This window comes from Pseudomonas vranovensis (genome assembly GCF_040438935.1).
Classification (GTDB): domain Bacteria; phylum Pseudomonadota; class Gammaproteobacteria; order Pseudomonadales; family Pseudomonadaceae; genus Aquipseudomonas; species Aquipseudomonas vranovensis.
This window is the reverse complement of sequence record NZ_CP159259.1, coordinates 5,326,006-5,383,676: the sequence shown is the minus strand read 5'-3', so window position 1 is coordinate 5,383,676 and position 57,671 is coordinate 5,326,006. Positions and strand designations below refer to the sequence as shown.

Genomic DNA, 57,671 nt, shown 5'->3' with positions numbered 1-57,671 from the left:
TGGCGTCAAGGTCGATCAGCGACCATTGGCCATCCTGCCAGAACAGGTTATGCCCCTTCATGTCGCCATGGCTGATGCGCTCATGGATCAGTTGCGACAACAGCGCCTGCAGGGCCTGCAGCTGCGCCTCAGGCACCTCGCCACTCTCGACGTAAGGCGTAAAGCATTCGATCAGGTCCGGCCCGTCGGCGTACTCGGTCACCAGGTAGGCACGGCTGCGCAAGCCCATGAAGCGCAGCTCCTGCACCGCCAGCGGCTTGGGTGTGGCAATGCCGAGAAACTCCAGGCGATGTCCTTCGATCCACGAGTGCCAGGCCCGGCTCGGGCGCCAGAAGCGCTTGAACCAGTGGGCGGTATTCTTGATGTTGTAGCGCTTGAGCACCAACGACCGCCCATCCACCTCAACCCGCGCCACACTGGCCGCGCCGCCGGTCTTGTACAGGTGGCCCTGGTCGATCAGCGTGTCGGCCTGCTCCAGCACCGGCAGCAAGGCCCGCGCTTCGTTGCGACGGATCGAACGCAGGCCCGAGGGGCTGCGTTCCACACTGAACAGCGTGCACTCGCGCCCGGCCTTTTCCAGATAATCCTTCAGGCGCCAGCTGCGCACCTTGTCGATCTGCTTCTGCAGCGCTTCGAGCGGCAAGGCATGTTCGGCATTGGCCAGCAGGTAGTGCACCAGCAGCTCTTCAATGAACGGCTCCAGGCGTTTGGGCAACTGGGCAAACAGCACGCCCAGGTTCTGCAGCACCTGCGGGCGCGACAGCGGCGCGCCCAGGGTTTCGGCCTTGATACCGGCACCGTCGATCAGGTACAGCTGGCCGTTATGGCTCAGCAGGTTGTCCAGGTGCAGGTCTTCCTGCCACAGGCCCTTGGCGTGCATCTGCGCCACGGCCGCCAGGGCTTCGCCCAGCACCGCTTGCTGCTCATCGGCCAGGGGCGGCAAGGCTTCGACTTCAGCCCAGGCATCGGCAAGGCTTTGCGAGCCTTCGAGGAATTCGAATAGCAGCCAGCCACCCTCGCCTTCGCGCAAGCCATCGGCCAGCAATAGCGGTGTGGTCAGGCCTTGGTCGGCAAGCAGGCGCGCACCTTCTAGCTCACGTTGAAAATGCCGTGCTGCACTGCTGCCTACCAACAACTTGGCAAGCACCGGTTTGCCACGCCACACCCCGGCGCCCACATAGCGCTGCCCGGGCAGCACCCGCAGCAGGCTGAGCAGCTGCAGATCGGCACTACCGGCCGCATCGGCCAGGGTAATGGTCAGGGGCAGGTCCGGGCTGCGCCCGGCATCCTTGAGTTCGGACAAACGCATCAGCGAGCCTCTTTCTCACGGCGGCGGCGCGTAAGGCGCTGCAGCCAGGTATCGACCAGCGGGCTGTCGGCGGGCTGGTCCAGGTAGGACGACAGCATCACGCGTACTTCAGCTTCGCTCCAGACCGGCGCCCGACGCAACAGCGGCTCAAGGTCCTTGAGCCGGTCGCGCATGCCCAGCAGCAATGGCCGGGTTTTTTCCAGGTCGATCAATTGCGCCTGCCAGCCATCGCTGCGGGCACGCAGGAAGATATGTTTGGGGTAGAAACAGCCATGCACCTGGCTAGCTGCGTGCAGGGTGCGTGCAAGCAATCCGCAGGCGCGCAGGATGCCCTGGCGCTGGCCGATGTCCAGCTGCGGCCATTGGCCGAGCAGACCGTCGAGGTCGCTCCAGTCATCCAGGGCGCGGGTCATCAGGATGGCCCGGCGTTCGCCGTCGATCTTGCGCTCGCCGTAGTACACCGCCTGCAACGCCGGAATCCCCAGCTTCTGGTAGCGGCTGATATTGCGGAACTCACGGGCAAAGGTCGGCTCGCCGAACGGGCTGTGCAGCGTACGGGTCAAGTAGTCGCTCTGACGCTTGAGGTAGTAGCCCTTGCCCTCCAGCTCCAGACGGAACACGCTGCTCCAGCCGCCACGACCGGTGTTGGGTTCATCCACCGCATCCAGTTGCAGCGCCCAGAGTTGGTCGAAGCCGTTCAGGCCATGGCGCTCGAGCAGCGCCACGTCGGCACTGGCCAGGAAATCAGTCATTCGCGTCCCTCGAAAAACGTCACGACGTGCCGGATGCGGCGCTTGTCCGATTCATTCAGGCGCTCACGCCCGCGGTACTGCAGGTAGAAACGCAGGCGCTGGGTAGCCGACAGGTGATACTTGGCCACCTTGTCCAGGCAGGCCAGGTCTTTGGTGATCCGGTAGCGCAACATGAAACCCCACCAGAAATCGCCGGTAGGGCAGTCGATGAAGAATAGCGTGGCCTGGTCATCCACCAGCAGGTTGCGCCACTTCAAGTCGTTATGAGTGAAGTGGTGATCGTGCATCACCCGAGTGTGCCGGGCCAACTGGCGGCTGATGTGATCGACCCAGCCTCGCTGGGCCAGGCGCGGGTCCTTGCGCTCGGCCAGTGCCGAGAGGTCTTCGGTACGCGGCAACTCACGGGTGATCATCGCCCCGCGACCAAAGGCCAGGCCCTTGCGCTCCAGGCCCCAGGCCACCACCTCGGCGGTAGGAATGTCCCACTTGGCGAACTGCTTGAGGTTCTGCCACTCGGCCTTGATGCGCGGGCGCCCCAGGTAACGGCGCAGGCCCTTGCCGGCACCGATGTAACGCTTGACGTAGTAGTTGACCCCGCCGCGCTCGACGCGAATCACTTCGCTCAGCGGGTCGTGGGTCAGGCGCTCGCCCTTGAGGGCGAAGACCGCCTCGATACTGCCAAAATCCGCCGCCAGCGCCTGGTAATCAGGCTCCAGTGTCCAACCCGCCATCAGAGCGCGTCCCCGTATCGTTGTTTACGCTCGTAGAGCTTCTGCGCCTTGCCTTCGAGCCAGCTCAGCAAGGCCGCTTCCTCAGCCAGGATCTGGCGCAGCGGCTGCTGGAAATAACCGCGCAGGAAGCGCAGCTTGTCACGCCGGGTCAGGCCGATGTCCAGCGCCGAGAAATACAGCGCCGCCAGATCCTTGTTGCGCCAGCGCCGCGAAATGGTGGCACGGGTCTGGGCGCGGTGCAGGTCGATGACCGACAGCTTGAAGTCATCGGCCGTCACTTCACGGTCGGTGTGCAGCAGGAAATGGCAGATGTAGCAGTCGCGGTGATTGACCCCGGCGCGGTGCATCATGCCGGTCATGCGCGCCACTTCGGCAATCAGCGCACGCTTGAGGCGCGGTGCCGGCGGCTGCTTGACCCAGTCGATGCTGAAGTCTTCCAGGCTGATGGTCGGCGCCAGCTCTTCGGTGACGATGAACGAATGCTGCGCCGCCGGGTTGCTGCCCCGCTCGCCGTAGGCCACGGCGGTCATGGTCGGTACACCCACCTGGTGCAAACGCTCGATGGCCTGCCACTCCTGGCCGGCACCGAGCACCGGCAGCTTGGCGGTGAACAGGTTCTTGAAGATTTCGCCCCAGCCGATGCCACGGTGGATCTTGACGAAATAGCCCTGTCCCTCGACTTCGGTGCGAAGGGTGCGGCGCCCCTCCAGCTCGCGGTAAACCTGCCCTTGCAGGCCCTCCACGGCATCGAAGGCATCGCGCCCGGCCCACAGGCGCTTGAACGGCTCGGCGAGTATCAGTTTCATGTGCGCTCCGGGGCCAGAATCACATCGGCAGCATGCTCGGGCATGCTGTAGAGGTCGGCGGTATCGGCAAAGGCCAGGCCATTACGCGCCCAGTCGGCGCGGGCGGCGTCATCTTCGAGCATGCGCTGCAGGTACTGGTTGAGCTGCTCTTGCTCGAACGGCTCATCGAGCACCAGGCCACTGTCGGCCTCGGCAATGTAATGGGCATAGCCACACACGGCCGACACCAGCACCGGCAAGCCTGCGACCAGCGCTTCGAGCAGCACGGTGCCGGTGTTTTCGTTGTAGGCAGGGTGAATCAGCAGGTCGGCACCAAGCAGAAAACGCGGGATATCGCTGCGTCCTTTCAGGAACTGCACCTGATCGCCCAGGCCCAACGTCGCGCTTTGCAACTGGAACACCTTGGGGTCGTCCTGGCCAATCACCATCAACCGGGTGCGCTTGCGCAGCGCAGGCGGCAGTGCGGCCAGGGCCTTGAGGCTACGGTCGACACCCTTGGTCTTGAAGCCGGAGCCGATCTGCACCATCAGTAACTGATCGTCTTTCAGGTCGAACTCGCGACGGAACTCGGCGCGAATCTCGGCAGCATTGGCCGGTGCCCGGCGATCCTGGGAGATGCCCGGTGGCAGCAGGTGGAAGCGCTCCAGCGGGGTGTCATAGTGCTTGATGAACAGCGGCTGCTGGACTTCGGAAATCATCAGGACTTCGGTCTTGGCGTCCTTGGCGAACACCGCCCGCTCGTACTCGGCAAAGTGCCGGTAGCGGCCCCAGCGCCGGTACAGCGGATTGCGCAGGGTTTGCGCCTTGTCTTCGAAGCAGCCGTCGGCGGCGTAGTAGACATCCAGCCCCGGCATCTTGTTGAAGCCGATCAGGCGGTCCACCGGACGCTTGGCCAGGTCGGCTTCCATCCAGGCGCTGAGTTTCTCGTTGCGACGATGGTTGAACAGCGCCTTCACCGGCGCCACCAGTACTTCGAAGCCCTCAGGCACCTCGCCTTCCCAGATCAGCGTGTAGACGCGGATCTTGTGGCCACGGCGCTGGCACTCCAGGGCAATGCGCATGAAGTCGCGCTGCAGCCCGCCGAAGGGGAAATATTTGTAAAGCACAAAAGCCAGTTGCATCAACGAACATCCTCAGCCAGCAGCAACGCGCGCAATTGGCTCGCCACACGCTCGGGATTCAGGCGAGTGAAGCACAGTGGCCACTCGCGTTTGAGATCGAACCGGCGCTGATCATCAGCGCTCGGTTTATATGTGCATTTCTTCTGCAGGCAGGGCGCGCAGGCAAAGTCGCTGGCCAGGTGTACCTGGGACTTGCCATAGGCACCGGTCAGGCCCGGGTTGGTAGGGCCAAACAGTGACAGGGTCGGCACATCCAGTGCCGCCGCCAGATGGCCCAGGCCGGTATCGACGGCGACACAGGCCTTGGCAGCGGCCAAGACGCGAGCGACACCAACCAGGTTCAACTTGGGGAGTACCTGGCAATTGTTCAAGCCCTTGGCGATGCGCTCGGCCCGGGCCTGCTCGGCCGGGTTGCCCCAGGGCAGGCGCACCTCGAGCCCTTGCTGGCCCATCCGCTCGGCCAACTGGCGCCAGTAAGCCTCGGGCCAGTGCTTGGTGTCCCAGGTGGTGCCGTGCAGGAAAACCACAAAAGGTGCGGCCGGGGGCAGTTGCAGGCGGTTCAGATCCAGGCCGTAGTCGCCCAGGCCAGCCGGCAGGTCATAGCCCAGGGCCAGGCCGAACAGTTGGCGCACCCGCTCCACCGCATGCTGCCCGCGGGCCACCGACAAGCGCCGGTCGTAGAAGCGGCTGGACAGCCCTTCGCGCGCCGAATAGCGGTCAAGCCCGGCTACCGGCGCCTTGACGTAGCGCGTCAGCCAGGCCGACTTCACCAGGCCCTGGGCGTCGATCACCAGGTCGTACTTGGTTTCTCGCAGGCGCTGCTTGAACTGGCGCCATTCGCCGTTCTTGAAGGTCTGCCAGAGGTTCTTGCGCCAGCGGCGGATCGCCACCGGGATAACCTTGTCCACCGCTGGGTGCCAGCTGGGGATCTCGGCAAAGCCTTCCTCGACCACCCAGTCGAAGCGAATGCCTGGGATCGCCCGGGCCGCATCGGTCAGCGCCGGCAGCGCATGAATCACATCCCCCAGAGACGAGGTCTTGATCAGCAGTACCCGCACTTAATCGACCTCGGCCATGACATCAACAAGGGTCGGGCCATCGAGGCGCTGCAGTGCCGCCACGACCGCCTCCGGCTCAAGCTGGCGCAGGCAGTTGTAATGGCCGAAGCGGCAGGTGCGGTCAAAGCAGGGGCTGCACTCGATGCCCAGGCGCACCACTTCGACCTGATCGGCCAGCGGTGGGGTGAAACCAGGCGAGGTCGAGCCGTACACGGCCACCAGCGGACGATTGAGCGCGGCGGCCACATGCATCAGGCCCGAATCGTTGGACACCACGGCATCGCTGCACGACAGCAGGTCGATGGCTTCGGCCAACGACGTTTCGCCACTGAGGTTGGTGGCTTCTTCGCGCAGGCCGGGAATCAGCCGCTCGCGGATCGACTCACCCACGGCATGGTCGTTCTTCGAGCCGAACAGCCACACCTGCCACCCTTCGCGAATCTTGACCTCGGCGACCTTGGCGTAGTGCTCAGACGGCCAGCGCTTGGCTTCGCCGAACTCGGCACCCGGGCACAGCGCCAGCACCGGACGGTCCAGGGCCAGGCCGAACTTGGCCAGGGCCGCATCGCGGCTGGCCGCTTCGATCTGCAGGCTCGGGCGGGGATAGGGTTTGGGCAACTCGGCGCCAGCCGGATAGGCAAGCGCCATGAAGCGCTCGATCATCAGCGGGTAGCGCGCCTTGTCGAGCTTGCGCACATCATTGAGCAGGCCGAAGCGCAGCTCGCCGCGCCAGCCGGTACGCTTGGGAATGCCGGCAAAGAACGGCACCAGCGCCGACTTGAGCGAGTTGGGCAGCAAGATGGCCTGGTCGTACTGACCGGCCAGGGACTTGCCGATACGCCGGCGGGTTGCCAGTTCCAGTGCCCCGTGACCGAGCGGAAAGCTCAAGGCCTGGCGCACTTCAGGCATGCGCTCGAGGATCGGCCGGCTCCACTCGGGGGCCAGCACGTCGATCACACACGCCGGGTGTTGTTGCTTCAGGCAATGGAACAGGGTCTGCGCCATTACCATGTCGCCCACCCAGCTGGGGCCAATGATCAAAATTCTCATGCTTTATCCAGAAACGATCAGGGAGGCTACAGACTGTCCGCGAACCGCCTGGCCTCCCCTCTTTATATTCAGGCTATATGTCGACCAGTGTACGCCACTCGGGCTGTAGTGTGGTCCTGGCAGGCTCCCTGCCGCCTGATTCGCCTGGTTCAACTGCTCATGTCAGACCCAGTTCGCCCCAGATCCGCCGTACCTCGCGACGCTCTTGCACAAACTGTCCGGCATCGATCACCCCCGCCTGCTTCTGCAGCGCCTGACGGTGCGCGGCGGAACGAAACGCCTTGTACACCTCGCGCAGCAGCACCGCATCGCTGGCCGGCATCAATCCGGCTTGTTCAAGCTCTTCGAGGATACGAATGTTATCGGTCCAGCGCAGTATCGCCGGATGGTCGTGAGACCAGGCCAAAGCGGCGTATTGCACCATAAATTCGATATCGACGATACCACCGGCATCCTGCTTGATATCGAAGGGCACACCCGCATCAAAGGCATTGGCGCCAGTACCGGCGGCGCTGAGTTTGGTGCCCAGGTTGTCGCGCATCTTGGCGCGCATTTCGCTGACCTCTGAACGCAGCTTGGCCAGGTCCTGAGCCTGGCCCAGCACCCGCGCCCGCACCTCTTCAAAGGCCTTGCCCACCTGCGGGCAGCCCGCCAGTACGCGCGCCCGAACCAAGGCCTGATGCTCCCAGGTCCAGGCCTCGTTCTGCTGATAGCGCTCGAAGGCACCCAGCGAGCTGACCAGCAGGCCCGACGCACCGGAAGGGCGCAGGCGCATGTCCACGTCGTAGAGCTGCCCGGAGTTGGTCTGGGTGGTCAGCAGGTGAATGATGCGCTGGCCCAGGCGCGTGAAGAACTGGGCGCTGTCGATCGGCTTGGCGCCGTCGGTTTCGGCTTGTGGGTCGCCGTCATGGATGAACACCAGGTCCAGGTCCGAGCCATGGCCGAGCTCGATACCGCCGACCTTGCCGTAGCCAACAATAATAAAGCCCGGATCACATAGGCTGCCGTCGCTGCGCTTGGGCTGGCCATGGCGCGCCACGGTCTGGCGCCAGGCCAGGGCCAGCACCTGGTTGAGGATGGCTTCGGCCAGCCAGGTCAGGTAATCGCTGACCTTCATCAGCGGCAGGTTGCCGGCGATTTCCGAAGCGGCCACCCGCAGGCTGTGGGCCAGCTTGAAGTGACGCAACGCCTCCATCTGTTGTTCCAGATCGTCCTCGGGAATGCGCGTGAGCCGTTCGCGCAATTCAGCCGCCAGTTCCGGCGCCTGGGGCGGGCTGAACAGGCGACCTTCATTAAGCAGTTCGTCCAGCAGCAACGGGAAGCGGGTGATCTGCTCGGCAATCCATGGGCTTGCCGCGCACAGGGTCAACAAGCGACGCAGCGCCCCCGGGTTCTCGGTAAGCAACACCAGATACGCCGAACGCCGCGCCACTGCTTCTACCAGCGGCAGCACCCGTTCCAGTACCAGGTCCGGGTCGGCATGTTCCACCGCCTGCGCCAGCAGGCGTGGAATAAAGGCATCCAGACGCTCGCGCCCCAACCGCTGCATGGCGCGCAACTGCGGGCTGGCGCGCAGGCCGGCCAATTGCTTGAGGGCCTTGCCCGGGTCGGCAAAACCGGCGTCTTCCAGTTGGCGGCAGGCGGCCTCTTCATCCTGGGCTTCTTCCCAGAGCGGCAACCACTCGCCGCCGACAATCACTTCACCCTCTTCGCTTTCATCTTCATCCGGGTCGGCGATCACCTGGCGGAAGTGCCAGTCGACGCGTCCGCGCCAGTGCATCAATTGCGCATGGAAGCTGGCCCAATCGGCAAAGCCGAGCATGAAGGCGATGCGAGCACGGTCCAGTTCATCGTCGGGCAGCATCTGGGTCTGACGGTCGGCGATAGCCTGGATGGCGTGTTCGGTATAACGCAAGAATTCGTAGCCTTCACGCAGCTCGGCGATTACCACCGGCGGCAGGTAGCCCTGGCCTTCCAAGGTGGCGAGCACCTTGAGCAAGGGCCGCTGCTGCAGGCTCAGGTCGCGCCCACCGTGGATCAACTGGAATGCCTGGGCGATGAATTCGACCTCGCGAATGCCGCCGGCCCCCAGTTTGATGTTATCGGCCATGCCCTTGCGCCGCACTTCCTGCTGGATCAGCTGCTTCATGGTGCGCAGCGCTTCGATCGCCGAGAAGTCCAGGTAACGCCGGTAAACGAAGGGGCGCAGCATATCCAGCAACTGCGCACCGGCGACCTGATCGCCTGCCACCACCCGCGCCTTGATCATCGCGTAGCGTTCCCAGTCGCGGCCCTGGTCCTGGTAGTACTGCTCCAGTGCATTGAAGCTGAGCACCAGGGCGCCGGCCGAGCCGTAGGGGCGCAGGCGCATGTCGACGCGGAACACAAAACCATCGACGGTGATCGGGTCCAGGGCCTTGATCAGCCGCTGGCCCAGTCGGGTGAAGAACTCCTGGTTGTCCAGCGAGCGCTTGACCCCCTCGGTTTCGCCGCCCTCAGGGAAGGCGAAGATCAGGTCGATGTCCGACGACAGGTTCAGTTCCACCGCACCGAGCTTGCCCATGCCCAGGACCACCATGTGCTGCGGCTGGCCGCTGCGATGGCCGATGGGTGTGCCGAACTGCTGGCAGTGGCGTGGATACAGCCAGTTGTACGCCTGGTCGATGGAGGCATCGGCGAGGTCCGACAGGTCACGGCAGGTCTGCACCAGGTCGGCCTGGCGGTTCAGGTCACGCCAGATAATCCGCACCTGCTGGCGGCTGCGCTGGCGACGCAGATTGCGGGCCAGTTCGTCTTCAGTCTCGGCGACCTGGGTTCCAGCTTTGATCTGCGCGCACAGTTCACCCGGGGCGAAGGCGCGGTCCAACTCACCGCTCGTCTCCAGTTCGATCAACATGGTCGGGTCACGCAGGCTTTGCTCGAGGACAAAATCGCTCGCCGCCGCGACCCGGGCAAACTGCGCCCAGCGCTCTGGCGCCCAGTGTTCAAGCGACAGCTCAGGCTGCTGGGCCACGGCACCGCGCAGCGATTGTTCGTTACGGCTGACCAGCGGCGCGAGGGTGGCTGGCAGATCGACCAGCGAAGGCAGGCTCATGGTCTATCCTTGATCGGCGAGAAAAGATTGGCAGCGATTGGGCGAAGGAACCCGGGCCACGGTTGGACTGTCGTACAAAAGTTAGAAATAGCTGAAAAACCTGATTCTCTGGCAGAAACCATCGCAGCAAACCTTTTCGTAACTTGTTTTTGACCACCGGTATCGTTTTATCCCACAACCCAAACTGCGGCCACGAGCCATTTTTCTGTAGTTTTACTACTGCTTCGTCACTTCAAAAGCATGAAATGGTGATTCATTTGTAGTAAAACTACACAACGCCGGTACACTCTCCGGTAATCCAAGAATTTCATGTCGTCTGCCCAAAAGGCCAGTCGCAAACTCAGGCAACCGATTCTGGAAGCCTTTCCGCCCTGGAGCAAGCCATGCAAGACCTCGATCCCGTCGAAACCCAGGAATGGCTGGACGCCCTGGAGTCGGTTCTCGACAAAGAAGGCGAAGACCGCGCTCACTATCTGATGACCCGTATGGGCGAGCTGGCCACCCGTAGTGGCTCCCAGCTGCCATACGCCATCACCACGCCATACCGCAACACCATCCCTGTCACCCACGAAGCACGCATGCCTGGCGACCTGTTCATGGAACGCCGCATTCGCTCGTTGGTCCGTTGGAACGCGCTTGCAATGGTGATGCGCACCAACCTGAAAGACTCGGACCTGGGCGGCCACATTTCGAGCTTCGCCTCCAGTGCCACCCTGTATGACATCGGCTTCAACTACTTCTTCCAGGCCCCGACCGACGAGCACGGCGGCGACCTGATCTTCTTCCAGGGCCATGCCTCGCCAGGCGTCTACGCCCGCGCCTTCATGGAAGGCCGCATCAGCGAAGACCAGATGAACAACTTCCGTCAGGAAGTCGATGGTCAAGGCCTGTCGTCCTACCCGCACCCATGGCTGATGCCTGATTTCTGGCAGTTCCCGACCGTTTCGATGGGTCTGGGCCCGATCCAGGCGATCTACCAGGCACGCTTCATGAAGTACCTGGAAAGCCGCGGCTACATCCCTGCAGGCAAGCAGAAAGTCTGGTGCTTCATGGGCGACGGCGAGTGCGACGAGCCGGAATCCCTGGGCGCCATCTCGCTGGCTGGCCGCGAGAAGCTGGACAACCTGATCTTCGTCATCAACTGCAACCTGCAGCGCCTCGACGGCCCGGTTCGCGGCAACGGCAAGATCATCCAGGAACTCGAAGGCGTGTTCCGTGGCGGTGGCTGGAACGTCAACAAAGTGGTCTGGGGCCGTTTCTGGGACCCACTGCTGGCCAAGGACGTCGACGGTATCCTGCAGCGCCGCATGGACGAAGTCATCGACGGCGAATACCAGAACTACAAGGCCAAGGACGGCGCGTTCGTCCGTGAGCACTTCTTCAATACTCCAGAACTCAAGGCCATGGTCGAAGACCTGTCCGACGACGAAATCTGGAAGCTCAACCGTGGTGGCCACGACCCGTACAAGGTCTATGCAGCCTACCACCAGGCGGTCAACCACAAAGAGCAGCCGACCGTCATCCTGGCCAAGACCATCAAGGGCTACGGCACCGGTGCTGGCGAAGCCAAGAACACCGCGCACAACACCAAGAAGGTCGACGTCGACAGCCTGCGTCACTTCCGTGACCGCTTCGACATCCCGGTCAAGGACGAAGAGCTGGAAAACCTGCCGTTCTTCAAACCCGAAGAAGGCAGCGCCGAAGCCCGTTACCTGGCCGAGCGTCGTGCCGCCCTGGGTGGTTTCGTGCCTCAGCGCCGCGCCAAGAGCTTCAGCATTCCGACCCCGCCACTGGAAACCCTCAAGGCCATCCTCGACGGTTCCGGTGATCGCGAAATCTCCACCACCATGGCCTTCGTGCGGATTCTCGCGCAGCTGGTCAAGGACAAGGAAATCGGCCAGCGCATCGTTCCGATCATCCCGGACGAAGCCCGTACCTTCGGTATGGAAGGCATGTTCCGCCAGCTGGGCATCTACTCGTCCGTCGGCCAGCTCTACGAGCCAGTCGATAAAGACCAGGTGATGTTCTACCGCGAAGACAAAAAAGGTCAGATCCTCGAAGAAGGCATCAACGAAGCGGGCGCCATGTCCTCCTTCATCGCTGCCGGTACTTCGTACTCGAACCACAACCAGCCGATGTTGCCGTTCTACATCTTCTACTCGATGTTCGGCTTCCAGCGTATCGGTGACCTGGCCTGGGCCGCTGGCGACAGCCGTACCCGTGGCTTCCTGATCGGCGGTACCGCCGGCCGGACCACCCTCAACGGTGAAGGTCTGCAACACGAAGACGGTCACAGCCACCTGCTGGCCGCGACCATCCCGAACTGCCGCACCTACGATCCAACCTACGGCTACGAGCTGGCGGTGATCATCCAGGACGGCATGAAGAAGATGACCGAAGAGCAACAGGACGTCTTCTACTACATCACCGTGATGAACGAAGCCTACACCCAGCCAGCCATTCCGGCCGGCGCCGAGGAAGGCATCATCAAGGGCATGTACCTGCTCGAGGAAGACACCCGCGAAGCGGCGCACCACGTACAGCTGCTGGGCTCCGGCACCATCCTGCGTGAAGTGCGTGAAGCGGCGAAGATCCTGCGTGAAGAGTTCAACGTCGGCGCCGACGTCTGGAGCGTCACCAGCTTCAACGAACTGCGTCGCGACGGCCTGGCCGTAGAGCGCAGCAACCGCCTCAAGCCTGGTCAGAAGCCGCAGGTCACCTACGTCGAAGAGTGCCTGGCTGGCCGTAAGGGCCCGGTCATTGCCTCCACCGACTACATGAAGCTGTTCGCCGAACAGATTCGCCAGTGGGTGCCGAGCAAAGAGTTCAAAGTCCTGGGTACCGATGGTTTCGGTCGCAGCGACAGCCGCAAGAAACTGCGTCACTTCTTCGAAGTCGACCGCAACTTCGTCGTGCTGGCTGCACTGGAAGCCTTGGCTGACCGTGGCGATATCGAACCTAAGGTCGTGGCTGAAGCCATCACCAAGTTCGGCATCGACCCGGACAAACGCAACCCACTGGACTGCTGAGGAGTATTTTTAAGTGAGCGAACTCATTCGCGTACCTGACATCGGCAGCGGTGAAGGTGAAATCATTGAGCTGTTCGTCAAAGTCGGCGACCGCATCGAGGCTGACCAGAGCCTGCTGACCCTGGAGTCCGACAAGGCCTCCATGGAGATCCCGGCCCCCAAGGCCGGTGTGATCAAGTCGCTGAAGGTCAAGCTGGGCGACCGCCTGAAAGAAGGCGACGAACTGATGGAACTGGAAGTCGAGGGCGCATCTGCTGCGCCCGAGGCTCCGGCCGCCGCTCCGGCTGCCGAACAGAAGCCTGCTGCAGCCCCGGCTGCAGCGGCCGCTCCGGCACCGGCTGCCGCCCCTGCTGCTGCCACCGTCCAGGACATCCACGTTCCAGACATCGGCTCCTCGGGCAAGGCCAAGATCATCGAAGTCCTGGTCAAGGTCGGCGACACCGTCGAAGCCGACCAGTCGCTGATCACCCTGGAATCGGACAAAGCCTCGATGGAGATCCCGTCTCCAGCCGCAGGCGTTGTCGAAGCCGTGATCGCCAAGCTCGACGACGAAGTCGGCACTGGTGACCTGATCATCAAGCTCAAAGTTGCAGGCGCTGCGCCTGCTGCGGCCCCAGCACCTGCCGCTGCCGCCCCGGCGCCAGCCAAGGCTGAAGCTGCACCGGCTGCTGCGCCTGCACCGGCTGCTGCCCCGGCCGCCGCTCCTGCTGCAGCCCCTGCCGCTGCCAGCGGTGCCAAGGTTCACGCCGGCCCTGCCGTGCGTCAGCTGGCCCGCGAGTTCGGCGTCGAGCTGAGCGCCGTTGGCGCCACTGGCCCGCACGGTCGCATCCTCAAGGAAGACGTGCAGGTCTACGTCAAGGCCATGATGCAGAAGGCCAAGGAAGCCCCAGCCGCCGGTGCAACCGGTGGTGCTGGCATCCCGCCGATCCCGGAAGTCGACTTCAGCCGCTTCGGCGAAATCGAAGAAGTTCCGATGACCCGCCTGATGCAGATGGGTGCTACCAACCTGCATCGCAGCTGGCTGAACGTGCCTCACGTCACCCAGTTCGACAGCGCCGACATCACCGAGCTGGAAGCTTTCCGCGTTGCCCAGAAAGCCGTTGCAGAGAAGGCCGGCGTCAAGCTGACCGTACTGCCACTGCTGCTCAAGGCCTGCGCCCACCTGCTCAAGGAACTGCCGGACTTCAACAGCTCGCTGGCACCAAGCGGCAAAGCGATCATCCGCAAGAAATACGTCAACGTCGGTTTCGCCGTAGACACCCCGGATGGCCTGCTGGTCCCTGTGATCAAGAACGTCGACCAGAAGAGCCTGCTGCAACTGGCTGGCGAAGCGGCGGCCCTGGCTGAAAAAGCCCGGACCAAAAAGCTGTCGGCTGACGACATGCAAGGCGCCTGCTTCACCATCTCCAGCCTCGGCCACATTGGCGGCACCGGCTTCACGCCGATCGTCAACGCGCCAGAAGTGGCGATCCTGGGTGTTTCCAAGGCCACCATCCAGCCTGTCTGGGATGGCAAGGCCTTCCAGCCCAAGCTGATGCTGCCGCTGTCGCTGTCTTACGATCACCGTGTGATCAACGGCGCGGCTGCCGCACGCTTCACCAAGCGTCTGGGCGACCTGCTGACCGACATCCGCACCATGCTGCTGTAATGCTGTTTCCTGTCTCCTCCTGCCGGGGGAGACAGGCTCCCTTTTCGAGCTGCCACGCTCGTACCTCAACCCCGTCACTTTGGCGGGGCTTTTTTTGCCCGAAATTCTGCACCTCGACCGCTGCGCGGCCGATCGCAGGCTATCGCCAGCAGCTACAAAGGCATGCCTGTAGCCGCTGCCGAGGAACGAGGCTGCGATCGACTGCACAGCAGTCGCCATCCTGTCAGCCCGCGCCTACAGAATTCCGTCGCCCTGCCGACACAATGGTATTGCTTGCTAGCCTCAAGCTCATCATGCAACCTTGCCCAACCCGTGTAGTCGCTGCGTGCGCTACCTGCGCGACCAGCCTTCTTGAAGCGAGCTCTCGATGAAAAGCCAACCCGATGCCGCCAGCCGTATGGCGGCCGAGGTAGTGACGCAACTGCCAGTGCCCTCGCGGCTCGGCATGCTGCGTTTCGAGCGGCTGAACGAAGCCAGCTGGGCCCTGCTTTACCTCGATCCGGCCTGCGAGCGTCAGTTCGGCGTGGCGGCGGTCGATCTCTGCGCCCTGGTCGGCTCGCCCTACGCCAGCCTGATGGAGCCCGAGGCGCGCTACAAGCTGCATGACGACATCCAGCTGCAACTGGGCCAGCGCCCCAGCTACCTGGTGCGCTATACCTTGCACACCGCCCAGGGGCCGTTGCACCTGCTGGAACTGGGCGAAGCCTACAAGCAGCACAATCGCCAGCTGCTGCGCGGTTACCTGATGGTGATCGACACCCACCCAGGCGATACCCCGGACCTGAGCGCGGCCGAACTCGAGACCCGCAACAACCGCTTGCAGATCGCCCTGCAGCTCAACCAGCGCGCCCAGCAGGAGCAACTGGAACACCTCGAGCGGGTAAGCGCCCAACAGGAGCTGATCCTGCACCTGGCGCGCCACCGCTACACCGCCAGCAACTCACTGCTCGAAGCCGCCGAGCTGATCACCCGCAGCGCCTGCGAGATCTACAGCATCGATTGCGCCAGCATCTGGCACCTCGAAGGCCAGCGCCTGGAGCCGATTTCCGCCTACTACCGCGAAACCCAGAAATACACCCTGCCCGAGCCCATCGACGTGGGGCGCTTTCCCGACTACCTCGACGCCCTGCACACCAGCCGCGCCATCGACGCCCACAATGCCAGCCACGACCCGCGCACCCGTGAGATGGCCGAGAGCCTGCGCCCGCGCGATATCAACGCCATGCTCGATGCCAGCATCCGTATCGATGGCCAGGTGGTTGGCGTGCTGTGCCTGGAGCACACCGGCTCACCGCGGGCCTGGCAGTCGGATGAGATCGCCTTTGCCGGTGAGCTGGCCGACCAGTTCGCCCAGGTCATCAACAACCACAACCGCCGCACCGCCACCAGCGCCCTGCATCTGTTCCAGCGTGCGGTAGAGCAAAGCGCCAACGCCTTCCTGCTGGTGAACCGCGACGGTGTGGTCGAATACGTCAACCCAAGCTTCACCGCCATCACCCAGTACAGCACCGACGAGGTCCACGGCCAGCGGCTCTCGGAACTGCCAGCCCTCGAGAACCTCAGCGAGTTGCTGTTCGATGCACCGTCGAGCCTGGCCATCGGCAACAGCTGGCAAGGCGAGTTCAAGAGCCGGCGCAAGAACCTCGAGCCCTACTGGGGCCAGCTGTCGATTTCCAAGGTCTACGGTGACAACCGCGAACTGACCCACTACATCGGCATCTACGAAGACATCACCCAGAGCAAGCTGGCCCAGCAGCGCATCGAGCGCCTGGCCTACACCGACAACCTCACGAGCCTGGGCAACCGCCCCGCGTTCATCCGCAACCTCGATGAGCGCTTCGCTCGCGACAGCGACAGCCCCATCAGCCTGCTGCTGGTGGACATCGACAACTTCAAGCGGATCAACGACAGCCTCGGTCACCAGACCGGCGACAAATTGCTGATCAGCCTGGCCCGGCGCCTGCGCAACAGCCTCAGCGCCGGCGGCAGCCTGGCGCGCTTTGCCAGCAACGAATTTGCCGTGCTGCTCGAAGACACCGACCTGGATATCGGCCAACAGGTCGCCCAGCAACTGCTGTGCACCCTCGACAAGCCCATGTTCGTCGACAACCAGCTGATCAACGTCACCGCCTCAGTGGGCCTGGCCTGCGCTCCCCTGCATGGCCGCGACCCGCAGACACTGATGAAGAACGCAGGCCTGGCCCTGCACAAGGCCAAGGCCAATGGCAAGCATCAAGTCCAGGTGTTCACCGAGGCCTTGAACGCCGAAGCCAGCTACAAGCTGTTCGTCGAGAACAACCTGCGCCGAGCCCTGACCCAGAACGAGCTGGACGTGTTCTACCAGCCCAAGCTGTGCCTGCGCAGCGGCCGCTTGCTGGGCCTGGAGGCGCTGCTGCGCTGGAACCACCCGGAGAAGGGCATGATCCGCCCGGACCAGTTCATCAGCGTGGCTGAAGAAACCGGCCTGATCATCCCCATCGGCAAATGGATCGCCCGCCAGGCCTGCCGCATGAGCCAGCGCCTGTGCAGCGAAGGCCTGGGCAACCTGCAGGTGGCAATCAACCTCTCGCCCAAGCAGTTCTCCGACCCTGACCTGGTCGCCTCGATCGCCAATATCCTCAAGGAAGAAGCCCTGCCGCCGCACCTGCTGGAACTGGAGCTGACCGAAGGCCTGCTGCTCGAAGCCACCGAAGACACCCACCGCCAGCTCGACCAGCTCAAGCAACTGGGCCTGACCCTGGCCATGGACGACTTCGGCACCGGCTATTCCTCGCTGAGTTACCTGAAGAAGTTTCCAATCGACATCATCAAGATCGACCGCAGCTTCATCCATGAAATACCGGACAACCAGGACGACATGGAGATCACCTCGGCGGTGGTGGCCATGGCCCACAACCTCAAGCTCAAAGTGGTCGCCGAAGGCATCGAGACAGCCGAGCAACTGGCATTCCTGCGTCGCCACCGCTGCGATGTGGGCCAGGGCTACCTGTTCGACCGGCCGATTCCGGGCAGCGAGCTGGTCGAGAAACTCAAGCGCTATCCGCGTGGCCCCGGCGCCTGACAGCGGCGTAACAGTCGGGCAATATAGGGTCCATTCGAGACCCATCGCGCGGCAAGCCCGCTCCTGCACCTGCGATGGGCCAACACTAAAAGAGGAACAGTTATGGTCCTGCGCTCGGAAATCCTGGTGAATAAAAACGTCCTGCCTACCGCCGAACAGGCACTGCCTGGCCGCGAAACCCCAATGACCCTGCCTGAAAAGCACTACGTGTTCAAAGACACGCCGCTGCTCGGCCCGTTCTTCGAAAACGTCGACTTTGCCATCTTCGGCCTGGGCTGCTTCTGGGGCGCCGAACGCCGCTTCTGGCAGCGTGAAGGCGTGGTCAGCACCGTGGTCGGCTACGCCGGCGGCTTTACCCCGAACCCCACCTACGAAGAAGTCTGCTCGGGCCTGACCGGCCACACCGAAGTGGTGCTGGTGGTGTTCGACAAGGACAAAGTCAGCTACCGCGAGCTGCTGGCCATGTTCTGGGAACTGCACAACCCCACCCAGGGTATGCGCCAGGGCAACGATATCGGCACCCAGTACCGCTCGGTGATCTACTGCACCAGCCCGCAGCAACTGGAAGAAGCCCAGGCCAGCAAAGACGCCTACCAGGCTGAACTGACCAAGGCCGGATTCGGTGAAATCACCACTGAGATCGATCAGGCGCCGACCGTGTACTTCGCCGAGGCCTACCACCAGCAGTACCTGGCCAAGAACCCCGAGGGCTATTGCGGCATCGGCGGTACCGGTGTCTGCCTGCCACCCAGCCTGCAAGGCAACTGAGGAGCGATCATGTCTGCACCGACCATGACACTGTTCCACTCACCGGCCTCGCCCTTTGTGCGAAAGGTCATGGTGGTGCTGCATGAAACCGGGCAAACCAACCGGGTTGCTGTTCAAAGCATCAACCTGAGCCCGGTCGCCCCCGATGCAGACCTGAACCTGACCAACCCGGCTGGCAAGATCCCGGCCCTGCGCCTGGACGACGGCAACGTGCTGTTCGACAGCCGGGTGATCTGCGAATACCTCGACTTGCAGCATGTGGGCAACCCGCTGATCCCCAAGGAGGGCGCCGCACGCTGGAACCGCCTGACCCTGGCGGCCCTGGCCGATGCCGTCATGGATGCCGCCGTGCTGACCCGCTACGAAACCTTCCTGCGTCCGGAAGAAAAGCGCTGGGACAGCTGGGTCGACGCCCAGCAGGACAAGATCCGCCGTGGCTTGGCCAACCTTGAGCAGGAGCACATTGCCGAGCTGGCGTCAGTGTTCGACATCGCCGCCATCGGCGTGGCCTGTGCCCTGGGTTACCTCGACCTGCGCATGCCGGACTTTGGCTGGCGCAAGCGGCAGCCAAAGCTTGCGGCGTGGTATGCCGAAGTGAGTCAGCGCGACTCGATGCGGGCTACCGATCCGTCGATGAACTGACGGGCCTTGTCGAGGAAGCTGTAGCCGCTACCGCCAGGCTGCAATCGGTCGCGTAGCGGTCGTTGTCAGCACATGACGACTGCTGCGCAGTCGATCGCAGCCTGGCGGCAGCGGCTACAAAGACACTTGCCTGCACTCCCGCGATCTCAGCATTCCAAATGATGGCAACATTCAGCGCCATCACCGCCCCCAGGCTCCTCTCCTCGCGCAACCCGCTCATTGCCCTCTCCCGATGCTGTACCAGTCCAGTCGGCGGGTCAGCACCATGAACACACCCAACAACCCGAACAACAGCAACGACCCCATCAGCAGCGCATAGTCCTCGGCGCTGAGCAGGCCGTAGAGCATGCCATAGAGCACTGCCAACCCCAGGGCAAAGCCCAGCGCCCGCCACAGGCTGTGCAGCACGTGGCACAGGTAGAAACCGACCAGCAACACACAGGCCCCGGCCGACAGCAGGTACGCCACGCCAAAGCCCAGGTGCTCGGACAACGACAACAGCAACAGGTAGAACAGCGCCAGCGCCGCGCCGACCAGGGCGTACTGGATTGGGTGAACGCTGAGGTTCTTGAGGATCTCGAACAGGAAGAAACCGGCAAAGGTCAGGACGATGAACAGCAGCGCATATTTGATCGCCCGTTCGCTCTTGAGGTACTGGTCCACCGGGTCGACAAAGCTCACGCCGAATGCGCGGCCACGAAAGTCGTCGCAGTTGGCATGCACCTGGCACTGGCTCAAGGCGTCTTCCAGGTTGGTGGAGAAGAACGAAGTCTGCCAGCGGGCGGAGAACCCCCCGGCGTCCACTTTGCGGCTGCTGGGCAGATAGTTGCCGATAAAGCTTGGATGCGGCCAGTTGGAGGCCATGCTCACGCTGGTGCTGCGGCCCACCGGCAGCACATGCAACTGCCCGGTGCCCTGCAGGCTGAGATCAAAGCTGTAGTCGATCACGGCTTCGGCGTGGGCATCGAGCGCGCCCAAGGCTGCATGCACACCACTGCCCAGCCAGCCCAGACGGGTTCCGGGCTGGAAGTCCAGGCGACGATCATTGAGTTGCAACTGCAGGCCTTTGTCGATGCCACGGATGTCACTGATGCCGACCGCCAGGAAGGCCGGCTCGAAGCGATAGTCGGCGTAGTCCTCAGTGATCCCCCATTGTGCCGGCAGCTTGAATTGCCCGCTGATATGGTTGTCGGCGTGGAACAACCGGGCCTGGTAGATCCCCCGCGAACGCAGCTCGGTGTCGATGCTCGACTTCAGCTCGAAGGTTTCTGGCAGGAAGTACAGGTGACCGCTGACCTGGCTGTTCTCCTGGGTAGTCTGGCCGTCCTGGAGTTTCCAGCGCCGTTCGGTCTTGCGGTACGGTACTACCAGCACCGGCCCGCTGATCTGCTGGCTGAAGCTGGAGCTTTGGGCAATGTCCTGCACGACGGTGTCACGCAGGTCCTGGCGCTCGCCAATCAGGCCACCGATCATCAGCAACGGGATCAACAACAGGATGATCAGGAAGGCAATCGCGCCGAGTTTGATACTCAATGTTCGGTTCATGAAAAAGGCTCCGGTTTCGATGGGCAGAGTCTGCGCACGCGAAATGGAGCCCTTGAGTACTTATGTGGAGGCTATGTGGAGTTTGTGTGAAGTCTTCAGCCAAAGCGCTTGGCCGCTAGCCACAGCCGCACGCGCACACCGTCTTCGACGTTGGCCACTTCCAGCGAGCCGCCGTGCAGTTGCATCACTTCCTCGACAAAGTTCAGGCCAAGGCCTGTGCTCTTGCGGTCACTGAACGGGCGCGGCAACGAATAGAAACGCTCACTCACCCGCCCCAGCGCATAGTCGGGAATCGCCTCGCCCTGGTTGAACAGGCTCAGGGCCACGCGACCCTCGCGCCGCTCGAGCTCGAACAGCAGCATGCCGCCGGGCGGGGTGAAATCCAGGGCGTTGTCGAGCAGGTTGGCAATGGCCTGACGCATCAGAAATGGCTCGCACAACAGGCGCACGTTAGCTGCTACCCGCTGACGCACCTGCAGGCCGGTGCTTTCGATGCGCACCCCCTGGGCCACCAACAGCTCATCGATCAGTGCCGCCAGCGGCACCTGCTGCTGATCTTCCAACGCCTGCATCTGCTCGACCTGCGCCAGGTTCAACAGGCGCTCGATCAGCTGCTGCATGCGCGCGCTTTCACTCTCTATGTTGCCGGCAAAGCGCTGGCGCTGCGCCTCGTCCATCGGCCCCTGCAGCAGCTCCGAGGCACCGCGAATGGCGGCCAACGGGCTCTTGAGTTCGTGGGTCAGGGTATGGACATAGCGCTCGACATAATCCTTGCCTTCAAGCCGGGTACGCATGCGCTCGACCGCAGCCGCCAACTGTCCCAGCTCACCACCACGGTAATGCGGCAGTGTGGTGCGCTCTCCTTCGCTAACCGCCTGGGCGTAATGGGTCAGGCGCCGCAGCGAGCGCGCCAGCCACCACGACAACGCCGCCCCCACCAGCAAGCCCAGGCCGATCAACCCCAGCCCCAGGTACAGCAAGCGCTGCTCCGAGCGGTCGATATAGGGCTGCAACGACTTGTTCGGCTTGGCCACGGTCACCACGCCAATGATCTTGCCCTCATCGAGGATCGGCGCCGCCACATGCATCACCGACGACTCCGGGTCATTCGGATCGCTGCGGGTGGAACGCGCGCCGTATTCGCCACGCAGAGTCAGGTAGACATCGTTCCAGCGCGAATAGTCCTCGCCCACGGCCGCACCGCTGGAATCGAGCAGCACGATGCCCTGGGCGTCGGTGACATAGATGCGGTGATTGACCTGGTTCTTCGACAAGCCCCAGATGTCTGCCTTGGGCTGACGCTGGCCATAGGCGCGCAACAACTGCGGCAGGCGGCTCTGGCCGAGGGTTCCGGCCTTGACGTCGTCGTGAAGGATCTCGGCCAGCAGGTTGGCGGTATCGACCAGGGTTTCTTCGGTGGATTGGCGCACACCGGGACGGATCTCTTCGCGCACGGTGCTGAGAATGAAAAAACCGATCAGCCCCACAAACAGGAAATAGACCAGGAAAATCCGGATTCCCAGGCGCATCAGCTATGGCTCGGGCTGTAGCTGTAGCCCAGGCCCCGGTGGGTCTGGATCGGCTCGGCGCTGGCCACCACCTGGCGCAGTTTGGCGCGCAGGCTCTTGATGTGACTATCGATACTGCGCTCGTAGCCGGCATCGGCGGCCACGCCCACGGCGTCGAGCAACTGCTCGCGGCTGAACACCCGCTCGGGCTGCTCCAACAGGCACTGCATCAAGCGAAATTCGTGACGGGTCAGGGTCAGGGGCTGGCCGCGATAGCTGATCTGCATACGCAGGGTGTCGAGCTGGAACACGACCGGTGCCTCGGGTTCGGTACGCGGCGCCGTGCGCTTGAGAATCGCCCGCACCCGTGCAGCAACCTCACGGGGGCTGAAGGGTTTGACCACGTAATCGTCGGCACCGATTTCAAGCCCCACCACCCGGTCGATTTCACCGTCACGGGCACTCAGGAACATCACTGGCACCTCGGTGAAACGGCGCAACTGCCGACAGGTTTCAAAACCGCTGATATCCGGCAGGCCGATATCCAGAATGATCAGATCGGCCGGATGCAGGCGCTGTTGCTCAAGCGCAGCGCTGCCCAGCGAGACCCACTCGGTGCTGTGACCATCGCCCTGCAGGGCGAAGATCAGGGTATCGGCGATGGCGGCTTCGTCTTCGACGATCAAGATATGGGGCATTTGGAGCTGCAAGCCTCAAGCGACAAGCTTCAAGTAGAAGCGGATTGGGTGACGTTACACCGAAGCGCTTTTTCTTGCAGCTTGCAGCGTGAAACTTGCCGCTGGCGCATCAACAGTCCGGCTTGCCCGCCGTAAACCGCCGTGCCGGGTTCACCGCTGCCTTGAACTCACGCAACGCCTTGGCGCCGATCAGCAACGGGTAGTTGAAGCTGCTGCGGTCGGTCAGGTTGACCTCCACGGTGCGCTTGACGTCACCCAGGCACAGCTCCAGGTCGACCACCGGGCGCTTGCTGATGTCGGCACCTTCGCCGTCTTCGTCCTCGTCGGCGCGGTTCTTGATCTTGCTCATGCGCGCCAGTTTGTGTTCATAGACCTTGCCGTCGGACTCCTTGGTCGCCAGGCGAAAGCGCACCCAATCTTCACCGTCGCGGGTAAAGCGCTCGATGTCCTTGGCCGACAGCGACGCGGTCAGCGCACCGGTGTCCATCTTGGCCTTAAGGGTTTCACCGCCAAACTCCGGGAGCTTGATGTATTCGTAGCGGCCATACAGGGTTGGGTCGGCGGCCATGACCGGCAGCGCGAGCAGGGACAACAGTGCAAGTACAGATTTCACAGGATCCGCTTCCTTGAGAAAAGACAGTGTTTAGACTGCGAAGGCAGGATAGGTTCGCGTTGATAGCTTACTCAACACAAAGTGAAACATTTGTGCGACCCGGGCAGAGCGGAGCATTTGGCGTACGCCCGGAGGCTGCTTATCATTGCCGACCGCTTACTTGAATATAAGAGTCTTCTTATGCGCCGCTTGCTGACGGGCATTCTTGTGACCACGCTGTTGCTGCTCAACACCCTGGTCCTGATCGGCCCGCTGATGGTCTTCGCCCTGCTCAAACTGGTCCTGCCCGGCCGTTACCGTGAGTACGCCTCCTGGGCGGTGATGTGGATCGCCGAGACCTGGGCCGAGATCGACAAACTCATCTTCCGCCTGTGCATCCCCACCGTGTGGGAAGTGCGCGGCGCCGCCGACCTGCGCCTGGATACCTCCTACCTGGCGGTGAGCAACCACCAGAGCTGGGTGGATATCCCGGCACTGATCCAGGCGCTGAACCGGCGCATTCCGTTCTTCAAGTTCTTCCTGAAAAAAGAGCTGATCTGGGTGCCGCTGCTGGGCCTGGCCTGGTGGGCGCTGGATTATCCGTTCATGAAGCGCTACAGCAAGGCCTTCCTTGCAAAGCACCCTGAGCTCAAGGGGCAGGATCTGGAAATCACCAAGGCCGCCTGCGAGCTGTTCAAGCGCCAGCCGGTGACCGTGGTCAACTACCTGGAAGGCACGCGCTTCACCGAAGCCAAGCGCCAGGCGCAGCAATCACCGTTCCAGCACTTGCTCAAGCCCAAGGCCGGTGGCGTGGCGTTCGTATTGGCAGCGCTGGGCGAGCAACTGGACGCCCTGCTCGACGTCACCATCGTCTACCCCGGCAACAAGCCCCCCGGCTTCTGGGACCTGCTCAGCGGCGCAGTGCCCAAGGTAATCATCGACATCCAGGTGCGCGAGCTGGACCCGGCCCTGTGGACCGGCGACTACGAAAACGACCCGGTCTTCCGCCAGACCGTGCAGGACTGGATCAACCAGCTGTGGCACGACAAGGACGCCCGCATCGAAGCACTGCGTGCCGAACTGCGCTGACCTGTGGGCGCTCGCTTGCCAGCGCTCACCATGCCCCAGCAAGTCGATTAAAATCTGTATTTATAATCAAGATAAGGGAATCTTTGTTTGCTATTGAAGGTTTAACTGGATAAAAATCGATCAACAAACAATTACAAAAAGCCAGGATCGATAATGGCCAATCCCTCCAGCAATACCCAGCTTCGCCGTGTCCTGGGCCTTCCCGCTCTGGTGTTCTTCGGCCTCGTCTACATGGTCCCGCTGACCATTTTCACCACCTACGGCATCGTCACCGAACTCACCGGCGGGCGCACTGCCGGCGCCTACCTGGTCACCCTGGTGGCCATGCTGTTTACCGCCACGTCCTACAGCTTCATGGTCCGGCGCTTCCCGGTTGCCGGGTCTGCCTACTCCTACACCAACCTGGCGTTCGGGCCCAACATCGGCTTTCTGGCCGGCTGGTCGCTGCTGCTCGATTACCTGTTCATCCCGATGATCAATTACTTGCTGATCGGCCTGTTCCTGAACATCGCCTTTCCGAGCATCCCGGTGTGGACCATCATCCTGGCCTCGATTGCCCTGGTCACCGTACTCAACGTGGTCGGCATCCACTCGGTGGCCAAGACCAGCAACCTGATCGTCGGCGCGCAGATCGTGTTCATCGGTGTGTTCGTGGCGATGTCGTTCAAGACCCTCGGCGGCCAGCCGATCGATGTGCTCTCGCCCTTGACTGGCGACGGCAGCCAGCCGGGCTTCGGCGCACTGATGGCTGGGGCTGCGGTGTTGTGCCTGTCGTTCCTGGGCTTCGATGCGGTTTCGACCCTGGCCGAAGAAACCAAAGATCCGAAGCGCAACGTGCCTCGGGCAATCATCCTAACCACCCTCGGTGCCGGCCTGCTGTTCACCCTGCTCGCCTACATCAGCCAGCTGGTACTGCCGGGCAGCCATTTTGCCAACACCGATGCCGCTGCCAACGAAGTGATGTTCAAGGCAGGCGGCCAATTCCTGGCCAACTTCTTCACCGCTGCATTCGTGGCCGGCAGCCTCGGTTCGGCCCTGGCGTCGCAGGCGGCAGTGTCGCGGATTCTCTACACCATGGGCCGCGACAGGGTCTTGCCGCAGCGTTGCTTCGGTAGCCTTTCACAGCGCTTTGGCACACCGGTCATGGCCACCCTGGTGGTGTCGGCCTTTTCCCTGCTGGCGCTGGTGATCGACCTGTCCACCCTGGCGTCGCTGATCAGCTTCGGTGCGCTGGTGGCCTTCTCGGCGGTGAACCTGGCGGTGATCCGCACCCACCTGGTCAACGAGACCTGCCACCGCAACCTGGCCGGGTTGCTGCGCTATGGCCTGATCCCGCTGGTAGGCATGAGCCTGACGCTGTGGCTGTGGACCAGCCTGTCGTCCCTGACCCTGACCATTGGCCTGAGCTGGTTCGCCCTGGGGCTGGTCTACCTGCTGGTACTGACCTGCGGCTTCCGTCGTCCGGTGCAGACGGTGAACTTTTCGGAAGCCGGCTGAGCGTAATTACACTGACGGCACAGTGGCCGGGGTGGTCGTCCACAGGCTGCCCAGGTTCTGCAGCAACGAACCGGCTACACCCTGCTGACCGAGGTACTGAAGGATCAGCGGGGCAAACTGGCCGATCATGCCGGTGTCCATGCCCAGCGCGCTGAAGGCGTTGTTGAGGTCGTTGGTGTCTTTGACGTTGTTGCCCAGGGCGTTGCTCAACGCCGAGGAATTGCCGCTCTTGCCGAGCAGGTCGCCCAGGCCGCTCAAACCGCCCAGGGCGTTTTCGCCGGAGAGCATATCCAGGCCGGGCACGGCTTTGCTGAGCTGCTCGTAGTCAGTGCTGCTGAGCTGATTGCGGGCCAGGCCCAGCAAGGCGCCGGTACCACCGATGGCTTGTTCGGGAGTGACCTTCAGCTCGCTGCCGAGGGTATTGAGCAAGTTCGCCGAGGCGGCTGGCGCCTGTACGGCAGCACCGTCCTTGTTGCCTTGCATGGCGGAGACGGCGTTGGCCGCATCGCTGAGGTTGAAGGCAAACACCGGGCTGGCAGCCAGGGTCATCAGGGTGACCAGTGCGAAACGTTTCATGGAAAAACCTCGTCAGCCGTAAAGGCAGGGAAAACGAGGGTTGGACTATACAGGCAAGGGAATGTTCCATGTGGACGGGCTGTAGGAGCGGCGTTGCGATGGCTCGACTCGCCCCGTGATAGCGATCTTACTGGCGCACCGCTATCGCGGGGCAAGCCCGCTCCTACCCAGTTGGTGGGAGCGGGCTTGACCCGCGACGATGCCTTACGCCGCGCTGAACAGCTTGTGCGGATCGATCACAAACTTCTTCGGCACACCCGCATCGAACTCGCCATACCCCTCAGGCGCCTGGTCCAGGCTGATCACCTGCACGCCCACCACTTCGGCGATGTTGATGCGATCCCACATGATCGCCTGCATCAGTTGGCGGTTGTACTTCATCACCGGTGTCTGCCCGGTGTGGAAGCTGTGTGACTTTGCCCAACCCAGGCCAAAGCGGATGCTCAGGCTGCCGATCTTGGCCGCGGCATCCACCGCACCCGGGTCTTCGGTCACATACAGGCCGGGAATACCAATCTTGCCCGCCACCCGCACCACGCCCATCAACGAGTTGAGCACGGTAGCCGGGGCTTCGTGCTTGGCACCGGCATGGCCGTGGCCACGGGCTTCGAAGCCCACCGCATCGACAGCGCAATCGACCTCTGGCTCACCCAGCAGGTTGGCGATCTGCTCGTGCAGCGGGGTGTCCTGTGACAGGTCGGCAATCTCGAAACCCTGGGCCTTGGCGTGGGCCAGGCGCACCGGGTTCACATCACCCACGATCACCACGGCAGCGCCCAGCAAGCGGGCCGAAGCGGCGGCGGCCAGACCGACAGGGCCGGCACCCGCGATATACACCGAACTGCCCGGACCGACACCGGCCGTGACCGCACCGTGATAACCAGTCGGCAGGATGTCCGACAGGCAGGTCAGGTCGCGGATCTTCTCCATGGCCTTGTCACGGTTCGGCAGTTTAAGCAGGTTGAAGTCGGCATAAGGCACCAGCACGTATTCGGCCTGGCCACCGGTCCAGTCGCCCATGTCGACGTAACCGTAGGCACCGCCTGCACGGGCCGGGTTGACGGTCAGGCAGACGCCGGTGTGTTGTTCCTTGCACGAGCGGCAACGCCCGCACGCCACGTTGAAGGGTACCGAGACCAGGTCGCCGATCTGCAGGTTCTCGACGTCCCTGCCCTTCTCGATCACCTCGCCGGTAATTTCATGGCCCAGCACCAGCCCGACCTGGGCGGTGGTACGACCGCGCACCATGTGCTGGTCGGAGCCACAGATATTGGTGGAGACCACCCTGAGGATTACCCCGTGCTCGATCTTCTTGCCACGTGGGTCCTGCATTTTCGGGTAGTCAATTTTCTGCACCTCGACCTTGCCAGCGCCGAGATACACCACACCACGATTACCAGACATGCTTTTACCTCGCTAAAGTTTGTTGTTATGTAGCGGTGCAAAGTGCGCGGCCCCGGGGCTGCGCTGTGTTACTGGAATCAATCTTTTTCGCGGGGCTAGCCCCGCGATTCAGAGCACTACCGTCCTGTTGGCGTTCAAAAACACCCGCCGCTCGATGTGATACCCCACCGCCCGTGCCAGCGTCAGGCACTCGATATCGCGCCCCTTGGCAATCAGGTCCTCGGGGTAATGACTGTGGTCCACCGCCTCCACGCCCTGGGCAATGATCGGCCCTTCGTCGAGGTCGTTGTTGATGTAGTGGGCAGTGGCGCCCACCAGTTTCACGCCCTTGTTGTAGGCCTGGTGATACGGCTTGGCGCCCTTGAAACCCGGCAGCAGGGAGTGATGGATATTGATCGCCCAGCCGTCGAGCTTGCGGCACAACTCTGGCGACAGCACCTGCATGTAGCGGGCGAGAATCACCAGTTCGGCGCCGGACTCCTCGATCACCTGCAGCACCTTGCGCTCCTGGGCCGGCTTGTCGAGTGGATCGAGGGCGAAGTGGTAATAGGGAATCCGGTGCCAGTTGGCCAGCGGCTCCAGGTCCGGGTGGTTGGAGATCACCGCCACCACGTCCATGCTCAACTGGCCGATGCGCTGGCGATAGAGCAGGTCGTTGAGGCAGTGATCGGCCTTGGAGACCATGATTACCACTTTGGGCCGGTGCTTGGGCGCAGTCAGCTCGAACAACATGCCGAAGGCTTCGCCACGCTCGGCAAGGCCTGCCCGAAAGCTGGCTTCGTCAAAGCCGTCGGCCTGGCGAAACTCCACCCGAATGAAGAAGCGCCCCGACAACCGATCATCGAAGGAATGATGCTCGGTGACATAGCACTGTTGCTCGTACAGGTAGCGCGTTACCACATCCACCGTGCCGAGCAGGCTCGGACAGTCAGCGGTAAGAATCCAGGTGTCCGGTGCTCGGCTCATGACAACGCTCCCTAGGCCTCGATGGCCAAACCGTACTCGGCTGCCGCATCCTGCAGCCACAACCACCAGTAGTCGGAGAAGCTGCGGCGAATCAGCAGTTCCCAGGTTTCCTCGCCGGTACGGCGGATAACCAGTTGCGACTTGGCGAACACCGTGCCCACGGCCTTGCCGACGGGGAAGTTGTTCGGATGTACATCATAGCTGGTGGATTTCATCAGCACTTCGCGCACGTTGGGGCCGCTCAGTTCCAGCAGCGTCTGCCCGCCGCTGACATTGACCACCTGAATGTGCTGGCCATCGAGGGCGTCGCGCAGCTTCTGCTCGACGGCAAATTCCTGCCCGCCCGGCACGATCAGCAGCCACTCATCCGGGCCCAGCCACTGCAATGACATCTCGCCATTGGCGACCACGGTCAGGGCCACGGGCAGTTCCAGGCCCAGGGCCTTGAACACACCGCCAGCGAAAGCCGGATCGCGGCCGTCGCCACGCAGCGTCAGGTGACCGAGGAACTTGTGCTCGCGCAGGGTCACCCCGGCGTTCTTGCGGCCCTTGCCGACCAGGCTGGGCAGGTCGGCATGGTGGAGCGGTGACTCGGCCTTGACGTCGTTGCCGGGGCGTTGCTGGTAAACGTTGATTGTGCTCATTACACACCTGCCTTGAATGCTGTGGACCTTGTGGGAGAGGGCTTGACCCGCGATGACATCAGCACTGCCAACATCGCACCGCGGGGCTGTCTCGCTCCTACACGTTCTGGCGCTCGCCCTTCGGATCGAAGAACACCGAGGCGCAGATCTCCGCCTCGATCACGCTGCCGTCCGCCTGGGGCGAGTAGACCCGCTCACCCAGGCGCTTGAGCCCGCCCTTGACCACGCCCATGGCGAATGAATAACCCAGGGAGTTGGCGGCGTAGCTGGAGGTCACGTGGCCGACCATGTCCATCGGGATCGGTTGCTTGGGGTCGAACACCAGTTGTGCGCCTTCTGGCAGCCACTGGTTCGGGTCGACCGGCTTGAGGCCCACCAGTTGCTTGCGGTTTTCGCGCACGCAGTCTTCACGGTTCATCCCGCGCCAGCCGATCCACGAGAACGGTTTGGTGCGGCCCACGCACCAGCCCATGTTCAAGTCGTCGGGGGTCATCGAGCCGTCGGTGTCCTGGCCAACGATGATGAAGCCCTTCTCGGCCCGCAGCACGTGCATGGTCTCGGTGCCGTACGGGGTCAGGTTGTACTGCTTGCCGGCATCGGCGATTTTCTCCAGTACGCCCATGGCGTAGTTGGCCTGGATGTTGACCTCGTACGACAGCTCACCCGTGAACGAAATCCGGAACACCCGCGCCGGCACGCCGGCCACCAGGCCTTCCTTCCAGGTCATGAACGGGAAGGCGTCCTTGTCCAGGTCGATATCGGTCACTTCGCCGAGCAGCTTGCGGCTGTTAGGGCCGGACAGGGTCAGGGTCGCCCAGTGGTCGGTCACCGAGGTGAAGTACACCTTCAGGTCCGGCCATTCGGTCTGCTGGTAGATCTCCAGCCACTGCAGCACGCGAGCGGCGCCGCCTGTGGTGGTGGTCATGATGAAGTGGTTCTCGCCGACGCAGGCGGTGACGCCGTCGTCGAAGACCATGCCGTCTTCTTTGCACATCAGGCCGTAGCGTGCCTTGCCCACATCGAGCTTGGTCCAGGCGTTGGTGTAGATCCGGTTGAGGAACTCGCGGGCGTCCGGGCCCTGAATGTCGATCTTGCCCAGGGTCGAGGCGTCGAGCAGGCCGACGCTGTCACGCACCGCCTTGCACTCGCGGGCCACGGCGGCATGGATATCCTCGCCATTGCGCGGGAAGTACCACGGGCGCTTCCACTGGCCGACGTCCTCGAACTCGGCGCCGTTCTTCAGGTGCCAGGCATGCAGCGCGGTAAAGCGCACCGGCTCGAACAGGTGGCCACAGTGCCGCCCGGCCACGGCGCCGAAGGTGATCGGCGTGTAGTTGGGACGGAACATGGTAGTGCCCATTTCCGGAATGGTGATACCCATGGAGCGCGCCGCAATGGCCAGACCGTTGATGTTGCCCAGCTTGCCCTGGTCGGTGCCAAAGCCCAGGGCGGTGTAGCGCTTGACGTGCTCGACCGACTCGAAGCCCTCGCGGGTGGCCAGCTCGATCGCGGCTGCGGTGACGTCATTCTGCTGGTCGACGAACTGCTTCGGCGCCCGTGCGGTGTTCTTGTCGTGGGGCACCTGGAACAACGCCACGGTGACTTCTTCCTGACGGGCCAGTACTTTCGGCAGGCTACCGGCCACGGCCTTGAAGCCGGCTTCGGTGGCGGCGCGCACGCCCCCTTCAAAACCATCGGCCAGGGTGTCGCCCAGGGCGAACACACCGTTGATGCCACCCACACATACGCGTTTTTGCGGGGCATCACCCGGCACGAAGCCGAGGATGTCTTCACGCCAGGTCGGCTTGCCGCCCAGGTGCGAGGCCAGGTGGACCACCGGGCTGTAGCCGCCGGAGGTAGCGACCAGGTCGCAATCCAGCCATTCACCGGGGCTGGCCACTTTGTGCGCCTTGACGTCGATGGCCGCGACCCGGGCAGCGGTCACATGCTTGCTACCGCGGGACTCGATCACTGCGCTGGAGGTGAGGATACGAATGCCTTTGGCCCGTGCTTCTTCAACCAGCGATCCGCGCGGATTGTGGCGGGCATCGGCGATGGCGACCACTTTCAGGCCGGCGTCGTGCCAGTCCAGCGCTACGCGGTAGGCATGGTCGTTGTTGGTCGACAGCACCAGGTTGCGACCCGGCGCCACGCCATAGCGGCGTACGTAGGTAGACACTGCGCCAGCGAGCATGTTGCCCGGCACATCGTTGTTGCCATACACCAGCGGGCGCTCGTGGGCACCGGTCGCCAGCACCACCCGCTTGGCGCGAACCCGGTGCATGCGCTGGCGCACCTGGCCGATGGGCGCGCGATCACCCAGGTGATCGGTCAGGCGCTCGTGAATGGTGAGGAAGTTGTGGTCGTGGTAGCCGTTGACTGTGGCTCGAGGCAACAGGGTCACTTCCGGCAGGGTCTTGAGTTCGGCCACCACGGCGGCGACCCAGTCGGCGGCCGGTTTGCCATCGAGGGTTTCGCGGCTGTCGAGCAGGCTGCCGCCAAACTCTTCCTGCTCGTCGGCCAGGATCACGCGGGCACCGCTGCGCCCGGCAGCCAGGGCGGCAGCAAGGCCGGCAGGGCCTGCGCCGACCACCAGTACGTCACAGTGCTGGCTCATGTAGTCGTAGGTGTCCGGGTCGTTTTCCAGCGGCGCACGACCAAGGCCGGCCGCCTTGCGGATGTACTTCTCGTAGGTCATCCAGAACGACTGCGGGTACATGAACGTCTTGTAGTAGAAGCCCGGCGGCATCAGCTTGCCGCCAACCTTGCCAAGAATGCCCATGACGTCGGTATTCACGCTCGGCCAGCCATTGGTGCTGGTGGCCACCAGGCCCGCGTACAAGGCCTGCTGGGTGGCACGCACGTTGGGCACCTGGGTGGCTTCGGTGGCGCCCACCTGCAGGATGGCGTTCGGCTCTTCCGACCCTGCGGCGATGATGCCGCGCGGGCGCGAGTACTTGAAGCTGCGCCCGACGATGTCCACGCCGTTGGCCAGCAAGGCGGCCGCCAGGGTGTCGCCGGCATAGCCCTGGTAGGTCTGTCCGTTGAAAGTGAAGTTCAAGACTTTGCTGCGATCGATACGACCGCCGTTGGACAGGCGATAGACCTGGCTCATACCTTTTCTCCCTGACCACTGACTGCCAACTGCGGGCTGGTGTTTTTGCCGGTCACTTGCGGCTTGGCGCCGATCGGATAGGTTTCCAGAATCTCGTAGGTCACCGTGTCGCGGGTGGCATTGAAGTACTGGCGGCATCCGGCGGCATGAATCCACAGCTCGTGATGCAGGCCACGCGGGTTGTCGCGGAAGAACATGTAGTCGCCCCACTCCTCGTCGGTGCAGGCGTTGGGGTCCATGGGCCGCGGAATGTGCGCTTGACCGGCGGCGTGGAACTCCTCTTCGGAGCGCAGTTCGCCGCAATGGGGACAGAAGATATGCAACATGGGGATTTCTCCTGTTAGTGGGCGACAGCGGCGGCGCCGTGTTCGTCGATCAGTGCACCGTTGTGGAAACGGTCGATGGAAAAGGGTTTGGCCAGCGGGTGCATTTCGCCCTTGGCCAAGCTTGCGGCAAAGACGTTGCCCGAGCCGGGGGTGGCCTTGAAGCCACCGGTCCCCCAACCGCAGTTGAAGAACATGTTCTTCACCGGGGTCTTGGAGATGATCGGGCAAGCGTCCGGCGTGGTGTCGACGATGCCGCCCCACTGGCGGTTCATGCGCACCCGCGAAAGAATCGGGAACATTTCGACGATGGCCTGCAGGGTGTGCTCGATCACCGGGTACGAGCCACGCTGGCCGTAGCCGACCCAGCCGTCGATACCGGCGCCGATGACCAGGTCGCCCTTGTCGGACTGGCTGATGTAGCCATGTACGGCGTTGGACATGATCACGCTGTCGATGATCGGCTTGAGCGGCTCGGACACCAGCGCCTGCAGCGGGTGCGACTCGATCGGCAGGCGGAAGCCGGCGAGCTTGGCCATGTGCCCGGAGTTACCGGCAGTCACCACACCGACGCGTTTGGCGCCGATAAAGCCCTTGTTGGTTTCCACCCCGATGACCACGCCGTTTTCCTTGCGAAAGCCGATCACCTCGGTCTGCTGGATCAGGTCAACGCCCAAGGCGTCGGCGGCGCGGGCAAAGCCCCAGGCCACGGCGTCGTGACGGGCCACGCCACCGCGACGCTGCACGGTGGCGCCCATGATCGGGTAGCGCGTGTTCTTGGAGCAGTCCAGGTAGGGGATCTCTTCGGCCACCTGTTGGGCGTTGAGCAGCTCGCCGTCCACGCCATTGAGGCGGTTGGCGCTGACCCGGCGCTCCGAGTCGCGCATGTCCTGCAGGGTGTGGCACAGGTTGTAGACGCCGCGCTGGGAGAACATCACGTTGTAGTTGATGTCTTGCGACAGGCCTTCCCAGAGCTTCATCGCGTGCTCATAAAGGTGCGCCGACTCATCCCACAGGTAGTTGGAGCGCACGATGGTGGTGTTGCGCGCGGTATTGCCGCCACCCAGCCAGCCTTTCTCAACCACCGCCACATTGGTGATGCCGTGTTCCTTGGCCAGGTAGTAGGCAGTGGCCAGGCCGTGCCCGCCCCCGCCGACGATGACCACGTCGTAGACCTTTTTCGGGGTTGGCGTGCGCCACATGCGCTGCCAGTTTTCGTGGTGGCTGAGCGAGTGCTTGAAGAGGCCGAAGCCTGAGTAACGTTGCATAGTCTTTACTCCTGGACCACTCAGCGATAAACCGGAAAATCTGCACACAGTGCCGACACGTTCTTCGCAACATCGGCCTCGACATCGGCATCACCGAGGTTGTCGAGGATGTCGCAGATCCAGCCGGCCAGCTCCACGCACTGGGCAACCTTGAAGCCGCGGCTGGTGACCGCCGGGGTGCCGATACGCAGGCCCGAGGTCACGAACGGCGACTGCGGATCGTTGGGCACGGCGTTCTTGTTCACGGTGATGTGGGCGCGGCCCAGGGCGGCGTCGGCGTCTTTGCCGGTCAGGCCCTGGCGGATCAGGCTGACCAGGAACAGGTGGTTGTCGGTACCACCGGACACCACATCGAAACCACGGTCGATGAACACCTTGGCCATGGCCTGGGCGTTGTCGATCACCTGCTGTTGGTAGGTCTTGAAGCCTGGCTCCAGCGCCTCCTTGAAGCACACCGCCTTACCGGCGATCACGTGCATCAGCGGGCCACCCTGGGCACCGGGGAATACCGCGGCATTGAGCTTCTTCTCGATTTCTTCGTTGCTGCGCGCCAGGATCAGGCCGCCACGAGGCCCCCGCAGGGTCTTGTGGGTAGTGGTGGTGACCACGTCGGCGTAGGGCAGCGGGTTCGGGTACAGGCCGGCGGCCACAAGGCCAGCCACGTGGGCCATGTCGACGAACAGGTAGGCGCCGACCTTGTCGGCGATCTGGCGGAAGCGCGGGAAGTCCAGGGTCTTGGAGTAGGCCGAGAAGCCGGCAACGATCATCTTCGGCTGGCACTCGACGGCCAGGCGCTCGACTTCGTCGTAGTCGATCAGGCCGGTGCTGGTGTCGATGCCGTACTGCACGGCGTTGTACAGCTTGCCCGAGGACGACACCTTGGCACCGTGGGTCAGGTGACCGCCGTGGGCCAGGCTCATGCCCAGGAGGGTGTCGCCGGCTTGCAGCAGGGCCAGGTACACGGCGCTGTTGGCCGAGGAGCCGGAGTGCGGCTGGACGTTGGCGTAGTCGGCACCGAACAGCTGCTTGGCGCGGTCGATGGCCAGTTGCTCGACTTTATCCACATGCTCGCAACCGCCGTAGTAGCGCTTGCCCGGATAACCTTCGGCGTATTTGTTGGTCAGGCCGCTGCCCTGGGCCTGCATGACACGCTTGCTGGTGTAGTTTTCCGAGGCGATCAGCTCGATGTGATCTTCCTGGCGTTGCTCCTCGGCATTCATCGCCGCCAGCAGTGCATCGTCGTAACCCTGGATCTGGTCTTGCTTGCTGAACATTGCATCTCTCCCGGCAGCGGCATCGGTCTTGTGGGGCAATTGCCCTTTTCAGCGATGGTATGACCGACGCAGACGGCCCAGATGCCTACGCACGCCTTGCAGTGGTGCGTTTACGACATGGCGCGTATCGCGGGGCAAGCCCGCTCCCACCGTATCAGGCCAACCCTGTGGAAGCGGGCTTGCCCCGCGACGCTGTTCGGTTCATGCCGGTTGTTTTACAGTGCTCTCCTGCGTCGTTCTCAGGACACCGTCATGACAGATCAAAGCCAGCAATTCGCCAGCGACAACTATTCCGGCATCTGCCCCGAAGCCTGGGCCGCAATGGAGAAAGCCAACCTGGGTCATGACCGCTCATACGGCGACGACCAATGGACCGCCCGCGCCGCCGAGTACTTCCGCGAGCTGTTCGAAACCGACTGCGAAGTGTTCTTCGCCTTCAACGGCACTGCGGCCAACTCCCTGGCGCTGTCGTCTTTGTGCCAGAGCTATCACAGCGTCATCTGCTCGGAGACCGCCCACGTCGAGACCGACGAATGCGGCGCCCCGGAGTTCTTCTCCAACGGCTCCAAACTGCTCACCGCGCGCAGCGTGGATGGCAAGCTGACGCCCGAGTCGATCCGCGAAGTCGCCCTCAAGCGCCAGGACATCCACTACCCCAAGCCACGGGTGGTCACCATCACCCAGGCCACCGAAGTCGGCACCGTTTATCACCCTGAAGAGCTCAAGGCGATCAGCGCCACCTGCAAGGAACTGGGCCTGAACCTGCACATGGACGGCGCCCGCTTCAGCAACGCCTGTGCTTCCCTGGGCGTCTCGCCGGCCGAGCTGACCTGGAAGGCGGGTGTCGATGTACTGTGCTTTGGCGGTACCAAGAACGGCATGGCGGTGGGTGAGGCGATTCTGTTCTTCAACCGCAAGCTGGCTGAAGACTTCGACTACCGCTGCAAGCAGGCTGGCCAATTGGCCTCGAAGATGCGCTTTCTGTCGGCCCCGTGGGTGGGCTTGCTGGAAAACGATGCCTGGCTCAAGTACGGCAGCCATGCCAACCGTTGCGCACAGTTGCTCAGCGAACTGGTCAGCGATGTGCCGGGCGTGGAACTGATGTTCCCGGTGCAAGCCAACGGGGTGTTCCTGCAGATGTCTGAACCGGCCCTGGAAGCCTTGCGCAACAAGGGCTGGCGCTTCTACACCTTCATTGGCAGCGGGGGTGCGCGGTTCATGTGCTCGTGGGACACCGATGAGGCACGGGTGCGCGAGCTGGCGGCGGATATCCGCGCGGCCATGGGCGCCTGAGGGCCCTTATCGCGGGGCAAGGCCGCTCCTACCGTAGGAACGGCCTTGCCCCGCGATAACGATCTACAGCCTGAAGCCACCCATCTGCCGCGCCAGGTCATCGGCCAACCCACGCAGCGCCTGGCAGTCCTCCCGACACCCCTGCACTTCAGCCGCCGTCTGGCGTGCCAGATCGGAAATCCCCTGCACATTGCGGTTGATCTCATCGGTCACCGCCGACTGCTCCTCCGTCGCCGTCGCCACCTGCAGGTTCATGTCACTGATGTGTTCCACCTGCCCGGTAATGGTGGTCAACGATGCCCCAGTGCGCTGGCTCGACTCGACCCCGGTACCCGTCGCGGCCTGCCCGGCATGCATGGACGCCACCGCGTTGCCGGCACCCTGCTTGAGCCGCTGGATCATGTGCTGGATTTCGTCGGTGGATACCTGGGTACGTTGCGCCAGCGTACGCACCTCATCGGCGACCACGGCAAAACCACGGCCCATTTCACCGGCGCGAGCGGCCTCGATGGCAGCGTTGAGCGCCAGCAGGTTGGTCTGCTCGGAGATGCTGCGAATCACCGCCAGCACTTCGTCGATGGATGCCACCTCCTCAGCCAGCTGACTCACCGCCCCCGCCGCCAGGCCGATCTCGCCCGACATTCCCTCGATGTGGGCAATCGAACGCTGCACCACTTCACGGGCCTGCAACGCTTCGCTGCGCGCGGTCTGCGACGCCTGGGCGGCGTTGCCCGCATTCTGGGCGATGTCCTGCACGGTAAGCCCCATCTGGTGTACTGCCGTTGCCACCATCTCGGTCATTTCCTGCTGGCGCAGCGAACGGTCCGCCGTGTTTTCCACCACCTCGGTCACCTGGCTGACGGCCTTGTGCAGGTGCTCGGTAGTGCGCAGTACTTCACCGATCAGGTCGCGCTGGTTGTCCAGGAAACGATTGAAACCGCGGGCCAGGTCCCCGAGCTCGTCGGCGCGGGACTCATCCAGCCGGTGAGTCAGGTCGCCACCACCGTTGCCGATGGCCATCAAGGCGCCGGTCACCCGGCGAATCGGGCGAACGATGCCCCCCGCCAGCAACACCACCAGCAACAGCGACACCAGGGCGACCGCGCCACCAATCAGGCTGGTCATCCACACCGTTTCACGTACCGGGGCGTAGATCTGCGCCTCCGGCACTTCGGCGACCAGCGTCCAGTTCAGGTCGCGCAAAGGCAGGCTCAAGGCCAGGTAACCTTCGCCGTCACGCTCGAAACGGCTGCTGTGCAGGCTGTCGTTCCGGTCCAGCACGGCCTGGGCGGCGGCCGCGCCGATCTGCTCGGCAAGCTTACGCTTGCCACTGAACTGCTGGTCTGGATGAACCTGGATCAGGCCATCGCCGCGCACCAGAAACACCCGTCCGCGCTCACCAAAGCTGAAGTTGTGGATCAGCTCGGACAACTCGGTCATGCGCAGGCCGAGGCCGGCGATGCCCACCAGCTTTCCGGCCTTCTCCACCCGATAGTCGATGAACAACGCCAGCTCTCCGGTACTGCCATCGGTGTCGATGTTGAGCAGGCGCGGGTTGCCGCTGTCGATGAAGCCATAGAACCACTTGTCCGCCGGATTGCTGCGGCTCAACGTTCGGTCCAGGCCCTTTTCGTTGTAGTAGTGGTTGGTTTCGGTCGCCGCGAACAGCGCGGTAAAGGCCTGGTTCTTCTGCCGCAGCGCTTCCAGGTATTCGACAAACTGTGCTGCCTGGGCCGGGTCTTCGCCCGCTGCCAGCCAATCGCGCAGCAAAGTATTGTTGGCAATATCGGCCGCTGCGGTGAGCGGACGGCTGAGCATGCGCTCGATGTCGTTACGAATTGCCTCAATGCTCGCCGGCAAGGCGGTGTCGACCAAGTAACGCTCGGTCAGGCGATTGACCGCTACCGAGTAGATTCCCACCACCACAAGAATGCTCACCAACAGGGCTGCGCCCATGCTTGCAATCAACTGCCACTGGATACTGCGCCGCCAGAACTGCATGAAACTTCCCCTGAGTAAATAAGCCCTGTACTGCAATAGACAGGCCAATTGTATACAGAAGGAAATACAATAACTCCAGTGACCCACGACAATGCCGCCCACTGCCGACAGGGCAGTGAGCGAGCAAAAGAAGCGTGAACGGTGTTGCGGGGGCCGATCAGCTGTTGCCGATGGTCCGGGCAATCACATCGACCGTGGCGCTGACTTGCTCTTGGTAACGGTCGAGGGCCTGCTGGTGCTGCTGTTGCAGTTCGATCTGCTGCGAGCACAGGTTGAGGGCTGCCAGAACCAGCAGCTTGTCACCGATCAGGGTGGGGTATTTGCGCTTGGTCTCGGCCAGCGACGCGTTGAGCATCTGCACGGCCTGGGCCAGGGCCTGTTCCTGGCCTTCGGGGGCCTTGATCGAATAGTCACTGCCGAGAATCGACACGACATTGATCGGCTGTGCTGAAGTTCTCATGCGTTGACGGCACCAACGCTGGCGCGCTCGACCAGGGCCTGGATACGTGCAGCGGTAGCGCCCTGCTTCTCTTCCTGCTCCATCAGCGACAGCTGCAGGCTTTCGTTTTCGTCCTTGGCTTGGGCCAGTTCAGCGCTGATCTGAGCATTGCGCTCGGCCAGTTCCTGATTCTTCTGTACCAGGTCGCCGACCAGTTGTTCCAATTGACTGAGGGAAGTTTCCAACATGATTACCTTCTCGGGGGTTTTCGGGGGGCGCACACGATAAAGAAAAGTCCGCGTGCTAGCCAGGGATATCGGGTTTAGACGCTTCACGCTGGTGCAGATTGACCCGGGTTACGGAGTCCGGTTCCCCATATTGGCAGCCGCCCGTCAGGAAAGAAGATAGCTGGCTCACAATTTCATCTTCAGGCCCTCAAGAGTTTTTGCGTCCGACCGATAGGCAAGTCAGTCCTGAATCTGTCGCACCCCGTGCGCGTCCATTTCCCTCCCGGAAGACCACCATGTCCCTACGTAACATGAACATCGCCCCGCGCGCGCTGCTGGGGTTTGCCTTGATCTGTGCCTTGATGCTGGGCCTGGGGCTGTTCGCCCTCAACCAGATGGGCAAGATTCGCCAGGCCGGCGAAATCATCGAGCAGTCCACCGTACCCAGCATCACCAACCTCGACCAGCTGACTCAGCTGACCCTGCGCCTGCGTACCTTGTCGTACCGCCTGTTGATCAACCGCGAAGCCGACACGGTGCAGAACACCTTGCAATTGATCGACCAGCGCAACCAGCAGATCGACGACGCCCGCCGGGTGTACGAGCCATTGATCTATGGCACCGAGGAGCGCACGGCCTACAACCAGTACGTGCAGTTGCTCGGCCAGTACCGACAACTGGAAAACCGCATGCGCCTGGCTTCGCAAAGCAATGACCTGGAGGTGCTGCGCACCTTGATCAACCGCGACATGCTCGACAACTCCGAGCAGATCAACAAAGTCATGGATCAACTGGTGAGCATCAACACCGAACAGACCCGCGAGATCAACCAGACTGCCGCCGACCAATACAGCCATGCCGTCGCCCTGGTGATCGGCCTGTTGCTGGCAGCCACGGTGCTGACCTTGATCTGCGCCCTGCTGCTGACCCGCAGTATCGTCAGGCCCATCGACGAAGCCCTGCAGGCCGCCGAGCGCATCGCCGAAGGCGACCTGACCCGCCGCATCGAAGCCGAAGGCCAGGACGAGGCCGCGCGCCTGCTACGGGCGATGGCCAAGATGCAGAACAAACTGCGCGACACGCTGCAACTGATTGCAGGCTCAGCCACGCAACTGGCCTCGGCCGCCGAGGAACTCAACAGCGTCACCGACGAAAGCGCCCGTGGTCTGCAACAGCAGAACAACGAAATCGAACAGGCCGCCACCGCCGTCACCGAAATGACCAGCGCTGTGGAAGAAGTGGCGCGCAATGCCGTGAGCACCTCCGAGGCCTCTCAGGCTGCGACCCGTTCAGCCGGTGACGGTCGTGACCTGGTACTGGAAACCGTCACCGCCATCGAACGCATGAGTGTCGATGTGCAAGGCACCGCCGAATTGATCGGCAACCTGGCAGAAGAGTCGCGGGACATTGGCAAGGTGCTGGATGTGATTCGCGGCCTGGCCGACCAGACCAACCTGCTGGCCTTGAATGCTGCCATCGAGGCAGCCCGTGCCGGTGAAGCCGGTCGCGGCTTTGCCGTGGTGGCCGATGAGGTGCGAGCCCTGGCCCACCGCACCCAGCAGTCGACCAGCGAAATCGAGCGGATGATCGGCAGCATCCAGGGCGGTACCGAGCAGGCGGTCAACTCCATGCGCAACAGCACCGAACGGGCCGAGTCGACCCTGAACATCGCCCGTGGCGCCGGCCTTGCGCTGGACACCATCACCGGCGCCGTGGCCCAGATCAACGAACGCAACCTGGTGATCGCCAGCGCCGCCGAAGAGCAGGCCCAGGTGGCTCGCGAAGTGGACCGCAACCTGGTCAACATCAACGACCTGTCAGTGCAGTCGGCCACCGGCGCCCACCAGACCAGCGCCGCCAGCGCCGAGCTGTCGCGCCTGGCTGTGGACCTGAACGGCCTGGTGGCCCGCTTCAGCGTCTGACCTTTGTGTAGGAGCGGGCTCGCCCCGCGATACGATGTGACGGTCAGATCGCTATCGCGGGGCAAGTCGAGCCGTCGCACCGCCGCTCCCACAGTGTTCAGTATTCGATCCGCACATCCCCTTTCGGCACGCTGCAGCACGACAGGATATAACCCTCGGCGACGTCGTCATCGGTGATGCCGCCGTTGTGCTCCATCTCCACCTCGCCACCCAGCTTGAGTACCTTGCAGGTACCGCAGATGCCCATGCCGCAGGCTTTGGGAATCATCAGGCCAAGCTTGGCCGCCGCCGCATGCACGGTCTCGCCCGGCGCTACGCGAATACTCTTGCCGGCCGCGGTGAATTCCACCTGGTGCAGGTCGGCATTGTCCACTTCCGGCGCATCGGCAGCCTGCTCGGCAAGCTCGACAGCGTCGGCCTTGACCTCGGCCGGGGTCGCCCCGAACGATTCCTCGTGGTAGCGGCTCATGTCGTAGCCGCTGCCTTCGAGCAGGCGCTTGACCGCATGCATGTAGGGCGTAGGGCCACAGCAGAAGATCTCGCGCTCCATGTAGTCCGGCGCAATCAGTTCCATCAGTTTCTGGTTCAGGTAGCCACGGTAGCCCGCCCAGGGCTCGCCCAGGCCATGTTTCTCGCAAATGATGTGCAGGCTGAAGTTGTCGATCCGCGACGCCATGTGCTCCAGCTCGCGGTGATAAATGATGTCCTTGGGCGAGCGGGCGCTGTGTACGAACACCATATCGACATTGGCGTTGGTGTCGTAGAACCACCGGGCCATCGACATCACCGGGGTGATGCCGACGCCGCCGCTCAGGTACAGCACCTTGGGGCTGGGGAAGTCGATGGCGTTGAACAGCCCCACCGGTCCATGCACCGCCAGCTCCTGGCCTTCGTGCAGGGTGTCGTGCAGCCAGTTGGAGACCTTGCCGCCCGGTACCCGCTTGATGGTCACCGAGAAGCTGTAGGGCACCGACGGCGAGCTTGAGATGGTGTAGGAGCGCATGATCGGCACCCCGTCTATCTCAAGTTCCAGGGTCACGAACTGCCCGGGCTTGAAGAAGAACATGATCGGCTGGTCGGCCATGAAACAGAAGGTGCGCACATCCCAGGTTTCCTGGATCACCTTGACGCAACGGACGATGTGGCGGCCGTTGGCCCAGGTCTGGGTGCTGACCGGATTGAGGAAGTTGGACATGCTCGTCTCCACGGCCGACTGCGGCCTGATGGCTGCGATTCTGATCAAGCTGCGACACGAACACTTTCCTATCCGCGACATCGGCGTGCTTATCGCGACCAGCCCCCTGCCGCAAGGGCTGGCGCGTCGGAAACGGATCTGATCATGTCGTCCATGGATATGGTTCAAGGCGGCTTCAATCGCACACTCCTTCGCAAATGAACCGCTGTATTTCAGCCTTGCGTCGCCATAACAACGATTAGCCACATTCACCGGCCACAAGCACTGGCCACGAGGACCTACACGATGGACGTCACCGCAACTTTGAGTCTGGGCGATCCACTGGAACCTGCGCGCAAGGCCACCGCCGAGATGCTGCAGAACCGCGAGCGGACCTTCTCGCTGCCGCAGCCGTTCTATTGCGACGAACGCCTGTTCCAGATCGACATGGAAGAGATCTTCCAGAAGGAATGGCTGATTGCCGGGATGACCTGTGAAATCCCGACCAAGGGCAACTTCCTCACCCTGCAGATCGGCAAGAACCCGATCCTGGTGGTGCGCGGTGCCGAAGGCCAGGTGCATGCTTTCCACAACGTCTGCCGTCACCGTGGTTCGCGCCTGTGTACCAGTGAAAAAGGCAAGGTGGCCAAGTTGGTCTGCCATTACCACCAATGGACCTACGAGCTCGACGGCCGCCTGCTGTTCGCCGGCACCGAAATGGGCGCCGACTTCGACATGAAGCAGTACGGCCTCAAGCCTGTGCATGTGAAGACCGCCGGTGGCTACATTTTCATCAGCCTGGCCGAGAACCCACCGGCGATCGACGACTTCCTCGCCACCCTGGCTCACTACATGGAGCCCTACGACATGGAGAACACCAAGGTGGCGGTGCAGACCACCTTGATGGAAAAGGCCAACTGGAAGCTGGTGCTGGAAAACAACCGCGAGTGCTACCACTGCAGCGGTTCTCACCCGGAGCTGCTCAAGACCCTGCTGGAATGGGATGACGTCACCGACCCGCGGGCCGACCAGGCGTTCAAGGATCACGTCGCGGCCTCGGCTGCCGCCTGGGACGCCGAGAAGATCCCCTACGCCCACGCCAGCTTCGGCCTGCGCAACCGTATCGTGCGCATGCCGCTGCTCAAGGGCACCGTGTCCATGACCCTGGACGGCAAGCAGGGCTGCCAGAAGCTCATGGGCCGGATCAAGAACCCCGACCTGGGCTCGATGCGCATCCTTCACCTGCCGCACTCGTGGAACCACTGCATGGGCGATCACATCATTGTCTTCACCGTGTGGCCGATCAGCGCCCAGGAAACCATGGTCACCACCAAGTGGCTGGTGCACAAGGATGCGGTCGAGGGGGTGGACTACGACCCGGCGCGCATGCGCCAGGTGTGGGATGCAACCAACGACCAGGATCGTCGCCTGGCCGAGGAGAACCAGCGCGGGATCAACTCCACGGCGTATCAGCCAGGCCCGTACTCCAAGACCTACGAATTTGGTGTGGTGAACTTCGTGGACTGGTACAGCGAGCGGGTGCTGAGCAACCTGGGGGCCGCGCCTGCGCCTTACCTGAAAGGGGTGGCGGCGCAGTAAACGGAGCAAGGCATCGCCGGGTAGGAGCAACTGTCTTGAACCACGACCGCTACGCGGTCGATCGCAGGCATTCGCCAGCGGCTGCACGGACAATCTGTAGCCGCTGCCGAGGAACGAGGCTGCGATCGACTGTGCAGCAGTCACCAAGTGGGACTTGCCCGACGATCGCTGTACAAATACTGACCAGCCCCCGCAATCCCCCGCCCCCGCTGGCTCGCCCCACACAGCAAACACTTTATCCACAGGACAACCCACAGCAATTGTGGGAAACCTGGCTGCTCGCCTGTGGAAAACAGCATATTGATGAAATCAGGCCAATTGGACGTTTTTTGACCAATACTCTGTAAGCCTTTGAATACGTGGCTCACAGGGGAAGGCAAACACCTTATCCACAAAGCGGCCAACAGACTTTGTGTGCAAAAGAACCTAGCTTGGAAAGGTATTGTGGATAACGCCGAAAGCCGTGTAATTACACGGCTTTAGCGTTATGGAAGGGGGGAAAACAGCAATATGGACGTTTTTTGATCAACTCTCTGCACGCCTTGATCCACGCGGCTTGCAGTCATGGGCGAACATATTATCCACAGATCCGCCAACAAGGATTGTGGGTAACGCTCCTCAGCGCAGCACGCCTTCCTCCACCAGCAATTTGAGAATGGCCTCGGCACCCGCTTCAGGAGTGACCTCCTTGAGTACCTGGCCACCTCCGCCACTGGCCTTCGCCGTCGCGGCTTTCATGCGGTCGGCACCGCTCTTGGCCTTGATCACTTTCAAGCGCTTGGGCCGTGGCTTGGCCGGTTGCAGCTCGGCACCTGTGAACAACTCGTCTTCGACGATTGCCACTTGCCGGGCCGCCAGCACCCCGCGTCGCGCCGGGCCAAAGGCGCTCTGGCGCGGCTTGGGTGCGGCGTTATCCACAGTGGCGAGCAGCGGCAGGCGCACCTTGAGCCGGCGCCGCTGACCCCGTGGCAAGGCTTGCAGCACCTCGGCCACGCCGTTGTGGATAGATTCGACTTCTGCCAAGCCCACCACCAACGGCCAGCCCAGGCGCTCGGCCAACAGGAACGGGAGCATGCCCGAGCCTTCGCCGGTTTCGGCCTGGCTGCCGGTCAGCACCAACTGGGCCCCCGCCTCACGCAGATAATCCTCCAGCACACCCAGGGCGTCGGCACCCGCTGGCTGCTCAAGTACATCGAGCTGCGCCAGGCCCATGCCCAGGTAGGCACGCAGGGCCGGCTCCTGCGGGTCACCGGCATGCAGCACCTGCAAGTTATCCCCAGCCAGTTGCAGGCCCAGCTCAACCGCCCGGGCGTCCTGTTCGGCACGCCGGGTACGACCCGAGCTGGGGTGGGCACCGATGGAAACCAGACTGACGACCTTGGTACTCATAGTTATCCCCTGCCCTTATGCCGCATCGCGCTTGGCGCCGTTGCGGTAGTTTTCCAAAGCCTGGATCAGCGCCTGCAGAATTGCCGCGCTGTCGCCGATCACCGATAGGTCGGCGCGTTTGATCATGTCGCAGCCCGGGTCCATGTTGATCGCCACCACCTTGTCGCAGGCGCCGATGCCCTGCAGGTGCTGGATGGCCCCGGAGATACCCACAGCCACATAGACCCGCGCCGTGACCCAGGTACCGGTGGCCCCCACCTGGCGGTTACGCGGCATGAAGCCATCGTCCACCGCCACTCGCGAGGCGCCCTCGGTGGCTCCCAGGGCAATAGTTGCGCGGTGAAACACGTCCCAGTCCTTGACCCCGTTGCCGCCCGAGACAATGAACTCGGCTTCGGCCATGGCAATGGCTGCCGGGTCCACGGCCACCGGGCCGAGGTCTTCGATGCGTGGCAAGCTGCGCGCCATGCTTGTGGATAACTGTTCGGGCAGGGCTTCGTGACGGGTTTCGCTGACCGGCTCGGCGCACTCGGCGGAGGCCAGGATCAAGCGTGGCAAGCCACGGATCAGGTCCTGCTGGCCTGCACCGGCGCGGCCGCTGCACTGCCCGTCCTTGACCTGCCATACCCGGGTCGCCGGGCGCTCGCCCAGGGCAGCGGCAAAGCGCCGGCCCAGCTCACCGCCACCGGTGCGGCTGTCGGGCAGTAGCCAGTGGCGCGGATTGAATTGGTTATCCACAGCGCGCAGGCCCTGCACCCGTTGCTCAGGTGCATAACCCTCGAACTCGTCGCCTTCGATGACCAGCAGGCGGTCGACACCGGCTGTGGAAAAGTTGTTTTCCTTGTGCTCGCCGAACACCACCGCCAGCACCGCACCGTCGCTGCCGGCCAGGCTGTGGGCAAGGCCGAGCAGGTCACGGTCGTGGCTGCCCAGACGGCCTCCGACCATGTCCGGTACAACGGCGATGTAGAACGCCGGTGCCGGCACCTGGTGCAGCGGCAGCTCCACCGCCGCTGCCGCCGTACGCTTGGTGCTGGTGCCCTGCTGGGCACCACTGCGGTCGATGCGCTTGATGCCATTGGGGCCGATGAAACCGATCCCGTGGGGGTTCTTGCGCACAATGCCGTTGGGGCCCATCCAGCTGTGCTGCTGGGTTTGCTGCATGGCCGCGTGCAGCGGATGCAGACGGTTGCGGGCGATCCATTCGGCGCGCGGGTCACGGCGAATAATGTCGCTCATCAATGCACCTCCGCAGGTTCGCGCTTGGCGGGCGCCGGTTTGTTCGCCGGCGCTTGTTCTTCGAGCAGGGCATCAGCCACCAGCTCAGCCAGGTCCTTGATCAGTGGACGTGGTTCGACCACCCCTTCAAGCATTGCCGTGCATTGTGGACAACCCACGGCCACCAGTTCGGCACCTGTCTCGCGGATGTCCTCCATGCGCATGTCGGGAATCCGTTGCTTGCCGGGAATATCGGTGATTGGCGCACCGCCGCCGCCACCGCAGCAACGGGAACGGAAGCCCGAACGCTGCATCTCCTTGATCTCGATACCCAGGGCGCGCAGCACCTCGCGGGGCGCCTCGTACTCGCCGTTGTAGCGGCCCAGGTAGCACGGGTCGTGATAGGTCACGGTACCGCCTTTGTGCTGGCCAAGGTTCAAGGCGCCAGCACCGATCAGCTCGGCAATGTAAGTGCTGTGGTGCTGCACCTGGTACTCGCCGCCAAAGGCACCGTACTCGTTCTTGAGCACATGGAAACTGTGCGGGTCGCAGGTGACGATGCGCTTGAAGCTGTACTTGCCCAGGGTCTGGATATTGCGCTTGGCCAGTTGCTGGAAGGTCGCTTCGTCGCCCAGCCGCCGCGCCACGTCGCCACTGTCGCGTTCCTCGAGGCCCAGCACGGCAAAATCCACCTGTGCTGCCTTGAGCACCTTGACGAAGGCGCGCAGGGTACGCTGGTTGCGCATGTCGAAGGCGCCATCGCCTACCCAGAACAGCACGTCGGTGGTCTTGGTGTCGCCAAGCAGCTTGAGGCTCAGGTCCGCCGCCCAGTTCATCCGTCCACCCGGGGCAAAGCCGCCGGGGTTGTCGGTGGCGATGAGGTTGTCGAGCACCTCGGCGCCCTTGTTCGGGGTGGCGCCTTTTTCCAGGGTCAGGTGACGGCGCATGTCGACGATGGCATCGACGTGCTCGATCATCATCGGGCACTCCTCCACACACGCACGGCAGGTGGTGCACGACCACAGGGTTTCAGCGTCCACCAGGCCATTGACGATCGGCTGGTGCGGGTTGCCGCCATGTTCACCAATCGGCTTGCCTGGGTACGGGCTGCCGGCAAATTTGGCGTCGGTGCCGCCGGCCAGGCCGACGACCATGTCCTGGATGAGCTTTTTCGGGTTCAGCGGCTGCCCGGCGGCAAAGGCCGGGCATGCCGCCTCGCACTTGCCACACTGTACGCAGGCGTCGAAACCGAGCAGCTGGTTCCAGGTGAAGTCCTTGGGTTTTTCCACACCCAGCAGCGCCTGTGGATCTTCCAGGTCGATGGGCTTGAGCCCGGTGGAGCGACCACCGCCAAACCGCTCGGCGCGCCGGTGCCAGGCCAGGTGCAGGGCACCGGCGAAGGCGTGCTTCATCGGCCCGCCCCAGGTCATGCCGAAGAACAGCTCGGACACGCCCCAGAGCACACCAAGACCCAGCAGGGCAACCAGCACCCAGCTGCCGAAGCCATCCGGGAGGATGCCGGCCACCGGCAAGGTGGCGATGAAGAAACTGGCGGCGAACACCAGCAAGCTCTTGGGCAGGCGCATCCACGGTCCCTTGGACAGGCGCGAAGGCGGGTCGAGGCGGCGCTTGTAGACGAACAGCGCCCCGGCAAACATCAGCACCGTGGCAAACAGCAGGGCGTAGCCGAGGATCTTGTTGTGCAGGCCAAAGCCATGCACCAGGATCGCCAGGACCGCTGCCAGGACAAAACCGCCGGCAGTGGCAACGTGGGTATTGGCCATGTACTTGTCGCGGGCGACCACGTGGTGCAGGTCGACCATGTAGCGCCGGGGCATGGCCAGCAGCCCGCCCAGCAGATCGACCTTCGAGGGCCGGCCTTGGCGCCACATCCGCACGCGCCGCAAGGCGCCGAGGACGGCGAGGCCCAGGGCGGCGAACAGCAAAATGGGGATCACAGTGTTCAACATGGGAAGCTCCCAGCAGGAGCGGGCTTGCCCCGCGATAGCGATCCAGCAGCCACATCGCATCGCGGGGCAGGCCCGCTCCTACAGATCAGAAGTCTTTGCAGAGGCGCAAGGCGTCGTAGATGGCGGCATGGGTGTTGCGCTGCGCCACGCAGTCGCCGATGCGGTACAGCAGGTAGCCTTCGCCCGGCTGGCTGAGGATCGGCTGCGGCTGGATCGCAAAGAGTGCCTCGACGTCGATCTGGCCCTTGTTGCGCGAACCTTCCTTGAGCCCGTAGTAGAGCGCTTCGTCCGGGCGCACGCCGTTCTCGATCACCACCTGGTCGACCACCCGCTCCTCTTTGGCGCCGGTGTATTCGTTCTCCAGCACCGCTACCAGCTTGTCGCCCTCGCGGTAGACCTTTTCCAGCATCAGGTCGCCGGTCATGATGACTTCCTTGGGGTACATGCTGCGGTAGTAGGTGGGGAATGATGTACCGCCAATGGCCACGCCCGGCTTGATGTCGTCGGTGACGATCTCGACCTGGCTGCCCTTGTCGGCGAGGTAGTCGGCCACCGACATGCCGGTGAACTCGCAGATGGTGTCGTACACCAGCACGTTCTTGCCTGGCGCCACCTTGCCGTCGAGCACGTCCCAGCTACTGACCACCAGGCCTTCGGCCGCGCCCCAGTGTTCGTTCTGCTCCAGGAACGGATGCCCGCCCACGGCCAGCACGATCACGTCCGGGCGCAGGTCCTGGAGGGTGTCGATATCGGCCGCGGTGCCCAGGCGCAGGTCGACCTTCAGGCGCGCCAGCTCCAGCTGGTACCAGCGGGTAATACCGGCGATCTGGTCACGTTGCGGGGCCTTGGCAGCGATGGTGATCTGCCCGCCGATGGCGTCCTTCTTCTCGAACAAGGTCACGTCATGGCCACGCTCGGCCGCGACGCGCGCCGCCTCCATCCCCGCTGGCCCCGCGCCAACCACCACCACCTTGCGCTTGGGCCCGGTGGATTTTTCGATGATGTGCGGCACACCCATGTATTCGCGAGAGGTGGCGGCGTTCTGGATGCACAGCACATCGAGGCCCTGGTACTGACGGTCGATGCAGTAGTTGGCACCGACGCACTGCTTGATCTGGTCGATCTGGCCCATCTTGATCTTGGCGATCAGGTGCGGGTCGGCGATGTGCGCACGGGTCATGCCGACCATGTCCACGTAGCCGCCCTCAAGGATGCGGGTAGCCTGGTTCGGGTCCTTGATGTTCTGCGCGTGCAGCACTGGCACCTTGACCACTTCCTTGATGCCGGCAGCCAGGTGCAGGAACGGCTCCGGTGGATAACTCATGTTGGGGATAACGTTGGCCAGGGTGTTGTGGGTGTCGCACCCCGAGCCGATCACGCCGAAGAAATCGAGCATGCCGGTGGCGTCGTAGTACTTGGCGATTTCCTTCATGTCCTCGTGGCTCAGGCCATCGGGGTGGAATTCGTCACCACAGATACGCATGCCCACGCAGAAATCCGGACCCACTTCGGCGCGTACGGCCTTGAGCACTTCCAGGCCGAATTTCATGCGCCCTTCAAAGCTGCCGCCCCATTCGTCGGTGCGTTTGTTGACCCGCGGGCTCCAGAACTGGTCGATCATGTGCTGGTGCACGGCCGACAGCTCGACGCCGTCCAGGCCGCCCTCCTTGGCCCGGCGCGCCGCTTGCGCGTAGTTGCCGATCACGCGCCAGATTTCCTCCGGCTCGATGGTCTTGCAGGTGGCGCGGTGCACCGGTTCGCGGATGCCCGAGGGCGACATCAGGGTTGGCCAGTTGAAGCCGTCCCAGCGCGAGCGACGGCCCATGTGGGTAATCTGGATCATGATCTTGGCGCCATGCTTGTGCATGGCGTCGGCCAGGTTCTGAAAGTGCGGAATGATACGGTCGGTGGACAGGTTCACCGAGGCCCACCACTCCTGCGGGCTGTCGATGGCCACCACCGAGGAGCCCCCGCAGATGGCAAGGCCGATACCGCCCTTGGCTTTCTCTTCGTAGTACTTCACATAGCGGGCGGTGGTCATGCCGCCATCGGTGGCGTAGACCTCGGCGTGCGCAGTGCTCAGTACCCGGTTGCGGATGGTCAGTTTGCCGATCTGGATCGGCTGGAACATTGCTTCGAAAGCCATGGCGGAATCCTCGACTTACAACGGCTTGACGATGAACAGGCCGTCGTCGTGGCCTTCTTCCGAACCGCCGTATACCTGCTCGGCGACCGTGCGAATCTTGCTGCCGCGGGCTGCCAGGATCTGGTCCATGGCCCCGGCGAACCAGCCGGTGAACATGTAGTCGACCTTGCGCCCGACCTTGCCGTACACGTAAACGAAAGCCGAGTGCTCGAGCTTGACGCTGGCGGTGCCTTTATCCAGGTCGATGTCCTGGATCTTGAACAGGCCCCAGCCCCGCTGCGACAAACGCTTCATGTAGTGCTCGAACACCGCCACGCCTTCCAGCCCGTGGCATTCGGCCTCTTTCTCGCACCAGTGCCAGGCAGATTTGTAGCCGGCCTTGTAGAGGATCTCGGCATAGGCGTCGGCGCCCAGCACTTCCTCGATGCCCATGTGGTTGTTGACGAAAAAATGCCGTGGCACGTACAGCATCGGCAGGGCATCACTGGTCCATACACCGGTTTCGCTGTCGACTTCGATAGGCAATTGCGGGGCGATCTTGGCCATGCGTAAGAACTCCAGAATTCGAGGTTATTGTCGCCCTGTAGCCGCTGCCGCTGGCTGCGACAAGGTTCGAAGAACCTTCATGCCGCCAGTGCAAGCACGACTGCTGTGCAGCCGATCGCAGCCTTCGGCAGCGGCTACAGGACAGCGTTGACGGTGGCGTTATTCGCCCCAGACATCCTTGAGGACGTTCACCCAGTTCTCGCCCATGATCTTGCGCACCACGCGCTCGGAATGGCCGCGCTTGAGCAGGGTCTCGGTGAGGTTGGGGAACTCGCCCACGGTGCGGATGCCCAGCGGGTTGATGATCTTGCCGAAGCTGGTCAGGCGCCGGGCATAGCCTTTGTCGTGGGTCAGGTACTCGAAGAAGTCCTGGCCATGGCCCTGGGTGAAGTCGGTACCAATACCGATGGCGTCTTCACCAACGATGTTCATGGTGTATTCGATGGCTTCGGCATAGTCGTCGATGGTCGAGTCGATGCCCTTGGCCAGGAATGGCGCGAACATGGTCACGCCGACAAAACCGCCATGGTCGGCAATGAACTTGAGCTCTTCATCAGATTTGTTGCGCGGGTGCTCCTTGAGCCCTGAGGGCAGGCAGTGGGAGTAGCACACCGGCTTTTTCGACTCGAGGATGACTTCTTCTGAAGTCTTGGAACCGACATGGGACAGGTCGCACATGATGCCCACACGGTTCATTTCGGCGACGATCTCGCGACCGAAACCCGACAGGCCGCCGTCGCGCTCGTAACAGCCGGTGCCCACCAGGTTCTGGGTGTTGTAGCACATCTGCACGATGCCCACGCCCAACTGCTTGAACACGTCTACATAGCCGATCTGGTCTTCGAATGCGTGGGCGTTCTGGAAGCCGAACAGGATGCCGGTCTTGCCCAGCTCCTTGGCCTTGCGGATGTCGGCGGTGGTGCGCACCGGCATGACCAGGTCACCGTTCTCGCGGATCAGTTTCTGACTGGCGGCGATGTTGTTGACCGTGGCCTGGAAGCCTTCCCAGACCGACACGGTGCAGTTGGCAGCGGTCAGGCCACCCTTGCGCATGTCCTCGAACAGCTCGCGGTTCCATTTGGCAATGATCAGCCCGTCGATAACGATGCTGTCGGCGTGTAATTCGGCTGGGCTCATCAGGCTGTCCCCTTTATTGGCATTACCTGCGCCGAATCGTCTGCCGGCGCTTTGGGACCAGCATATGCCTAGGCGACAGGTCGCTAAGATGCAAAAACGACAGGGGAATTACCGAAAGCGTCAAAGCGCGACAAAGGGCTGTTGCAAAGGCTGCGCGCAGACTCTTTCACAGTTTTGCGACAAACCGCTCAAAGATTGACCGGGGCCGTTTCCCTAGCATGCACTGACCTTCATTACCCCCGGGTGCATCATGCTTCGCTCGCCTCGCTCAGCCCTCTTGTTCAGTCTTCTGACCCTGGCCAGTGGCTGCGGCGAACGTGCCCCGCAACCTCAGCCAGAGATTCGCCAGGGCGACTATCAGGCGGTGATCGAACAACTGCGCCAGCGTATCCCCGCGCTGATGGACAAGAACCATGTGCCGGGGCTGTCGCTGGCATTGATCGACGGCCAGGCGCTGGTGTGGACCGAGGGTTTTGGCCTGGCCGACCAGGATTTGCATATGCGCGTGACGCCCGATACCGCGTTTCGCGCAGGCTCGTTGTCGAAGCTGTTCACTGCCAGCGCCACCCTGCAACTGGTCGAACAGCAGCGTCTGGCGCTCGATGCACCGTTGGCGCAAACCCTGCCGGAGTTTCGCGTGCGTTCGCGCTTTCACCCTGACGCCCACAGCGCCAACAACGCCGTGACCCTGCGTCGCCTGCTCAGCCACCAGGCCGGCCTGCCCAGCGAATACCTGCCCCGCCTGCGCAGCAGCGACCCGCTGAAATACCTGCCGCAAAAAGCCTCCGGGCTATGGCTGAGCAACCCACCCGGCACCCGCACGGTGTATTCCAACCTGGGGTTTGCCCTGCTGGGCGCGGCCATCGAGCGCAGCAGTGGGCAAACCTTTGAAACCCGCCTGCAGCAGCACCTGTTGCAACCCCTGGCGATGAAGCACTCAAGCTTCATCGGCAACAGTGAGCTGGAGCCCTTTCGCGCCCGCGGCTACCTGCAAGGCCGGCGCAGCGCCGATGCACAGATCCGCGACCTGCCGGCCGGTGGGCTATGGACAACACCCCGGGAGGTCGGCCAGTTCGTCCAGATGTTGTTTGCCGAGGGCCGCTACAACGGCCGACAGGTAATGAGCCAGGCGTCGATCCAGGCTATGTTCAGCCAGCAGAACCGCGCCAACGCCCTGGATTTCGACTGCCCTATGGGCCTCGCCTGGTACCTGGGCCCCTGTGGTGATCCGCAGGTCGGGACGAACCTTGCGCAGTGGCAGCACAGCGGGTCGACCGGCGATTTTGCCGCGCAATTGAGCATGCTGCCCGAACATCAGTTGGCGGTGGTGGTGATGGCCAACGCCGACACCGCCGAAGCGCTGGTCAGCGACCTGGCGACCCAGGCCCTGCGCCTGATGGTGCAGGCCCGGGGAGGCCAGCCGGACTGCCTGGATGACTGCAGCTACAGCCTGCCGTCGATGGCCACCGCCATGGTGCCGGGTGCCGACGACCGCCAGCGGGTGGCCGGGATCTATACCAGCCGGCTGGGTGTGGTGCGCATCAAGGATGAGCGCCAGCGCCTGTTCGCCGAGCTGGCCGGCAAGCGCGTCGAGCTGCTGCGCGACAGTGACGGCTGGCTGCGCCCGGAAAAGAAACTGCTGGGCCTCTGGGCACTGGACCTGGGCAAGCTCGAACAACTGCAACTGGATGTCGTGAGCGTCGCCGACAAACGCGTGCTGGTGGTGCGACGACACGGCCAGACCTTGCCCCTGGGTGAGCGCATCGACCCCCTGCCGTTGCCCGCCGACTGGCAGGACAGTGTCGGACGCTATCGGCTGGTGAGCCCGGGCGACACCTCACCCCTGCTCGATGGCCTGAACCTGCGCATCGAGCAGGGGCTGTTACTGGCGCAAGGGCGCCGGGCCGGCGAAAGCCTGATCGAGTTCGTGATCCAGCCAATCGATAGCGAACATGCCCTGCTGGCCGGCAGCGGCCAGGACCAGGGCAACACCCTGAGCCGCTACAGCGATGGGCTGAGGGTGCTGGGCTACCGCTTTGTACGCAGCCCGGCGGCCAATACCGTTGTGCAGTTCTGAGGCTCAGGCTGCGTCATGGGGCCAGGTCAGGACAAACAGCGCCCCGCCCGCTTCGGCATCGCGCACATCGGCCTGGCCACCGTGCCATTGCGACACCCGGCGAACCAGCGCCAGCCCCAGGCCAAAGCCGCCGGTGCGGCGGTCACGGCTGGCATCCAGTCGCGAGAACGGTTCGAAGATCTTCTCCCGGGCATTGAAAGGCACTCCCGGGCCATCGTCCTCCACCACGATCCGGTACCACTCGCCCTCACGCTCCAGACGCACTCGTACTTCGCGTTCGGCATAGCGAATGGCGTTGCGCAGCAGGTTGATCACCGCCCGGGCCATGAACCGTGGTTCGATGCGGATCGATTGCACCGTGCAGGCATCCAGCACCAGCTGAATACCTGCGGCCTCCGCCTCCAGGGCCACCGCCCCCAGCACACTGTCGATCCAGTTGGCGGCCTGGATGGTTTCGCGCTTGATCTCGGTGGCGCCGCGCTCGAGGCTGGCGTAGGTCAGCAGCTCCGAGACCATTTCTTCAAGGTCGCCGAGGTCGGCATGCATGTCATCGATCAACGCACCGCAGACCTCCTGGCGCGACAGTTGGCGCAATTGCTCAAGCTCGAAGGTCAGCCGGGCAATGGGCGTGCGCAACTCGTGGGACACCGCATTGGTCAGCTCGCGCTGATTGGCGATCAGCCCCTCGATGCGCCCGGCCATCTGGTTGAAGTGATCGGCCAGCTCACGGATGTTGGAGCGGCGCGACAGATGGATACGCGAGCGCAGGTCGTTGTCACCAAAGCGCTGCGCCGCCAGGCGCAGGCCCTCGAGGTCACGCCAGTGCGGGCGCACCCAGAGAAACAGGGCAATGGCAATCAGGGCGGCCAGCATGGCATAGGCACCGATGGTGTAGGCCTCGGTCACCTCGGGCTCTGCGGGCAGGTCGATGCTCAACACTTGCGGGCCGCCATCGATGGTCACGATGAACTGGGTGAAGTCCTTGCGCACCACCAGTTGGTCGCTGACCAACAATGCTTGCTCGCGTTTGTCGAGCTGCAACAGGTCGGTTTCAATCAGCTTCAGGCCAAGGCCGTAATGCGCTTGCAGCTCGGCGAGTTTCTGCGGGCGCGCCCCGCTGTCCAGCGGGCGCAGTTGCTCCACCAGGCTGTAGGCCGGGCCACGCACGGCCTCGCGGTGATACCGCTCAAGCGGCCCATCGAGCAGCCAGGTAAACACATGGTCGACCGCCGTGATCGACAGGGCGAACCCCAGTACCAAGGTGATGTACAGGCCAAGGAACAGACGCAGCATCTACAGCTCCCAGGCGAAGGGATTGAACAGGTAGCCCTTGCCCCAGACGGTCTTGATGCACACCGGCTCGCGGGGGTTGTCGTGGAGTTTGTTGCGCAGCTTGCTGACATAAACGTCGACACTGCGGTTCAGGCCATCGAAGGCGATGCCGCGAATGCGGTTGAGGATGTCGTCACGCGAGAGAATCTGCCCCGCCGAGCTTGCCAGCAACCACAGCAGCTCGAACTCCATGGTGCTCAGCTCGATCAGCTCATCGCCCAGGCGCGCTTCGCGGCTGGCGCGGTCGATGCTCAGGCGCCCGAATTCCAGGCTGTCGCGCCCGGGGGCATCGCTGCCCTGGCGCCGCTGCAACGCACGCAGCCGGGCCAGCAGCACCGGAGGCTTTATGGGTTTGATCACGTAGTCGTCGGCGCCAGACTCAAGACCCAGGATATGGTCCAGGTCATCCTCGCGGGCCGTGAGGATGACGATCGGCGTTGCCGCCTGGCTGCGGATCGCCCGGCACACCTGCAAGCCGCTGAGCCCGGGTAGCATCAAGTCGAGCACCACCAGCGCTGGCTTGAAGGCCAGGAAGGCTTCCAGCGCTTCGTCGCCGCGATGCACGCAATGCACGTCAAAGCCGTGTTCGGCGAGAAAATGCGCCACCAGGCCGGCCAGTTTCAGGTCGTCCTCGACCAGCAGTACCTTGAACAGTCCCGCACTTTCCATGGCGTTTCCAGAGGGTATCGAAGGGTTGAAGAGTATAGATAACGGCCAATCGCCGAGTTTATGTGCCCGGCCCCGGCACGTCTGTGAATAAGTGTTCATGTGCGCTGCACGCTTTTTTACAGCTGCTGCGGCTACCCTGTTCTTTGCTGTGGCGCTGAGCGAGAATCGGCGCCCATGTTCCCGCAGGCTATTGGAGGATGTCGCAGATGAGATCGATGGTAGGGCTGGCCCTGGTGTTGCTGGCATTCGGCGTCCAAGCGCAAGAGGACGAGAGCGCAACGCCGTGCGACAACGTCGAGACTGATCCGCAGGCCTATGAATGCGCCTTGTACAGCCGCCAGAGCGCCGAACGCGAGCTCAATGCCGCCTTCAACGACCAGCTCGATCGCATCAAGGAGCAGTACAGCGGCAAGCCGACGCGGATTGCCGAACTGAGCAAGCGCCTGCGTGACGCCGAGGCGGTGTGGCAACAGTTGCGTGACGCCGACTGCAAGGTCGAGACCTACGCCGAGCAACCTGGCAGCAAGGCGTTTGAAGTGGCCCAGAACACCTGCCTGGCCCAGCGCAGCGATGATCGCTCCGAATACCTGCAATCACTTGGCCTGCAATAACCCCTGACCCGAGGTATGAATGAAAGTCTGCGGAATCGAAATCAAGGGCAGCGAAGCCCTGCTGGCCGTGGTCGCACTGGAGGCTGGAAGCCCGGCCCACCTGGCCGCGGCAACGAAAAAGCTCGGTCTGGAAGACGACGAACTGGCGGACAACGTCAAAGCCTTTGCAAGCCTCGCCCGGCAGTTTGTCAGCGAGCACGGCATCACTCACCTGGCCATCAAGAAGCGCAGCAAGAAAGGCGACTTCGCCGGCGGGCCCACCACGTTCAAGATCGAAGGCATCCTGCAATTGCTGGACGCTTGTGAAGTGGCCCTGGTGTCGCCGCAAACTGTCAGCGCCCAGGCCAAGAAGC

General features: G+C 63.0%; 46 protein-coding genes (2 of these 46 only partly in view). 14 read left to right on the top strand and 32 right to left on the bottom strand.

Annotated elements, in window-relative coordinates; genetic code table 11:
• From ABVN19_RS24845 to glnE, 8 genes are all read right to left on the bottom strand, one after another.
• Nucleotides 1-1,309 carry the 5' portion of a lipopolysaccharide kinase InaA family protein gene (locus ABVN19_RS24845; protein WP_028942204.1) on the bottom strand. The gene continues 128 nt to the left of window position 1, outside the view, so only the first 1,309 of its 1,437 coding nucleotides appear in the window; the start codon lies at nt 1,307-1,309; its stop codon lies beyond the left edge, outside the window.
• The gene (locus ABVN19_RS24840) at nt 1,309-2,061 is read right to left on the bottom strand and encodes a lipopolysaccharide kinase InaA family protein (protein WP_028942205.1); all 753 of its coding nucleotides are present in this window, start codon (nt 2,059-2,061) and stop codon (nt 1,309-1,311) included. Before ABVN19_RS24840 ends, ABVN19_RS24845 begins: the two co-directional genes overlap by 1 nt.
• Nucleotides 2,058-2,792 (bottom strand): lipopolysaccharide kinase InaA family protein, encoded by a 735-nt coding sequence (locus ABVN19_RS24835; protein ID WP_028942206.1) that lies wholly within the window; start codon nt 2,790-2,792, stop codon nt 2,058-2,060. Before ABVN19_RS24835 ends, ABVN19_RS24840 begins: the two co-directional genes overlap by 4 nt.
• Nucleotides 2,792-3,598: a lipopolysaccharide core heptose(I) kinase RfaP gene (rfaP, locus tag ABVN19_RS24830; RefSeq protein WP_105641446.1), complete on the bottom strand. Its 807-nt coding sequence runs from the start codon at nt 3,596-3,598 to the stop codon at nt 2,792-2,794. Before rfaP ends, ABVN19_RS24835 begins: the two co-directional genes overlap by 1 nt.
• Nucleotides 3,595-4,719: a glycosyltransferase family 4 protein gene (locus ABVN19_RS24825; protein ID WP_028942208.1), complete on the bottom strand. Its 1,125-nt coding sequence runs from the start codon at nt 4,717-4,719 to the stop codon at nt 3,595-3,597. The genes rfaP and ABVN19_RS24825 overlap by 4 nt, the downstream gene beginning before the upstream one ends.
• Nucleotides 4,719-5,777: a lipopolysaccharide heptosyltransferase I gene (gene waaC, locus ABVN19_RS24820; RefSeq protein ID WP_028942209.1), complete on the bottom strand. Its 1,059-nt coding sequence runs from the start codon at nt 5,775-5,777 to the stop codon at nt 4,719-4,721. Before waaC ends, ABVN19_RS24825 begins: the two co-directional genes overlap by 1 nt.
• Entirely contained in the window at nt 5,778-6,827 is a 1,050-nt protein-coding gene (gene waaF, locus ABVN19_RS24815; protein WP_028942210.1) for a lipopolysaccharide heptosyltransferase II, read from the bottom strand.
• Between the two features lie 157 nt (nt 6,828-6,984).
• The gene (gene glnE / locus ABVN19_RS24810) at nt 6,985-9,921 is read right to left on the bottom strand and encodes a bifunctional [glutamate--ammonia ligase]-adenylyl-L-tyrosine phosphorylase/[glutamate--ammonia-ligase] adenylyltransferase (RefSeq protein ID WP_105641445.1); all 2,937 of its coding nucleotides are present in this window, start codon (nt 9,919-9,921) and stop codon (nt 6,985-6,987) included.
• Between the two features lie 383 nt (nt 9,922-10,304).
• On the opposite strand from glnE, the gene aceE reads away from it, so the two are divergent.
• The 5 genes from aceE (at nt 10,305) to ABVN19_RS24785 (ending at nt 19,069) form a co-directional block, all read left to right on the top strand.
• Nucleotides 10,305-12,950 (top strand): pyruvate dehydrogenase (acetyl-transferring), homodimeric type, encoded by a 2,646-nt coding sequence (aceE, locus tag ABVN19_RS24805; RefSeq protein ID WP_028942212.1) that lies wholly within the window; start codon nt 10,305-10,307, stop codon nt 12,948-12,950.
• Nucleotides 12,951-12,963: 13 nt separating this feature from the next.
• Nucleotides 12,964-14,598 carry a dihydrolipoyllysine-residue acetyltransferase gene (gene aceF, locus ABVN19_RS24800; RefSeq protein ID WP_105641444.1) on the top strand — a complete coding sequence of 545 codons (1,635 nt, stop codon included), beginning with the start codon at nt 12,964-12,966 and terminating at the stop codon, nt 14,596-14,598.
• A 367-nt stretch (nt 14,599-14,965) separates the two neighbouring features.
• Nucleotides 14,966-17,659: a GGDEF and EAL domain-containing protein gene (locus ABVN19_RS24795; RefSeq protein WP_028942214.1), complete on the top strand. Its 2,694-nt coding sequence runs from the start codon at nt 14,966-14,968 to the stop codon at nt 17,657-17,659.
• A 102-nt stretch (nt 17,660-17,761) separates the two neighbouring features.
• Nucleotides 17,762-18,427 (top strand): peptide-methionine (S)-S-oxide reductase MsrA, encoded by a 666-nt coding sequence (gene msrA, locus ABVN19_RS24790; protein WP_028942215.1) that lies wholly within the window; start codon nt 17,762-17,764, stop codon nt 18,425-18,427.
• A gap of 9 nt (nt 18,428-18,436) precedes the next feature.
• Nucleotides 18,437-19,069, top strand: a complete 633-nt coding sequence (locus ABVN19_RS24785; RefSeq protein ID WP_036989484.1) for a glutathione S-transferase — start codon at nt 18,437-18,439, stop codon at nt 19,067-19,069.
• Between the two features lie 216 nt (nt 19,070-19,285).
• Here the strand turns inward: ABVN19_RS24785 and creD are convergent, their stop codons facing one another.
• The 4 genes from creD to ABVN19_RS24765 all read right to left on the bottom strand — a co-directional run bounded on the left by creD (nt 19,286) and on the right by ABVN19_RS24765 (nt 23,433).
• Nucleotides 19,286-20,614: a cell envelope integrity protein CreD gene (gene creD / locus ABVN19_RS24780; RefSeq protein WP_028942217.1), complete on the bottom strand. Its 1,329-nt coding sequence runs from the start codon at nt 20,612-20,614 to the stop codon at nt 19,286-19,288.
• Between the two features lie 95 nt (nt 20,615-20,709).
• Nucleotides 20,710-22,143 carry a two-component system sensor histidine kinase CreC gene (creC, locus tag ABVN19_RS24775; protein WP_105641443.1) on the bottom strand — a complete coding sequence of 478 codons (1,434 nt, stop codon included), beginning with the start codon at nt 22,141-22,143 and terminating at the stop codon, nt 20,710-20,712.
• Nucleotides 22,143-22,820, bottom strand: coding sequence for a two-component system response regulator CreB (gene creB, locus ABVN19_RS24770; RefSeq protein ID WP_105641442.1), 678 nt, complete (start codon nt 22,818-22,820; stop codon nt 22,143-22,145). Before creB ends, creC begins: the two co-directional genes overlap by 1 nt.
• 109 nt (nt 22,821-22,929) lie before the next feature.
• Complete coding sequence (locus ABVN19_RS24765; protein WP_028942220.1) at nt 22,930-23,433, bottom strand: ATP-dependent zinc protease; 504 nt, start codon at nt 23,431-23,433, stop codon at nt 22,930-22,932.
• Nucleotides 23,434-23,613: 180 nt separating this feature from the next.
• On the opposite strand from ABVN19_RS24765, the gene ABVN19_RS24760 reads away from it, so the two are divergent.
• Both ABVN19_RS24760 and ABVN19_RS24755 read left to right on the top strand, forming a co-directional pair.
• Nucleotides 23,614-24,501, top strand: coding sequence for an acyltransferase (locus tag ABVN19_RS24760; protein ID WP_028942221.1), 888 nt, complete (start codon nt 23,614-23,616; stop codon nt 24,499-24,501).
• A 153-nt stretch (nt 24,502-24,654) separates the two neighbouring features.
• Entirely contained in the window at nt 24,655-25,998 is a 1,344-nt protein-coding gene (locus ABVN19_RS24755) for an APC family permease (RefSeq protein ID WP_105641441.1), read from the top strand.
• A gap of 6 nt (nt 25,999-26,004) precedes the next feature.
• On the opposite strand, the gene ABVN19_RS24750 is transcribed toward ABVN19_RS24755, so the two are convergent.
• The 8 genes from ABVN19_RS24750 to glyA form a co-directional block, all read right to left on the bottom strand.
• Complete coding sequence (locus ABVN19_RS24750) at nt 26,005-26,574, bottom strand: DUF2780 domain-containing protein (RefSeq protein ID WP_028942223.1); 570 nt, start codon at nt 26,572-26,574, stop codon at nt 26,005-26,007.
• A gap of 204 nt (nt 26,575-26,778) precedes the next feature.
• On the bottom strand, nt 26,779-27,978 hold the full coding sequence (gene fdhA / locus ABVN19_RS24745) for a formaldehyde dehydrogenase, glutathione-independent (protein ID WP_028942224.1): 1,200 nt from the start codon (nt 27,976-27,978) through the stop codon (nt 26,779-26,781).
• Nucleotides 27,979-28,086: 108 nt separating this feature from the next.
• A complete protein-coding gene (gene purU, locus ABVN19_RS24740; RefSeq protein WP_028942225.1) occupies nt 28,087-28,944 on the bottom strand; it encodes a formyltetrahydrofolate deformylase in 858 nt (285 codons plus the stop codon).
• A gap of 11 nt (nt 28,945-28,955) precedes the next feature.
• On the bottom strand, nt 28,956-29,588 hold the full coding sequence (gene soxG, locus ABVN19_RS24735) for a sarcosine oxidase subunit gamma family protein (RefSeq protein ID WP_028942226.1): 633 nt from the start codon (nt 29,586-29,588) through the stop codon (nt 28,956-28,958).
• Nucleotides 29,589-29,685: 97 nt separating this feature from the next.
• The gene (locus ABVN19_RS24730) at nt 29,686-32,703 is read right to left on the bottom strand and encodes a sarcosine oxidase subunit alpha (RefSeq protein WP_028942227.1); all 3,018 of its coding nucleotides are present in this window, start codon (nt 32,701-32,703) and stop codon (nt 29,686-29,688) included.
• Nucleotides 32,700-33,029: a sarcosine oxidase subunit delta gene (locus ABVN19_RS24725; protein ID WP_028942228.1), complete on the bottom strand. Its 330-nt coding sequence runs from the start codon at nt 33,027-33,029 to the stop codon at nt 32,700-32,702. The genes ABVN19_RS24730 and ABVN19_RS24725 overlap by 4 nt, the downstream gene beginning before the upstream one ends.
• A gap of 14 nt (nt 33,030-33,043) precedes the next feature.
• Nucleotides 33,044-34,294 (bottom strand): sarcosine oxidase subunit beta family protein, encoded by a 1,251-nt coding sequence (locus ABVN19_RS24720; protein WP_028942229.1) that lies wholly within the window; start codon nt 34,292-34,294, stop codon nt 33,044-33,046.
• Nucleotides 34,295-34,314: 20 nt separating this feature from the next.
• On the bottom strand, nt 34,315-35,568 hold the full coding sequence (gene glyA / locus ABVN19_RS24715) for a serine hydroxymethyltransferase (RefSeq protein ID WP_028942230.1): 1,254 nt from the start codon (nt 35,566-35,568) through the stop codon (nt 34,315-34,317).
• Between the two features lie 252 nt (nt 35,569-35,820).
• Between glyA and ABVN19_RS24710 the strand changes: the two genes are divergently transcribed.
• Nucleotides 35,821-36,861, top strand: coding sequence for a low specificity L-threonine aldolase (locus ABVN19_RS24710; RefSeq protein ID WP_028942231.1), 1,041 nt, complete (start codon nt 35,821-35,823; stop codon nt 36,859-36,861).
• A gap of 63 nt (nt 36,862-36,924) precedes the next feature.
• On the opposite strand, the gene ABVN19_RS24705 is transcribed toward ABVN19_RS24710, so the two are convergent.
• The 3 genes from ABVN19_RS24705 to ABVN19_RS24695 form a co-directional block, all read right to left on the bottom strand.
• The gene (locus ABVN19_RS24705) at nt 36,925-38,862 is read right to left on the bottom strand and encodes a methyl-accepting chemotaxis protein (RefSeq protein WP_028942232.1); all 1,938 of its coding nucleotides are present in this window, start codon (nt 38,860-38,862) and stop codon (nt 36,925-36,927) included.
• 157 nt (nt 38,863-39,019) lie between these two features.
• Nucleotides 39,020-39,322 carry a cell division protein ZapA gene (locus ABVN19_RS24700; RefSeq protein ID WP_028942233.1) on the bottom strand — a complete coding sequence of 101 codons (303 nt, stop codon included), beginning with the start codon at nt 39,320-39,322 and terminating at the stop codon, nt 39,020-39,022.
• Complete coding sequence (locus ABVN19_RS24695; protein WP_028942234.1) at nt 39,319-39,549, bottom strand: hypothetical protein; 231 nt, start codon at nt 39,547-39,549, stop codon at nt 39,319-39,321. The genes ABVN19_RS24700 and ABVN19_RS24695 overlap by 4 nt, the downstream gene beginning before the upstream one ends.
• A 275-nt stretch (nt 39,550-39,824) precedes the next feature.
• Between ABVN19_RS24695 and ABVN19_RS24690 the strand changes: the two genes are divergently transcribed.
• On the top strand, nt 39,825-41,450 hold the full coding sequence (locus tag ABVN19_RS24690; RefSeq protein ID WP_028942235.1) for a methyl-accepting chemotaxis protein: 1,626 nt from the start codon (nt 39,825-39,827) through the stop codon (nt 41,448-41,450).
• A 97-nt stretch (nt 41,451-41,547) separates the two neighbouring features.
• Here ABVN19_RS24690 and gbcB read toward each other — a convergent pair whose 3' ends face one another.
• Nucleotides 41,548-42,645 (bottom strand): glycine-betaine demethylase subunit GbcB, encoded by a 1,098-nt coding sequence (gene gbcB / locus ABVN19_RS24685; RefSeq protein WP_028942236.1) that lies wholly within the window; start codon nt 42,643-42,645, stop codon nt 41,548-41,550.
• Between gbcB and ABVN19_RS24680 the strand changes: the two genes are divergently transcribed.
• The gene (locus ABVN19_RS24680; protein ID WP_156905599.1) at nt 42,644-42,787 is read left to right on the top strand and encodes a hypothetical protein; all 144 of its coding nucleotides are present in this window, start codon (nt 42,644-42,646) and stop codon (nt 42,785-42,787) included. The two genes, gbcB and ABVN19_RS24680, sit on opposite strands and share 2 nt — an antisense overlap.
• A 143-nt stretch (nt 42,788-42,930) precedes the next feature.
• Nucleotides 42,931-44,223, top strand: coding sequence for a glycine-betaine demethylase subunit GbcA (gbcA, locus tag ABVN19_RS24675; protein WP_028942237.1), 1,293 nt, complete (start codon nt 42,931-42,933; stop codon nt 44,221-44,223).
• A 618-nt stretch (nt 44,224-44,841) separates the two neighbouring features.
• Here gbcA and ABVN19_RS24670 read toward each other — a convergent pair.
• From ABVN19_RS24670 to ABVN19_RS24645, 6 genes are all read right to left on the bottom strand, one after another.
• Complete coding sequence (locus ABVN19_RS24670; protein ID WP_105641440.1) at nt 44,842-45,612, bottom strand: electron transfer flavoprotein subunit beta; 771 nt, start codon at nt 45,610-45,612, stop codon at nt 44,842-44,844.
• 15 nt (nt 45,613-45,627) lie between these two features.
• Nucleotides 45,628-46,851 (bottom strand): electron transfer flavoprotein subunit alpha/FixB family protein, encoded by a 1,224-nt coding sequence (locus ABVN19_RS24665; protein ID WP_105641439.1) that lies wholly within the window; start codon nt 46,849-46,851, stop codon nt 45,628-45,630.
• A complete protein-coding gene (gene dgcB / locus ABVN19_RS24660; RefSeq protein ID WP_105641438.1) occupies nt 46,851-48,800 on the bottom strand; it encodes a dimethylglycine demethylation protein DgcB in 1,950 nt (649 codons plus the stop codon). The genes ABVN19_RS24665 and dgcB overlap by 1 nt, the downstream gene beginning before the upstream one ends.
• 85 nt (nt 48,801-48,885) lie before the next feature.
• Nucleotides 48,886-50,946 (bottom strand): dimethylglycine demethylation protein DgcA, encoded by a 2,061-nt coding sequence (gene dgcA / locus ABVN19_RS24655; protein WP_028942241.1) that lies wholly within the window; start codon nt 50,944-50,946, stop codon nt 48,886-48,888.
• A gap of 15 nt (nt 50,947-50,961) precedes the next feature.
• Entirely contained in the window at nt 50,962-51,492 is a 531-nt protein-coding gene (locus tag ABVN19_RS24650) for a 4-vinyl reductase (RefSeq protein WP_003177589.1), read from the bottom strand.
• 159 nt (nt 51,493-51,651) lie between these two features.
• Nucleotides 51,652-52,629: a dipeptidase gene (locus ABVN19_RS24645; protein ID WP_028942242.1), complete on the bottom strand. Its 978-nt coding sequence runs from the start codon at nt 52,627-52,629 to the stop codon at nt 51,652-51,654.
• Between the two features lie 250 nt (nt 52,630-52,879).
• Between ABVN19_RS24645 and ABVN19_RS24640 the strand changes: the two genes are divergently transcribed.
• Nucleotides 52,880-54,706: a serine hydrolase domain-containing protein gene (locus tag ABVN19_RS24640; RefSeq protein WP_028942243.1), complete on the top strand. Its 1,827-nt coding sequence runs from the start codon at nt 52,880-52,882 to the stop codon at nt 54,704-54,706.
• A gap of 3 nt (nt 54,707-54,709) precedes the next feature.
• On the opposite strand, the gene ABVN19_RS24635 is transcribed toward ABVN19_RS24640, so the two are convergent.
• Complete coding sequence (locus ABVN19_RS24635; RefSeq protein WP_105641437.1) at nt 54,710-55,999, bottom strand: ATP-binding protein; 1,290 nt, start codon at nt 55,997-55,999, stop codon at nt 54,710-54,712.
• Complete coding sequence (locus ABVN19_RS24630; protein ID WP_105641436.1) at nt 56,000-56,707, bottom strand: winged helix-turn-helix domain-containing protein; 708 nt, start codon at nt 56,705-56,707, stop codon at nt 56,000-56,002.
• 206 nt (nt 56,708-56,913) lie between these two features.
• Here ABVN19_RS24630 and ABVN19_RS24625 point away from each other — a divergent pair, with 206 nt between their 5' ends.
• Nucleotides 56,914-57,318, top strand: coding sequence for a lysozyme inhibitor LprI family protein (locus ABVN19_RS24625; RefSeq protein WP_028942246.1), 405 nt, complete (start codon nt 56,914-56,916; stop codon nt 57,316-57,318).
• 19 nt (nt 57,319-57,337) lie between these two features.
• On the top strand, nt 57,338-57,671 hold the 5' portion of the coding sequence (locus tag ABVN19_RS24620; protein WP_028942247.1) for a DUF3010 family protein. The gene runs 86 nt beyond the window's last position; only the first 334 of its 420 coding nucleotides appear in the window; it begins with the start codon at nt 57,338-57,340; its stop codon lies beyond the right edge, outside the window.

What these genes read in the sequence shown, in the direction of transcription:
- rfaP (WP_105641446.1), bottom strand. Translation starts at nt 3,598, where the DNA reads ATGAAACTGATACTCGCCGAGCCGTTCAAGCGCCTGTGGGCCGGGCGC.
- waaF (WP_028942210.1), bottom strand. Translation starts at nt 6,827, where the DNA reads ATGAGAATTTTGATCATTGGCCCCAGCTGGGTGGGCGACATGGTAATG.
- dgcA (WP_028942241.1), bottom strand. Translation starts at nt 50,946, where the DNA reads ATGGCTTTCGAAGCAATGTTCCAGCCGATCCAGATCGGCAAACTGACC.
- ABVN19_RS24760 (WP_028942221.1), top strand. Translation starts at nt 23,614, where the DNA reads ATGCGCCGCTTGCTGACGGGCATTCTTGTGACCACGCTGTTGCTGCTC.
- creD (WP_028942217.1), bottom strand. Translation starts at nt 20,614, where the DNA reads ATGAACCGAACATTGAGTATCAAACTCGGCGCGATTGCCTTCCTGATC.
- ABVN19_RS24825 (WP_028942208.1), bottom strand. Translation starts at nt 4,719, where the DNA reads ATGCAACTGGCTTTTGTGCTTTACAAATATTTCCCCTTCGGCGGGCTG.
- ABVN19_RS24665 (WP_105641439.1), bottom strand. Translation starts at nt 46,851, where the DNA reads ATGAGCGACATTATTCGCCGTGACCCGCGCGCCGAATGGATCGCCCGC.
- ABVN19_RS24725 (WP_028942228.1), bottom strand. Translation starts at nt 33,029, where the DNA reads ATGTTGCATATCTTCTGTCCCCATTGCGGCGAACTGCGCTCCGAAGAG.
- ABVN19_RS24755 (WP_105641441.1), top strand. Translation starts at nt 24,655, where the DNA reads ATGGCCAATCCCTCCAGCAATACCCAGCTTCGCCGTGTCCTGGGCCTT.
- msrA (WP_028942215.1), top strand. Translation starts at nt 17,762, where the DNA reads ATGGTCCTGCGCTCGGAAATCCTGGTGAATAAAAACGTCCTGCCTACC.
- ABVN19_RS24670 (WP_105641440.1), bottom strand. Translation starts at nt 45,612, where the DNA reads ATGAGTACCAAGGTCGTCAGTCTGGTTTCCATCGGTGCCCACCCCAGC.
- ABVN19_RS24785 (WP_036989484.1), top strand. Translation starts at nt 18,437, where the DNA reads ATGTCTGCACCGACCATGACACTGTTCCACTCACCGGCCTCGCCCTTT.
- fdhA (WP_028942224.1), bottom strand. Translation starts at nt 27,978, where the DNA reads ATGTCTGGTAATCGTGGTGTGGTGTATCTCGGCGCTGGCAAGGTCGAG.
- dgcB (WP_105641438.1), bottom strand. Translation starts at nt 48,800, where the DNA reads ATGTTGAACACTGTGATCCCCATTTTGCTGTTCGCCGCCCTGGGCCTC.
- ABVN19_RS24795 (WP_028942214.1), top strand. Translation starts at nt 14,966, where the DNA reads ATGAAAAGCCAACCCGATGCCGCCAGCCGTATGGCGGCCGAGGTAGTG.
- aceE (WP_028942212.1), top strand. Translation starts at nt 10,305, where the DNA reads ATGCAAGACCTCGATCCCGTCGAAACCCAGGAATGGCTGGACGCCCTG.
- ABVN19_RS24730 (WP_028942227.1), bottom strand. Translation starts at nt 32,703, where the DNA reads ATGAGCCAGGTCTATCGCCTGTCCAACGGCGGTCGTATCGATCGCAGC.
- ABVN19_RS24635 (WP_105641437.1), bottom strand. Translation starts at nt 55,999, where the DNA reads ATGCTGCGTCTGTTCCTTGGCCTGTACATCACCTTGGTACTGGGGTTC.
- ABVN19_RS24720 (WP_028942229.1), bottom strand. Translation starts at nt 34,294, where the DNA reads ATGCAACGTTACTCAGGCTTCGGCCTCTTCAAGCACTCGCTCAGCCAC.
- gbcB (WP_028942236.1), bottom strand. Translation starts at nt 42,645, where the DNA reads ATGTCCAACTTCCTCAATCCGGTCAGCACCCAGACCTGGGCCAACGGC.
- ABVN19_RS24695 (WP_028942234.1), bottom strand. Translation starts at nt 39,549, where the DNA reads ATGTTGGAAACTTCCCTCAGTCAATTGGAACAACTGGTCGGCGACCTG.
- creB (WP_105641442.1), bottom strand. Translation starts at nt 22,820, where the DNA reads ATGCCCCATATCTTGATCGTCGAAGACGAAGCCGCCATCGCCGATACC.
- ABVN19_RS24630 (WP_105641436.1), bottom strand. Translation starts at nt 56,707, where the DNA reads ATGGAAAGTGCGGGACTGTTCAAGGTACTGCTGGTCGAGGACGACCTG.
- purU (WP_028942225.1), bottom strand. Translation starts at nt 28,944, where the DNA reads ATGAGCCGAGCACCGGACACCTGGATTCTTACCGCTGACTGTCCGAGC.
- ABVN19_RS24625 (WP_028942246.1), top strand. Translation starts at nt 56,914, where the DNA reads ATGAGATCGATGGTAGGGCTGGCCCTGGTGTTGCTGGCATTCGGCGTC.
- ABVN19_RS24645 (WP_028942242.1), bottom strand. Translation starts at nt 52,629, where the DNA reads ATGAGCCCAGCCGAATTACACGCCGACAGCATCGTTATCGACGGGCTG.
- creC (WP_105641443.1), bottom strand. Translation starts at nt 22,143, where the DNA reads ATGCGCCTGGGAATCCGGATTTTCCTGGTCTATTTCCTGTTTGTGGGG.
- ABVN19_RS24835 (WP_028942206.1), bottom strand. Translation starts at nt 2,792, where the DNA reads ATGGCGGGTTGGACACTGGAGCCTGATTACCAGGCGCTGGCGGCGGAT.
- gbcA (WP_028942237.1), top strand. Translation starts at nt 42,931, where the DNA reads ATGGACGTCACCGCAACTTTGAGTCTGGGCGATCCACTGGAACCTGCG.
- ABVN19_RS24690 (WP_028942235.1), top strand. Translation starts at nt 39,825, where the DNA reads ATGTCCCTACGTAACATGAACATCGCCCCGCGCGCGCTGCTGGGGTTT.
- ABVN19_RS24640 (WP_028942243.1), top strand. Translation starts at nt 52,880, where the DNA reads ATGCTTCGCTCGCCTCGCTCAGCCCTCTTGTTCAGTCTTCTGACCCTG.
- glyA (WP_028942230.1), bottom strand. Translation starts at nt 35,568, where the DNA reads ATGTTCAGCAAGCAAGACCAGATCCAGGGTTACGACGATGCACTGCTG.
- glnE (WP_105641445.1), bottom strand. Translation starts at nt 9,921, where the DNA reads ATGAGCCTGCCTTCGCTGGTCGATCTGCCAGCCACCCTCGCGCCGCTG.
- ABVN19_RS24700 (WP_028942233.1), bottom strand. Translation starts at nt 39,322, where the DNA reads ATGAGAACTTCAGCACAGCCGATCAATGTCGTGTCGATTCTCGGCAGT.
- ABVN19_RS24750 (WP_028942223.1), bottom strand. Translation starts at nt 26,574, where the DNA reads ATGAAACGTTTCGCACTGGTCACCCTGATGACCCTGGCTGCCAGCCCG.
- ABVN19_RS24840 (WP_028942205.1), bottom strand. Translation starts at nt 2,061, where the DNA reads ATGACTGATTTCCTGGCCAGTGCCGACGTGGCGCTGCTCGAGCGCCAT.
- ABVN19_RS24705 (WP_028942232.1), bottom strand. Translation starts at nt 38,862, where the DNA reads ATGCAGTTCTGGCGGCGCAGTATCCAGTGGCAGTTGATTGCAAGCATG.
- ABVN19_RS24710 (WP_028942231.1), top strand. Translation starts at nt 35,821, where the DNA reads ATGACAGATCAAAGCCAGCAATTCGCCAGCGACAACTATTCCGGCATC.
- ABVN19_RS24650 (WP_003177589.1), bottom strand. Translation starts at nt 51,492, where the DNA reads ATGGCCAAGATCGCCCCGCAATTGCCTATCGAAGTCGACAGCGAAACC.
- soxG (WP_028942226.1), bottom strand. Translation starts at nt 29,588, where the DNA reads ATGAGCACAATCAACGTTTACCAGCAACGCCCCGGCAACGACGTCAAG.
- ABVN19_RS24680 (WP_156905599.1), top strand. Translation starts at nt 42,644, where the DNA reads ATGCTCGTCTCCACGGCCGACTGCGGCCTGATGGCTGCGATTCTGATC.